The 57,671-nt window shown below is 60.6% G+C and carries 43 protein-coding genes and 1 tRNA gene (1 of these 44 running past the window's edge); 13 read left to right on the top strand and 31 right to left on the bottom strand.

The annotated features are described in order from the left end of the window. Window positions 1–23 precede the first annotated feature (23 nt). From HD598_RS05830 to thiD, 3 genes are all read right to left on the bottom strand, one after another. The gene (locus HD598_RS05830) at window positions 24–1,937 is read right to left on the bottom strand and encodes a metallophosphoesterase family protein (protein ID WP_183664464.1); all 1,914 of its coding nucleotides are present in this window, start codon (window positions 1,935–1,937) and stop codon (window positions 24–26) included. A 109-nt stretch (window positions 1,938–2,046) separates the two neighbouring features. Then, a complete protein-coding gene (locus tag HD598_RS05825) occupies window positions 2,047–3,303 on the bottom strand; it encodes an MFS transporter (RefSeq protein ID WP_311538970.1) in 1,257 nt (418 codons plus the stop codon). A 96-nt stretch (window positions 3,304–3,399) separates the two neighbouring features. Continuing rightward, entirely contained in the window at window positions 3,400–4,251 is an 852-nt protein-coding gene (gene thiD / locus HD598_RS05820; RefSeq protein WP_183664462.1) for a bifunctional hydroxymethylpyrimidine kinase/phosphomethylpyrimidine kinase, read from the bottom strand. Window positions 4,252–4,412: 161 nt separating this feature from the next. Between thiD and HD598_RS05815 the strand changes: the two genes are divergently transcribed. After that, entirely contained in the window at window positions 4,413–5,156 is a 744-nt protein-coding gene (locus HD598_RS05815) for a queuosine precursor transporter (protein WP_183664459.1), read from the top strand. 38 nt (window positions 5,157–5,194) lie between these two features. Further along, complete coding sequence (locus tag HD598_RS05810; protein ID WP_071894197.1) at window positions 5,195–5,791, top strand: DUF4126 domain-containing protein; 597 nt, start codon at window positions 5,195–5,197, stop codon at window positions 5,789–5,791. Here the strand turns inward: HD598_RS05810 and HD598_RS05805 are convergent. Then, window positions 5,786–6,970 carry a glycoside hydrolase family 76 protein gene (locus HD598_RS05805; RefSeq protein WP_183664455.1) on the bottom strand — a complete coding sequence of 395 codons (1,185 nt, stop codon included), beginning with the start codon at window positions 6,968–6,970 and terminating at the stop codon, window positions 5,786–5,788. The genes HD598_RS05810 and HD598_RS05805 overlap by 6 nt on opposite strands. Window positions 6,971–7,055: 85 nt before the next feature. Here HD598_RS05805 and HD598_RS05800 point away from each other — a divergent pair, with 85 nt between their 5' ends. Continuing rightward, window positions 7,056–7,913, top strand: coding sequence for a type IV toxin-antitoxin system AbiEi family antitoxin domain-containing protein (locus tag HD598_RS05800; protein ID WP_183664453.1), 858 nt, complete (start codon window positions 7,056–7,058; stop codon window positions 7,911–7,913). An 11-nt stretch (window positions 7,914–7,924) separates the two neighbouring features. After that, window positions 7,925–8,845, top strand: coding sequence for a nucleotidyl transferase AbiEii/AbiGii toxin family protein (locus HD598_RS05795; protein ID WP_183664451.1), 921 nt, complete (start codon window positions 7,925–7,927; stop codon window positions 8,843–8,845). Between the two features lie 76 nt (window positions 8,846–8,921). Here HD598_RS05795 and tgt read toward each other — a convergent pair whose 3' ends face one another. Together tgt and HD598_RS05785 are read right to left on the bottom strand one after the other, a co-directional pair. Further along, window positions 8,922–10,226: a tRNA guanosine(34) transglycosylase Tgt gene (tgt, locus tag HD598_RS05790; protein ID WP_221244753.1), complete on the bottom strand. Its 1,305-nt coding sequence runs from the start codon at window positions 10,224–10,226 to the stop codon at window positions 8,922–8,924. Between the two features lie 84 nt (window positions 10,227–10,310). Continuing rightward, a complete protein-coding gene (locus HD598_RS05785) occupies window positions 10,311–10,850 on the bottom strand; it encodes an NUDIX hydrolase family protein (protein ID WP_071894194.1) in 540 nt (179 codons plus the stop codon). Between the two features lie 140 nt (window positions 10,851–10,990). Here HD598_RS05785 and HD598_RS05780 point away from each other — a divergent pair, with 140 nt between their 5' ends. Then, a complete protein-coding gene (locus HD598_RS05780; RefSeq protein ID WP_183664449.1) occupies window positions 10,991–12,463 on the top strand; it encodes an MDR family MFS transporter in 1,473 nt (490 codons plus the stop codon). A gap of 108 nt (window positions 12,464–12,571) precedes the next feature. Here HD598_RS05780 and HD598_RS05775 read toward each other — a convergent pair whose 3' ends face one another. From HD598_RS05775 to rlmH, 10 genes are all read right to left on the bottom strand, one after another. Continuing rightward, window positions 12,572–13,687 carry an NADH:flavin oxidoreductase/NADH oxidase gene (locus HD598_RS05775; protein ID WP_084637132.1) on the bottom strand — a complete coding sequence of 372 codons (1,116 nt, stop codon included), beginning with the start codon at window positions 13,685–13,687 and terminating at the stop codon, window positions 12,572–12,574. 52 nt (window positions 13,688–13,739) lie between these two features. Continuing rightward, on the bottom strand, window positions 13,740–14,483 hold the full coding sequence (locus tag HD598_RS05770) for a glutamine amidotransferase (RefSeq protein WP_183664447.1): 744 nt from the start codon (window positions 14,481–14,483) through the stop codon (window positions 13,740–13,742). A gap of 11 nt (window positions 14,484–14,494) precedes the next feature. Then, window positions 14,495–16,303, bottom strand: a complete 1,809-nt coding sequence (locus HD598_RS05765; protein WP_071894190.1) for a hypothetical protein — start codon at window positions 16,301–16,303, stop codon at window positions 14,495–14,497. Then, window positions 16,300–16,899, bottom strand: coding sequence for a DedA family protein (locus tag HD598_RS05760; RefSeq protein ID WP_071894189.1), 600 nt, complete (start codon window positions 16,897–16,899; stop codon window positions 16,300–16,302). The genes HD598_RS05765 and HD598_RS05760 overlap by 4 nt, the downstream gene beginning before the upstream one ends. A gap of 6 nt (window positions 16,900–16,905) precedes the next feature. After that, on the bottom strand, window positions 16,906–17,868 hold the full coding sequence (locus HD598_RS05755) for a pseudouridine synthase (protein WP_183666643.1): 963 nt from the start codon (window positions 17,866–17,868) through the stop codon (window positions 16,906–16,908). Window positions 17,869–17,877: 9 nt separating this feature from the next. Then, complete coding sequence (locus tag HD598_RS13740; RefSeq protein ID WP_183664445.1) at window positions 17,878–18,981, bottom strand: GNAT family N-acetyltransferase; 1,104 nt, start codon at window positions 18,979–18,981, stop codon at window positions 17,878–17,880. A 40-nt stretch (window positions 18,982–19,021) separates the two neighbouring features. Next, window positions 19,022–20,227, bottom strand: a complete 1,206-nt coding sequence (locus HD598_RS05745) for a glucose-1-phosphate adenylyltransferase family protein (RefSeq protein WP_183664443.1) — start codon at window positions 20,225–20,227, stop codon at window positions 19,022–19,024. 12 nt (window positions 20,228–20,239) lie between these two features. Then, window positions 20,240–21,067 carry an Fpg/Nei family DNA glycosylase gene (locus tag HD598_RS05740; protein ID WP_183664441.1) on the bottom strand — a complete coding sequence of 276 codons (828 nt, stop codon included), beginning with the start codon at window positions 21,065–21,067 and terminating at the stop codon, window positions 20,240–20,242. Between the two features lies 1 nt (window position 21,068). After that, the gene (locus HD598_RS05735) at window positions 21,069–26,093 is read right to left on the bottom strand and encodes an ATP-dependent helicase (protein ID WP_183664439.1); all 5,025 of its coding nucleotides are present in this window, start codon (window positions 26,091–26,093) and stop codon (window positions 21,069–21,071) included. A gap of 101 nt (window positions 26,094–26,194) precedes the next feature. Continuing rightward, window positions 26,195–26,653 (bottom strand): 23S rRNA (pseudouridine(1915)-N(3))-methyltransferase RlmH, encoded by a 459-nt coding sequence (gene rlmH / locus HD598_RS05730; RefSeq protein WP_071894184.1) that lies wholly within the window; start codon window positions 26,651–26,653, stop codon window positions 26,195–26,197. 108 nt (window positions 26,654–26,761) lie between these two features. Here rlmH and HD598_RS05725 point away from each other — a divergent pair, with 108 nt between their 5' ends. Beyond that, window positions 26,762–27,535 carry a phosphatase PAP2 family protein gene (locus HD598_RS05725; protein WP_183664437.1) on the top strand — a complete coding sequence of 258 codons (774 nt, stop codon included), beginning with the start codon at window positions 26,762–26,764 and terminating at the stop codon, window positions 27,533–27,535. Here HD598_RS05725 and HD598_RS05720 read toward each other — a convergent pair. The 4 genes from HD598_RS05720 to HD598_RS05705 all read right to left on the bottom strand — a co-directional run bounded on the left by HD598_RS05720 (window position 27,496) and on the right by HD598_RS05705 (window position 32,732). Beyond that, the gene (locus tag HD598_RS05720; protein WP_260170499.1) at window positions 27,496–28,401 is read right to left on the bottom strand and encodes an NADP-dependent oxidoreductase; all 906 of its coding nucleotides are present in this window, start codon (window positions 28,399–28,401) and stop codon (window positions 27,496–27,498) included. The genes HD598_RS05725 and HD598_RS05720 overlap by 40 nt on opposite strands. 113 nt (window positions 28,402–28,514) lie before the next feature. Further along, window positions 28,515–28,605, bottom strand: a tRNA-Ser gene (locus HD598_RS05715). Window positions 28,606–28,666: 61 nt separating this feature from the next. Further along, complete coding sequence (locus HD598_RS05710; RefSeq protein ID WP_409366174.1) at window positions 28,667–32,260, bottom strand: proline dehydrogenase family protein; 3,594 nt, start codon at window positions 32,258–32,260, stop codon at window positions 28,667–28,669. A 19-nt stretch (window positions 32,261–32,279) separates the two neighbouring features. Continuing rightward, entirely contained in the window at window positions 32,280–32,732 is a 453-nt protein-coding gene (locus HD598_RS05705; protein ID WP_260170668.1) for a nucleoside deaminase, read from the bottom strand. Between the two features lie 79 nt (window positions 32,733–32,811). On the opposite strand from HD598_RS05705, the gene upp reads away from it, so the two are divergent. After that, window positions 32,812–33,450: a uracil phosphoribosyltransferase gene (gene upp, locus HD598_RS05700; RefSeq protein WP_071894178.1), complete on the top strand. Its 639-nt coding sequence runs from the start codon at window positions 32,812–32,814 to the stop codon at window positions 33,448–33,450. Here the strand turns inward: upp and HD598_RS13735 are convergent. Then, a complete protein-coding gene (locus HD598_RS13735) occupies window positions 33,447–34,943 on the bottom strand; it encodes a sensor histidine kinase (protein ID WP_183664431.1) in 1,497 nt (498 codons plus the stop codon). The genes upp and HD598_RS13735 overlap by 4 nt on opposite strands. 12 nt (window positions 34,944–34,955) lie before the next feature. Then, on the bottom strand, window positions 34,956–35,696 hold the full coding sequence (locus tag HD598_RS05690; protein ID WP_183664429.1) for a response regulator transcription factor: 741 nt from the start codon (window positions 35,694–35,696) through the stop codon (window positions 34,956–34,958). Between the two features lie 551 nt (window positions 35,697–36,247). Here HD598_RS05690 and HD598_RS05685 point away from each other — a divergent pair. Beyond that, the gene (locus HD598_RS05685; protein ID WP_183664427.1) at window positions 36,248–37,051 is read left to right on the top strand and encodes a winged helix-turn-helix domain-containing protein; all 804 of its coding nucleotides are present in this window, start codon (window positions 36,248–36,250) and stop codon (window positions 37,049–37,051) included. A gap of 50 nt (window positions 37,052–37,101) precedes the next feature. Next, on the top strand, window positions 37,102–37,623 hold the full coding sequence (locus tag HD598_RS05680) for a SixA phosphatase family protein (protein ID WP_183664425.1): 522 nt from the start codon (window positions 37,102–37,104) through the stop codon (window positions 37,621–37,623). A 55-nt stretch (window positions 37,624–37,678) separates the two neighbouring features. Here the strand turns inward: HD598_RS05680 and HD598_RS05675 are convergent, their stop codons facing one another. Continuing rightward, window positions 37,679–38,146, bottom strand: coding sequence for a MarR family winged helix-turn-helix transcriptional regulator (locus HD598_RS05675; protein WP_183664423.1), 468 nt, complete (start codon window positions 38,144–38,146; stop codon window positions 37,679–37,681). 152 nt (window positions 38,147–38,298) lie between these two features. Between HD598_RS05675 and HD598_RS05670 the strand changes: the two genes are divergently transcribed. Continuing rightward, window positions 38,299–41,412, top strand: a complete 3,114-nt coding sequence (locus tag HD598_RS05670; protein WP_311538969.1) for an efflux RND transporter permease subunit — start codon at window positions 38,299–38,301, stop codon at window positions 41,410–41,412. Window positions 41,413–41,497: 85 nt separating this feature from the next. Here HD598_RS05670 and HD598_RS05665 read toward each other — a convergent pair whose 3' ends face one another. Further along, window positions 41,498–42,043 (bottom strand): TetR/AcrR family transcriptional regulator, encoded by a 546-nt coding sequence (locus tag HD598_RS05665; protein WP_183664419.1) that lies wholly within the window; start codon window positions 42,041–42,043, stop codon window positions 41,498–41,500. Window positions 42,044–42,572: 529 nt separating this feature from the next. Between HD598_RS05665 and HD598_RS05660 the strand changes: the two genes are divergently transcribed. Beyond that, window positions 42,573–43,745: an IS481 family transposase gene (locus HD598_RS05660; protein WP_183664417.1), complete on the top strand. Its 1,173-nt coding sequence runs from the start codon at window positions 42,573–42,575 to the stop codon at window positions 43,743–43,745. A 246-nt stretch (window positions 43,746–43,991) separates the two neighbouring features. On the opposite strand, the gene HD598_RS13465 is transcribed toward HD598_RS05660, so the two are convergent. From HD598_RS13465 to HD598_RS05640, 5 genes are all read right to left on the bottom strand, one after another. Next, a complete protein-coding gene (locus HD598_RS13465; protein WP_260170498.1) occupies window positions 43,992–44,126 on the bottom strand; it encodes a hypothetical protein in 135 nt (44 codons plus the stop codon). 424 nt (window positions 44,127–44,550) lie between these two features. Next, the gene (locus tag HD598_RS05655) at window positions 44,551–46,554 is read right to left on the bottom strand and encodes a hypothetical protein (RefSeq protein ID WP_183664415.1); all 2,004 of its coding nucleotides are present in this window, start codon (window positions 46,552–46,554) and stop codon (window positions 44,551–44,553) included. Between the two features lie 87 nt (window positions 46,555–46,641). Then, entirely contained in the window at window positions 46,642–48,624 is a 1,983-nt protein-coding gene (locus tag HD598_RS05650; protein WP_183664413.1) for an ATP-binding protein, read from the bottom strand. After that, window positions 48,621–49,295, bottom strand: a complete 675-nt coding sequence (locus HD598_RS05645) for a hypothetical protein (protein WP_206348524.1) — start codon at window positions 49,293–49,295, stop codon at window positions 48,621–48,623. The genes HD598_RS05650 and HD598_RS05645 overlap by 4 nt, the downstream gene beginning before the upstream one ends. Before the next feature lie 391 nt (window positions 49,296–49,686). Next, a complete protein-coding gene (locus tag HD598_RS05640; RefSeq protein WP_183664411.1) occupies window positions 49,687–50,052 on the bottom strand; it encodes a sulfate permease in 366 nt (121 codons plus the stop codon). Window positions 50,053–50,446: 394 nt separating this feature from the next. Here HD598_RS05640 and HD598_RS05635 point away from each other — a divergent pair, with 394 nt between their 5' ends. Then, window positions 50,447–53,386: a hypothetical protein gene (locus HD598_RS05635; protein ID WP_183664409.1), complete on the top strand. Its 2,940-nt coding sequence runs from the start codon at window positions 50,447–50,449 to the stop codon at window positions 53,384–53,386. A 155-nt stretch (window positions 53,387–53,541) separates the two neighbouring features. Here the strand turns inward: HD598_RS05635 and mobF are convergent, their stop codons facing one another. Both mobF and HD598_RS05625 read right to left on the bottom strand, forming a co-directional pair. After that, window positions 53,542–57,057: a MobF family relaxase gene (gene mobF / locus HD598_RS05630; RefSeq protein WP_183664407.1), complete on the bottom strand. Its 3,516-nt coding sequence runs from the start codon at window positions 57,055–57,057 to the stop codon at window positions 53,542–53,544. 215 nt (window positions 57,058–57,272) lie between these two features. Beyond that, window positions 57,273–57,416 carry a hypothetical protein gene (locus HD598_RS05625; RefSeq protein WP_183664405.1) on the bottom strand — a complete coding sequence of 48 codons (144 nt, stop codon included), beginning with the start codon at window positions 57,414–57,416 and terminating at the stop codon, window positions 57,273–57,275. On the opposite strand from HD598_RS05625, the gene HD598_RS05620 reads away from it, so the two are divergent. Further along, a protein-coding gene (locus HD598_RS05620; protein WP_183664403.1) for an ABC-F family ATP-binding cassette domain-containing protein crosses the window boundary here: on the top strand, window positions 57,405–57,671 show its 5' end (the start). The gene runs 1,389 nt beyond the window's last position; 267 of the gene's 1,656 nt are visible here — the first part of the coding sequence; it begins with the start codon at window positions 57,405–57,407; its stop codon lies beyond the right edge, outside the window. The two genes, HD598_RS05625 and HD598_RS05620, sit on opposite strands and share 12 nt — an antisense overlap.

Raw genomic sequence — 57,671 nt, 5'->3', positions numbered from 1 at the left:
ATACGAGGGGTGAAGGTGAGGTTCTAGCCTCGAGCTAGCGGCTCGCCGTTCTGGTCAATCTTGACGGTCACCACATCGTTGTAGACCCGGCGCTCGGTCTCCATCAGGTTGTAATCCTTGTCCAAGACGGGGAACAAATAGACCGGCGTCATGACCAATTCGGCAGTCTGGCCCGTGCGCTTCACATCGATCTGCAAGTGACCGTAGTGCAAGCCGCCATCCTGCAGCTGCACTACACCGTTGGAATCCGTAGCCCACGTTTCAGGCTCATCTGCAGACGCGCTCCACTCGGAATGCGTGTTGAAGCGGTGGGGCACGTATTCGCCTTCATCGTTCTTGATGAGCTGTTCGCCGCGGAGTCCATCTGCTGCCACGCCCACGTCGTAGGAGTGGAAGCCCTTGCCGTCGCCGTCTTCGTCAACCCACGAACGCTCAAACATTTCGTCGTGACCGGAGATCACCGTGGAGACGCCGTACTTTTCAAACATGGGGGTGTAAGCGCGCATTGCCGTGCCGGACTGGTTGTCTGGGTAGGCATGGTTTGGCGGCGTACCGTGAACGCCGTTGGAGTAGGCGGCGTGGTGGAACTGCACCATCACAATCTGATCCTTAGCACGGGCGTCGGCTAGCTGCTCCTCAGCCCAAGCCCATTGCTCCGAATCCTTGTCCATGTTCGGCTGATCCACCTCTGCGGCCGTGCTGCCCGGGAAGATCTTCAAGTAGGAGGCGACGTACTGATCAAACGTGAACTCGCCCTGGGTGTCCGTCGAGAGGTTCGCGGAGGTCAGGTTGGTGTCATTGCCGGAGAAGACCGGGTACGTGGTGAACTTACCAACGTTCTCATCGGGACGGCCATTGGTGGAATCCAACGTGAGGATGGTCAGAGGGCCGTGGTCGGTGCGGTAGTAAGAACCCTTGTACTGGGGGTTCTCGGGGTCGCCCACTCGGTCAAAGTAGTCATGGAACTTGGCGCGAGAGATGACGGCCGGGGACTTATCGGTGGCCGATCCGTACCCGCCGTTGAGGGCAGCGTAGGTCTCCCAGTTGCCGAGAGCGGTGATGAGCGGAGTGCTGGAAGCCAACGTTCCGTGGAGGCCGGCAACGTAACCGAAGAACTCATCCCACGCCGGCTGGTAACCGGAACCTTGCGTCAGGTCGCCCGTGATCATCATCAAATCTGGGTCGGCAGCGGCAACATGCTTCATGTTTTCCTGCATCGCCGTGTCCTGATTCAGCGGGTACTTCAACGTGAATTCGCCGTAGCGAGTGGTGTTGCCGAACTTGTTGGCCCAGTCGGAACCTGCGCCCGGACGCTCTAGAGATCCGGGAGTGTAGGAGTTGGACGGGTTCAGTTCCCATTCGCGGTGTTCGGTGCGGCCGTAGGGCTCGGTCTCAGAGTCGGAGACGGCAATGACACGGAAATTCTCCCACGCAGTGGCGCTTGGGGCGGTCTTGAAGGAGCCCTTGAACTCCACTCCGTCCTGCACCACCGTGTACTGGTATTCCTTGCCAGCTTTCAGGCCATCAACGGTGACCTTGTGGCGGTAGTTGGAATTGGACTTGAGCCATGAGCCTTTCTCCAAGCCGGAGATGCTCTGGTTGAGTTCCTTCTCCGTGTACTCGGAGCGCTCCAGGTACACCGGCGAGGAGGTCAGTACCACTTTGTTGGACGCGGACTTTCCCTTGCCGCCGCCAATGCCTGGGCCGGTGACCGTCACGGTGCCAGCGGTGTTGAGTTCGGAAATCCACGTGAGATCCATGGTGTTCTGTGCGGAATTCGTCAGGTACGGGTACACGCGGAAGCCCGGCTTCGGTGCTGGCAATTCCGTGGCAGTCTTCACCGCTGCCGGAGCAGCCAGCGCGGCCGGTGCCGTAACGAATGACAGCGGCGTGATCAGAACAGCCGCGGCAAGAACAGTGGAGAGAGTGCGCTTCACGAGAAAATCTTTCGATTGCGATGCCAAAGTGAACACCCATCATTCTTGGCAAGTGAAGCAACATGTGACGCGAAGAAAAGTGAATGCCCGGTGACGTGAGCGTGAATTTTCAGCGTAGGTCTAGCTGCAGTCGCCGCGGTGTCAGGAGCAAAGCGAGGCTTATTCCCACGCAGCTGAAGAAGGCGCTCATCCACCACGTGGAGTCCCAGTGCCCCGTGCTGGTGGCCAACCACGCCATGATGGCGGGCCCAAAGACGGAGCCCATCATGTAGATCTGCTGCATGAGTCCCATGACCGCAGGCGGCGAGCCTCCTGGTGGGGTCAGTTCCACGGACAAGCGCGTTAAGGAGGACGGGATGAGGGCGCCCACGAGTGAAAACGTCACGACAGCGCAGAACTGGATCACGAAGCCACCCGGGATCCCACTCCAGTCCACGGCAAAGGTCAGGACGGACATCGCGGCCATGACGATAAACGTGGGGATCACTAGTTGAATCACGGAGAATCCGCGCTTGATCAGGCTTCCGGCGACCACCGCGCCCACGGCATTTGCGCCGCCAGCGACTGCGGTCAGGACCCCGGAGAGCCACCCGGTGATGCCTGCTTCAAGGTAGATAGTGGGCAAGAATCCAATGATGGAAATCCACTGCACCGTGTAGCAAAGGAACACGAGGCCTGCGACCCACGGCTTCCAGGAGGAGGCGGTGACGCGGATTCTTGCAAGAGCCGGTACGACGACGCCGCTTGAGTCGTGTGCCTCGCGGGGTGGATCTGCAGGGATAAATTTCAGGACGAGGCCAACGGGCAGGAGTGTCACAGCGAGCATGATGCCGTACCAGCCTTGCCAGCTCATGAAGTGCAAAGCGATGGTACTGCCGATGATTCCCGCGAACGTGGCCTGGCCCTGAAAACTCGCCCAGAACCCAATGGCCGTGTTCATGGAACTCAGCGGCGAGACCCGTCGAATGAGTGCGGGTGCCACGATTGATGCGGCCAAAAAACCGCAACCTTCCACGAACCTGGCCGCTAGAAGCCAGAGGAAAGTGGAGGACAACATACTCATGATGGTGCCCACCACAATGAGTGCAAGCCCAATGAGAACGCTGCGCCGAAGCCCATTGATTTCGGCGAACAAGGACACCAAGACCCCGCCCAGCATGCCGGAAATCTGCACCGTACCCAGAAGCAGCCCGGCATCCACCAGCGAGATGCCAAGTTGCTCTTGAATGATGGGGAGCGCGGCGGGCAGCTTCCAGATGTGCATGGCCGCCACCACGCCAGTGAAAACCACCACCACCCACGCCGCTCGCGAACGCTCAGGCGAGCCGGAGGGAACCGGAGTGGGGGACATCGAAACGGGGGCCACAAATCCTACTTAAGCTACGTCGTCGTACTAAAAAATCTAGGAAGTCCTTGAAGACTAACTATGGACGTAGCCAAAGTAGAAGTGTGACGCGCGCTGCTAGCTGAGCGCGCCGCCCTGCCAGAGGGCGTCGAATGGGGCGTGGGATTCCTTGCGGTTCTTGATGCCCTCGGTGACCATGCGCTTCGCGGTGCGGGCGGCTTCAAGCGGAGTGGCGCCCTTCGCGAGTTCGGCCGTCACGGCAGCAGCCAAGGTGCAACCGGCGCCGGAAACCGCGTGCTCGCCGATCTTCGGGGCGCTCAAGACCTCGAGGGTTTCGCCGTCGTAGAAAACGTCAATCGCCTCGTCGCCGGACAAGCGCACGCCGCCCTTTGCGAGCACGGCCGCGCCGCTGATCTCGTGGATAGCCTTCGCGGCGGCCTTGAGGTCTTCAACGTTGTTGATGGTGAGGCCAGAAAGCTGCTCGGCCTCGAAGTGGTTCGGGGTGACGAAGGTGGCCTTGGGTAGCAACTGTGCCCTGAGGGCCTGATCCGTATCCAGGGCGTGGCCGGGTTCCTGACCCTTGCAGATCAACACAGGATCCAACACCACGTTGTCCCACTCTTGGGCATCCAGCGCGGTGGCCACGGTGTCGATCGTGACGGGGGAGCCCATCATGCCGAGCTTGACCGTCTTCAGCTCGCCCGCGTAGCAGGCTTGGATCGCCTCGAGCTGATCCGCAATCACTTGAGCCTCTACCGGCACAAAGCGGTGATTCCACTGGTCCTTCGGGTTGAAGGAGACAATGCACGTGAGCGCCACAATGCCGTAGGTGCCCAGCTCCTGGAACGTCTTCAAATCAGCTTGCGCGCCAGCTCCGCCGGTCGCTTCAGAACCAGCAATGGTCAGCGTGAGGGCTGGAACGGCGGTGTTTTGGGGCGCGGAAGTGTCAACAGAAGCAGGTGAAGTCATGCCCTATATTCTATGCCGTTCGCTTGGGAGGCGACGTCGTGAGAAAATTGACGGTCAAGTGCTAATACAGCGGGCAGTTATTGACGCTCTTGTGCTCCGCGCATCTGGTCATGCGGGGACAAGAAGAACTGTCTGGCGAACCACTTTCGATAAGGAAAATCATGAACACCGGCTCATCATCCGTGCCTTCCGCGCCTAGCGCGAACTCCGCCCAGACCATCCGCCGCGCAGCCTTCGCCGCAGCTGGTAGCCCCTACTTCTCCACCGTCTTGGCCATTATGGCCGTGGTGGTCATCCTCTCCAACATTGGCGCCTCTAAGGGCGTGACCTTCGGCCCGATCGTTACCGACGGCGGCTTCTTCCTCTTCCCGCTCGCCTACATCCTGGGAGACGTGATCTCTGAGGTCTACGGCTTCAAGGTAGCCCGCCGCGCGATCATCACCACGTTCGCGCTCGCAGCGTTCTCCACGCTGTGCTTCTTCATTATGATCATCCTGCCGGCCGCCGAATGGTACGACGGTCAGGCTGCCCTCGAGCGGACCCTCGGCCCGGTCTGGCAGATTGTGGTGGCTTCCCTTGCCGGCTTCATTGTGGGTCAAACCCTGAACTCCTTGGTGTTGGTGCGCATGAAGGAACGCTTCGGCGAAAAGGGCCTCGTTGCCCGTCTCATGAGTTCCACCGGTGTGGGCGAATTCGCTGACACTCTCATCTTCTGCAGCATCGCGGCACCAGTGCTGGGCATCGCTGACTTCGGCACGTTCATCAACTACGTGGTGGTGGGCTTCATCTACAAGACCGCCGTGGAGTTCATCTTTGTTCCTGTCACGTCCTTGGTGATCGGCTGGTTCAAGCGCCGCGAGCCGAGCTACCAGGCGGCTCTTCCGGAAGCTTCCGTAGCCCGTTAAGTCCGCGAACGGACAAATGATGTCATGATGGTGGCGTGATGGAATTTCTGACCGCTACTGGCCTGAGTTCGGCAGCAGGCCTCAACGCGTACATTCCTATGCTCGCGTTGGGCCTGCTGGACCGATTTACTACTTTCGTGAACCTGCCTCCGGCGTGGTCATGGCTCTCCAATGACTGGATGCTGTGGATCCTCGGCGTGCTTCTGGTGGTGGAAGTCATTGCGGACAAGGTGCCCGTGGTGGACTCCATCAACGATGTCCTGCAGACCGTGGTGCGCCCGGCTTCGGGTGGCATTGTGTTCGCTTCTGGCATGGGGGCGGAGACCGTTACCGTCTCTGACCCGGGTTCCTTCTTCGCGAGCGATCAATGGGTCCCTGTGGTGATCGGCGTGGGCATTGCGCTGGCCGTCCACCTGTTCAAGATGGGCTCCCGGCCGGTGCTGAACGCCGCTACCGTGGGCACTGCGGCTCCCGTGGTGAGTGCGGCTGAGGACGGCGCCGCGGTAGGCCTTGCCGCTGCCGCAATTTTTGTTCCAGTCCTCGTGATTGTGCTGATCGCGGCTCTGATCGGCGCTTTCGTTTGGCTGTTTCTCAAAGTACGACGACGCAGCACACCCGAGACTGGGATCCTATAGTTCCAGCCGGGCGACGGTTTCAAAGACCATCCACGCCTGAACTTGTTGCGAGAGTTGCCACGGTTGTTGGCCCACGGTGTTCGTGGAGCTAGCGGCCGTGGCTTCTTTGTTTTCCGCAAGGTGCGTGGTGCCCGGGAAGATGATGATGTCTTGACCGTTCCACGTGGTCTCGACGCGACGGTCCCAGAGGTTCCGGGCGGTAGCGCGAATCAGCGCTTCGGCCGTCACGCGGGTTTCTTCCGGCACGCGGTCATCGTGCGCCACGAGGCCTAAATATCTGCACAGGATGCCGGTGAAAAGACCTCCGTCGCCGTCCCCTTCGGCCTGAAGAGTGGCGCCGTCGGAGAGCGTGAAATGCTCCGCGATACTGCGCACCAGGGCGCTGATGTTTTCCAGATCTTGGGGGCGTCCAAGCTCCAGCATGGCACCCAGAATGGGACCTTGGTTGTAAGTGAAAACGTGGGGAACGAGCTCGACGGAACCGTTCACCATCTTCAAACCATCCATGAGCAGACCGGTTTCCGGATTGCGGAGATTGTTCCACAGCCAGTCCACGAGCGCCGCGGCTCGTTGCGTTTCTCCCGACCGAGCGAAATACACGGCGGCCGGTCCGGTCGCGGCGGTGTTCTTGAAATCGCGGAGGTAATGCCAGTACAGGCCGCCGCCAAGATCGTCCGTTTGCGCCGACTGCAACACGGGCGTTAGGTACGCGGCCACTCGGCGTTCGCGGCGCTCCTTCTTGTTGGCCTGCTGAGCCAGCTGAGCCGAGCGTTGCGCGGCGAGCGCGAGCCACGCCATGTCATCGAAGTACTTGTTGGTGAACTTTAGGCCGTTGCGAAGGCCCATCGTGAAGATGGTGCGGGCGGCGAGTTTTCCGGCGCTCGGCCATCCGCTACGGGTGCTGCGCTGTCCAGTGATGTACTCACGCCAGCCCGCGTCCACGAGGCAGTCCACATAATGCGCTTGCCACCAGTAATGCCACAGTCCTTTTTGGCCCTCCGGTGCTTCCGGCACGTAGGTCCGCCCCAAATGCGTTTCCGGAACCACGCCAAAGAGCCGGTGGCCAAACACCGTCGTGACGCTGCGGGCCGCAAGCGTGGCACGAGCGGAAGCCGCGCGCCAACTAGCGGAAGCGGACAGCGTTTGCCGAGCTGCGTCGTCGTACTGGAAAAGTGGCATTACCGTCCTCTAGAAGTGGTGCGTCTCTGCAAGAGTATCCAGATTTGTACTTGGATTGTTTCACCTTGAGAGATACAATTCAAGTATGAACACGAACGAGGCTCTTCGAGTGCTGGCCGAAGTTACAGTGTCCCAGTGGGGGATGCTGACAACGGCCCAAGCTAACGCGCGTGGGATTTCTCGCGTCCTCCTGTCCCGACTGGCAAAGGCGGGTCATCTCGTGCGTCTATCTCATGGGGTGTATCGAGACGCGGGCGTCCCCATTGATCGCTTTGAAGATCTTCGAGCTGCGTGGCTAAGTACGGAACCAAAGAAGCTCGCTGAAGATCGAATGAAGAATCTTGCACATGGAGTTGTAGTTGGGGGTACATCTGCCGCGCAACTGCACGGAATTGGTGATCTGTGGGCCGAGCGTCATGAATTCGTTGCTCGAGATCGAAAGCAATCCCAAAGGACCGAAATTCGGTATCGTCGACGTCTCCTTGAAGATCAGGATGTCACTCTCGTTGAAGGAATCCCGGTCATGAGAATTGAAAGAACGCTGGCGGACCTTTTGGAAGAAACGCGCGAGCTGAGTCTTGTTGCAGATGCTCTGAGGGATGCCGTCAAGGTTCAGCAGCTAGATGTTGCAAGAATGACCGCGCTCCTTGAACCGCTTGCTGAACGAAACGGTTTTCGCCGACATGACGGCAAATCTCTGCTGGGAAGACTTCTGGAAATCGCAGGGCTCGATGTTGATTCGAAAGCGATGAGGATTTCCCAAGACATAGCGCTGACTGAAAAGGTCGTCCAGCATTATCAGGCAATGAAGTCATCCTCCGGGAGGGAGCAATCTGGTTCGGTTCCCATTATCGATTTCAGTCAGGCGTGGTCGCCTTCAGCACACTCGTGGGGAATCTACAACTATCTGACCCCTGTTAGCACTGGCACTCGGACTAGTTAGCCGTCGAAATCATGCCTGAACAGTACGCCTCAGCGGCTGCCGTGGAGTCTGCGATTCGCGATGCGGCATCGCTGGCTTCGAAAGTGGATGGCGCGCCAAACAAAGATCAGCTCATTCTGCGCGAGTATTTCAACCGGTTTCTCAGCCGTATCTTCTCTGACGGTGAAAGTTCCGAATGGGTACTGAAAGGCGGAACCGGAATACTCGCACGAGTCCCTTCCACTCGCTCCACCATGGACATTGACCTATACCGGGAGGGTTTTAGCCTCGACGAAGCGCTTAAGGAACTGAGAGTACTTTCGTCTGTGGACCTCGATGATCACTTCAGATTTGAATATGTCAAACATGATTCGTCCCTCGCCACGGATGCACAGCCCTACGTAGATGGCTGTCGCGTGACCTTCAATATCTATCTCGGCGTAGCACCAAAAGGAAAGCTTCAGGTGGACCTGGTGACAGGATCGGGCATGACCGAAGAAGCCACGGTGATCGAACCTCAAGGCGCACTGTTGCTTCCTCGGCTGAACAGCAGTCCATACCGCATCCACCCTGTGGTGGATCAAATGGCAGACAAAATCTGCGCCACTATGACCGTGTATAACGGCCGCAATTCAAGCCGTGTGAAGGACTTAGTAGACCTTGTAGTTTTTGCAACTACGCAACGCATCGACGGTACCTCGCTGAGTGAGGCGATTGATTCAGAGCGAAGACGTCGGCGAATGGACTCATTCGAGGAGTTCGTGGTTCCTTCGGACTGGGGAGCTGGTTATGCAAAATTCACTAAGTCAGTGAGGCAATTGCACGCTTACGAAAGCTTTGAACGAGCCGTTGACCTGGTATCTCGGTTGATCGACCCTGCGCTACAAGGAATCGCCAACGGCAGCGTTTGGCAACCAAATTCCCTTCGCTGGGTCCCGGAAAATCCCTCTTAGACCGTATTCCTATGGGCCGCTAAGCGACAGCGCTACCCAAGCTGCGTCGTCGTACTGGAAAACCCCCATCAAAGACCTACTCGAGCCCCTGCGGATCCGGGCCACCCGCGTAGTAGGCGGACAGGAGGCGGTCCTTGAGCTCGAAGAACGTGCCGTTCTCGATGGCTTCGCGCGCGGCGTCCACGAGGCCCACCGTGAAGTACTCGTTGTGAATGGAAATCAGGGTGTGGCTCAAGAGCTCGTTCGCCTTGTGCAAGTGGTGGATGTAGGCGCGCGTGAAGTTCTGGCACGTGTAGCAGCCGCAGCCGTCCACGAGCGGGCTGAAGTCGCGCTTGTAGCGCTTGCCCGTGAGATTGAAGCGGCCGTTGGGGCTGTAGAACGCCGAGTTGCGGGCCACGCGCGTGGGGGAGACACAGTCGAAGGTGTCCGCACCGTTTTCGATGGCGGTGAAAACATCGTCCGGTTCTGAGATGCCCAGCAAGTGGCGGGGCTTGTTCTCGGGCAGCTCTTCGGCGCACCAGCGCACAATCGTGCCGAGGTTTTCCTTCTCAAGGGCGCCACCAATGCCGAAACCATCGAAAGGCATCTCGCCCAAATCTTGGCTGGCTTTGCGGCGCAAATCCTCATACTGCGCGCCTTGAATCACGCCGAAGAGGGCTTGGTAGTCCTTGCCTTCGCGCTCATCCGTGAGGCGGAAGTGCTCCTTGACGCAACGGCGGGCCCACAAGCGCGTGCGCTCGAGCGCTTCCTCTTGATAGGCGCGGGAGTTGTGGAGGGTGGTGAGCTCATCGAACGCGAACATGATGTCCGCGCCAATCTGATGCTGCACCTGCATGGACACCTCGGGGGTGAAACGGTGCATCGAGCCGTCCAAGTGGGACTTGAACCAGACGCCGTCATTGTCCACGTTCGCGAGGCGCTCCTTGCCGGGAGCCACCGCGTCATCGCCGCCCGGGCCGGTGCCAGTCATGTCGATGATCTTCTTGAAACCGGACCCCAAGCTCATGACCTGGAATCCGCCAGAATCCGTGTAGGTGGGCCCGTTCCAGTTCATGAACGCGGACAGGCCGCCGGCCTCATCCAGCACGTCAGCGCCGGGCGCCAAATACAAGTGGTAAGCGTTGGACAGCACGGCTTGCGCGCCGAGTTCGCGGACCTGATCCGGGGTCAGCGCCTTCACGGACGCCTTGGTGCCCACAGCAATGAACGCAGGGGTCTTGATGTCGCCGTGAGGAGTTTTGATAACTCCCGTGCGGCCCTCAAAGCGCTCGCCGTTTGCACCGGTGAGCCGCGTGCCAATCTCGAAGCCGAATTCGGACTGCTTCTCGTGGCTCTCTGGATAATCCACGGGCGCAGGGAACGTTTCGGGTTCAGGATTCAGGCGTTTAAGGGCGTTACGAGTTCTAGACACCCCACCATTTTGCCGTACATTCTGACCCCGCGTGCCGGGCTGCGGCTCAGCGGGCTACTCGCACCAACCCATATGGGCGAGCGCTTGCTTGATGAGATTGCCGCGACCGCCGTCCAAATCAGCGAGCACCGCGGAGCTCAAAGCCTCTTGCGGGGTCAGCCATGTGAGTTCAAGCGCATCCTGGCGCGGGGAGCATTCGCCGCGCACCGGAATGACGTACGCGAGGGCCACCGCATGCTGGCGATCATCCGTGAGTCCGGTCTCCGACGGGGACGGGAAGTATTCCGCCACGGCAAAGGGAACGGGGGAGGGTGGAAGCTGCGGCATCGCGAGTGGGCCGAGGTCTTTTTCCATATGGCGAACCAGCGCCGCGCGGATGGTTTCCCGGTACATCACGCGCCCGGAAACGAACGCACGACGGAAGTTTCCGGCGTCGTCCGCCGTATACAATAGACCGACTTCACTCACATATCCCAGCGGGTCTAACCGCACTGGGATCGCCTCCACGTAAACCATCGGTAGGCGGCGTCGTGCCTCGTACAAGTCCTCATCGGACAGCCAGCCGGGATTAGGATCCGGGGTTCGAACGTTCATATGACTATTGTTAGCGCATTTCCCCTCAAATAGGGTGGATTGCGCGGCCCACGAACCACATTCAGCTATTAGCACGTGCCATACGACTGCCTGCCAGACGTGTGTGCTTTCGTGAAACACCCCTTCGACGAAAGAACCGCATGAAATCCTCGAGCAACATTGCTCCGGACATTGAGCGCCTCACACCCACGGCGGTCATGACCATTTCTGTGCTCATTGTGAGCGCCTTCGTGATGATTTTGAACGAGACCATCATGAACGTTGCTTTGCCAACGCTGATGGAACAGTTCTCCGTGAGCGCTGACCGTGCGCAGTGGCTCGCCACCGCGTTCATGCTCACGCTCGCTGTTGTTATCCCCACCACCGGCTACTTGTTGCGCCGCTTCTCGATCCGTCAGGTCTACACGGCCGCGATGATCTTGTTCATCATCGGTACCGGCATGGCCGCGGCTTCCACCTTCTTCGACATGTTGTTGGTCTCCCGGGTGATTCAGGCTTCCGGCACCGCCGTGATGATGCCGCTCATGATGACCACCATCCTGGACCTCGTGCCGGTATCCCGCCGCGGCCAGATCATGGGCAACGTGTCCATCGTGATCTCCGTAGCGCCAGCCATTGGCCCCACGCTCTCCGGCTTGATTCTCCAGTCTTTGTCTTGGCGTTTCATGTTCTTGATCGTGTTGCCGATCGCTATTGTGGCCCTGATTTTGGGCTTCTCTCGCGTGCCGAACGACGGCGGCGGCCAAGCTTCCCACCTTTCGGTTCCATCGATTCTTTTGTCCGTGCCCGGCTTCGGTGGCTTGGTGTACGGCTTGAGCAACCTCGGTGGAGGGCACGACGTCGCAGCTTCCGGAGGTGCCTCACAGTCCACTATTGCGTGGATTGCGATTGCCATTTCTGTAGTCTGCTTGACCGCTTTCGTGCTGTTGCAGTTGCGTTTGCAGCGCGATAACAAGGCGTTGCTGGATATGCGGCCGTTTACGTTCCGCGATTTCACCTTGTCCTTGATCAGCATGGTGCTGGCGATGGTGGCGCTCTTTGGCATCATCATCTTGGCGCCGCTGTACCTGCAGCAGGTGCGTGGCCTGTCCACCTTGCAGACCGGCCTCATGCTGCTCCCGGGCGGCATCCTCATGGGCGTCATGGCGCCGTTTGTTGGACGTTGGTATGACAAGATCGGTGCTCGCTCACTGGTAGTCCCGGGAGCCATCTTGCTCTCGGTGATCCTGTGGCAGTTCACCCGCTTCGACGCTTCCACGCCGATCTGGCTGATTCTGGTGCTCATGTTCACCATGAACCTGTCCTTCGCCCTTCTCTTCACGCCGTTGTTCACCACGGCGCTGAACCCATTGCCGCACTCCTTGCACTCGCACGGCTCCGCCCTGTTGAGCGCACTGCAGCAGCTCGGCGGCGCGGCAGGCACCGCGCTGCTCATCGGTTTGATGGTCTCCGGCACGGCCACCGCAATGGCGGCTGGCGCCGATCCCATTACGGCCGATGTTGAGGGCCTTCAGCACGGCTACTTGGCGGCTGCCATCGTGTCCTTGCTGATTGTGGTCTTGAGCTTCTTTATGCCGGGCAAGAAGAAGCCGGAAGAGCTTCCAGCGCCATAATGCGTTGACGGTAGCTTCGCGACGTAGCTTTTAGTCGCAGACGCAAAGAAGGCGGCGGAACCCTTGATGGTTCCGCCGCCTTCTTTCTATGTCTGGGGTCTTATTCGCCTACCAGGCTGCACGCCAGTACTGCGCTGCACGCGGGTTCTCTTTAGCGCTCACGCCAAGAGTTTTCGCGGCGTTAGCCGCCCAGTGCGGATCATTCAGCGCTGCACGGGCAATGCTGATGCCGTCCGCCTGGCCGGTCATGAGCAAGGACTCAGCCTGCACAGCAGTGGTGATGGAACCTACCGCGGTGATGAAAATGTCCGGGTTGGCCAGTGCTTCCTTCACTTGGGCAGCCAGCTGGGTTTGGTAGCCCGGACCGATAGGCCCAAAGTACTGGCCGATTCCGGCGCTGGAAAGATCGATGGCAGTCACTCCGAGTTCGGTTACTCGGCGTGCGAGTTCGATGGTCTCCTCGATGTTCCACCCACCATCTACCCAGTCGGTGCCGGAGAAGCGGATGCCAAGCGGCTTGTTCTGTGGCCACGCGGCGCGAACAGCCTTGGTGACTTCAAGGGCCAGACGCATGCGGTTTTCCAACGAGCCGCCCCATTCGTCCGTGCGCTTGTTGGTGAGCGGGGACAGGAATTCGTGCAGGAGGTAGCCGTGTGCGGAGTGGATTTGGATGAAGTCGAATCCGGCCTCGTCGGCTCGGCGAGCAGCGGCGGAGAAGTCGTCAATGACCTTCTGGATGTCTTCCACGGTCATCTCGCGCGGGCTGCGCAAACCGTGAATATCTGTTTCAGAAGGGCCAACCGTCTCCCAACCACCCTGATCAAGCGGGATGGAACCTTTGAAGCCGGCGTCGGCGAGTTCAAGCAAATGTCCGTAGGTGGACGCCTTGCCGCCCGCGTGGGCCAGCTGGACGCCGGCAGCGGCGCCGTAGGAGTGGAGGTAATCGGTGACGCGGCGGAAAGCTGCGGTCTGTTCGTCGTTCCAGAGTCCCAAATCCTGATCGGAAATTCGGGCCTCCGGGCTTACGCCGGTGGCTTCGGCAATGATGAGTCCGAATCCGCCATTAGCGCGAGCGCCAAGGTGAACCAGATGCCAATCGGTGGGTACGCCATCCTTTGCCGTGACTGAGTAAGTACACATGGGCGCGAGGACAGCGCGGTTGCGGAGTTCTAGTCCGTCGCCTTCGAGGGTGCGGATAGTGACCGGGGAGAATAGTTTGCTCACACTGGCGGCAACTGATGATCTCGGGACCCTATTCCCGTTCGGGCAAGATTCCTTAGCGATCCCCGCCGTAGATCCGCACGAAGTTCTGAAGAACTAGCCGCGGCCAAAGGTGATCCTGCTGCTTGGCGGCTTCAATGAGTGACTCAGCCTCTTCGGACGGAAAGTACCCCGCGTGAGCGTAAATCCGAATGCGGGTGATCAAACCTTCTTGATCCAACTCGGGGTGAAACTGCGTCGCGTAGAGGTTGTTCTTCACCTTGAACATCTGGACCGGAGCGGCCGGCGATGTCGCCAAATGGATGGCATGAGCGGGCAGTTTGCTAATGGATTCTTTGTGACCCACGTAGGCGCCGAAGGATTCCGGCAGTCCGGCTAGGAGCGGGTCGTTGCGTCCGGTTTCTGTCAGGCTCACCCACGTGCTTCCTACCGGTTCCGGATAGCTGCGATCCACCACGGCGCCTTGATGAACGCCAAGCGTTCCGACGCCGTAGCACTCGCCCAAGAACGGGGCGTCGTGCTCCACTATCCAATCCAGTAGACGGTTCAGGTCAGCTTCAACGCGCAACTGGACTTCGGACTTGTCCGTATCGGATGCATTGAACGGACTGCCGCCCAGAATGAAACCGGCGAAGCGTTCAGGAGCAAACTCCTCGAGCGGTGGCAGAGGAGTGCTTTCCAGCCGCCAGTGTTCCACGCGGTCCGCGGGCAATCCAGAAAGCGCCAGCGTGCTGCGAATCTCATCCGCCGTAGCCTCATCTGAGGTGCGCGTAGAGATCACCAAGAAAGGCTTGGGCATTAGGGGCACGTTTAGAATTCCGTGGGCTTTCCGCGCAGTGCGCGGCGTTCTGCGTGGGCAATCTGGTAGCGACGATTTTCGGTCGCCAGCACCACAACGAACCCGCAGACGCCGGCCGTGATCGCTACGAGGGCGGAATCGTTAGAGCCGAACAGTCGCGGAATCATGATCCAGAACAGGCCCCAGCCAAAGCCGAGCGCCATCACAATGCGCCCGCGTTCCGTCATGGTCAGCGTGGCGGCAAGCCACGTGAGGCCAATGATCAAGAACGTTGCCCACCAGTCGCCGGGCAACAAGAAGTTCACGCGGTGCATGGTCAAGAACGTGCCCAGATTCATGGCGGCGCTCGTCATGGCGAAACCTAGGAACAGGCCAATCGGGGCATCGATGCACATACGCTCATCACGAGTACGAGCGGTGTGCTGGTTCAAGACGTTCAAGCTGTAGATGAGTACGCCCAGCAAAACAACGCTGATCACCAGGGCGATTCCGTCTGAGCCCTGGCTCGCGAAGAAAAGCCAAGCGGCGCCCAGAATCGCCGCTGCGGCCACGGGGTAGCCCAGTCGGCGCTGACGCACAGACGAGCGTTCGTCGATGGTCCATTGGTAGCCTGCGTAGACCAGCAGCCACAAGTAGATGATTCCCCAGACCAAATACGCGAGCACGCCCATGGACATGAAGCTCACGTTGGGTTCGAACGGAGAGAACTCGCGGTCGTGCACTCCAGGTGCTCCGAAGATTCCCAGCTCCATGAACGCCACCACGGCGCTGGCGATGATTGCCAGCGTGACGACGAGTCGTCGGATGAGATCCTGCGAGGTGGGCTCCGGGTTAGGGGCACGCGAAGGCAGGTTGTACGGCGCCACGTACACGGAGGAGGGAACGGTCTCGATCTCCCACACCGGCTGGTGCGGGCGAGCCGTGGGCTGCAGGATCGCGCGGCTGACCGGCTTGGCGGCCGCGGCGCGCTCTTCTTGTTCGAGCTGCGCGGCAATCTTGGGATCCATGAGCGGATTACGACGACGCAGCTTGGGTTGTTCTGCCGCCTTTGTTGCGCTGTCCTTGGCCGATTCTTCCTCGGCTTGAACCTGCATTCCGGGCACGGATTGGTTGTGCTTGAGGACAGCCTCGCGAGCTTCCTCGACGAGGTGCGCAAGCGAGTCATCCTGAGCGCGCGCGTCGGCGGACTCGTTTTTGCGGTTGGCGCCGGATCGGTCCAAGTGCTGGGCTTCGCTAGCAACGAAACTTGGCGTGCTTGGACGTGTCGCGGCAGGCTTGAAGCGATCGACCTTCGGTTCGGCTGGAGCCGCCGGGGTGGTCTGGACCTTTTCGATAGGACCGGTGAGGACTGCGAGCCGAGCTAGACGCTCTTGTTCCGCACGGTCCTTAGCGGCTTGCTCGGATTCCTTGCGCGCTTCTGCCTTTGCGCGGACGGTCTCGATGTCCTTGCGCTGTTTAGCCTTTTCAGCGGCGCGGCGAGCACGCCAGCGTCCTAACCGGGTGGTCAATTCGCTCGCGGTGGGCAACTCAATGTTGTCGAGCCACGAGGACAAGCCATCGCCAGGCATTTCGCCCTCTGCGCTGGCCTCAGTCTTCTCACCGCTGGCCTCGGGCTTCTCGGTGCTGGAGGCTTTCTTTGCCTCGGAAGTCTGTGCAGATGGAGCGCTCGCAGTAGCTGCGGCGTTCTTTGCGGAATCCTTCTTCTCCGCCGTGGCGCCTGTCATCTCAGCATCGTTGCTGGAATCTGTATCGGGCGAAGCGTCACGCAAACGGGCAAGGGCAGGCGAGACGGCGGCGTCGTCCTCAAAACGGTCTTTCATCGCGGTCTAACTCCCCTCCATCGGCGAACAAGCGTTAAGAGCATGGCGAAAATAACACCTATCAGGGTACCCACAACCATGCCAATCACCGCGGAGGCCCAAGCGGGGAGCCCTGTAGTGGTCCCCACGAAGTAGCCAATTGCCATCATGTACGCGGCCCAAAGTGCGGACCCTACTCCAGTGAACAGAATAAATGGGCGTCTAGCAACACCGCCGAGCGCGGCGGCCACCACAGCCGCCGTGCGACCGCCTGAAAGGAATCGAATACCGATCAACCCGGCGTACGTGGTTTCGGTCCCGATTTTGCGGGTCAACCGGAGCGCGTTGCGGTGAATCCATCGCCCCCACGTGAACCTGTCCAACAGGCGCGTCAGTCGCAGCCTAAACGCATAGAACAAGGCCAGATCGCCTAGCCAGCACCCCAAAAAGGCAGCCAAATACGCGGGAATCAAGAGCAAAGAACCCGTCGCCACCAGCGGACCTGCGCCCAACACAAACAGCTCGCTGGGCGTAGGTGGCACGGAGGCGTCGATCGCCACGAGGACCAGCATCAAAGGGTAGTACCAAGCGCCGTACTCGTTCAGAGGTACGTCCATCGCCGATCAGCCCCGAGCTTCGGAGATCGGTGCGGCAGCGAGGGCGAGCCCGGATTCAAAGCGGCGCTCTTGTTTCGTGAACGGGTCCACGAAACTAATGCTTGAGGCCAGCAGTTGAAGTGGACGCGAGTAATCGTCCGGGGCTTCGTCCAACAGCACCGGATAAAACGGATCGTGCAGGATGCCGCACCCCAGCGCTGCGAGATGGACCCGCAACTGGTGAGTTTTGCCCGTGAGAGGATCCAAATCCCACAACACCGCGGTGCCGTAGCGCGAGTCCTGGCTTTGCCCCACGGCGCGCACGCTGATGCGAGTGCGCGCGTTCGCGGCGCCCTCGGTGACGCGGGAGAGCAAGTAGCCCTTCTCCTTGGCCATACGGTTCTTGAACACGGAGGGGAAGGTGCCCATCGTCCATTCGAGCCGGTCTTCGGGGATGACGCTGACCGCTTGATAGGTCTTCTTGATGCGCCGCTTCTCAAAGAGCACTTGGTAGGCGCCGCGGGAGTCCGGGTTGGTGGAGAAGAGGACCACGCCCGCGGTAGCTCGGTCCAGCCGGTGCATGGGAATCAGATCCGGGTTGTTGAGGCGATTTCGCAGTCTGACCAGCGCAGATTCTTGAACGTACCGGCCGCCCGGAGTAGTGGGCAAGAAGTGTGGTTTATCCACGGCCACGAGGTGCTCGTCCTGAAAAATGATGGATTCTTCCACCGGCAAGCGCGGCTCGGTGGGCAAATCCCGGTAGTACCAGAGGAATTCGTGGAGCCCCAGCGGGGTATGCGGCGTGAACGCGGAGCCGTCCAGCGCCACCACTTCACCGTCTTCGAAGCGTTGCACGATTCCGTCGGGGTCCACGTGCCCAAAGCGGAACAGGACGTAGTCCATGACAGTCAGCCACGGTCCTTCGCCTGCACGCGGCAAGCGTAGCCGCGTGGCGTTGACCCCGTTGCGGACGGGGAGGGGTGATTTCAATGCCACGAGTTAGCGAGCCTGCCCTGCGTCGAGAGTGAGTTCCAACAGTACGGAGTTGCCGGGTTGGACGGGCGCTTCTTCTTGGGGGATTTCCCGGAAGCCGAGGGAACTGAGATAGTGCCGGGCGGGTTGGTTGGGTGCCGGGACGCTCGCAAAGACGGTGTCAGTACGACGACGCAGCCAACTCAAGCGTGCCCCTGCCATTTCTCGAGCAAGACCGTTGCGTCGGTGGTCATCATCAACGCGGACACCGGTCAAGTAGTAGCCGGCAGGGTCGGCGATCGAGGACGGAATGTAGTTAGCTTTTGCCCATCCCACCACTGATTCTTCGCGATCTACTGCGACTACCACCAAGGAATCCTCGTCCGCGATGACGCGTTCTAAAAAGCGCGGTGACGGTGGGGCGTAGCCGCCGCGACGGTGCAACGCCTGAATGCCGGGCACGTCTTGGAAGTTCGCAAGGCGCACCAAATAGGCAGACGGCTTGATCTCAAACGCCTTGGTCGCCGAGATGATCTCCACGTCGGCAGGCGCTTCTACAACCGGCGCTTCTACGGCCAGAGTCTCCTCTACGCGCGCAGAGTCCGCCATCTTGGCCGCAAGCTTTGACAAGCGGGACGAACCAATCTCAAGGGCGATCAGCGACGAGCGGTCTAGCGTCGTAATTCCAGAACGCACGCGCCCCTCATCGGTGACGATCCGGAAACGCAAGGCAGCGTCGTCGTCCTCTAACTGAAGAACCCCATCCACTAAACCCTCGCCTTTGCGGCGCTCGTAGTGGAAGCCCAGCACCGGATAGTGCTCAGCGATGCTCTGCAGTGAGAGGCGGCCATGATTCAGATCCAGCTCAAGAGGCTGGCCGTCCGCACCAAGGAGCGGCGCCGGAGGCCAACTTCCCACCACGTTTGCGGCGAGGTTCGTGAACTTTCCTACCGGCACCATTTTGCGGATGAACTTCCGCCGAATGAGGACGTGACCGTTCCTGCGGGCACCGCCGCGGACGGCAGCCACCAGAATCCACTTGGTACCTTCTTCAACGATTCCGCCGTCGATGCTTTCGATGCGGTGGTCCTTGAAATGGATGCTGAGGATGCGCGGTTCAGAACTGGTCACAGGCTTCCTTCCAGCCGATGTTTCACGAGGTTGTGCAAAATCAGCCTATGCCAGGGGAGGGTGGTTGAACGATGGTGATGTTGCCCGGTCCAGGCTTTGTTTCGCCCACCTGACCAGCGTCGAAAGTCGCTCCGATGTCCGCGATCACTGATTCTAGAACCGCGCCCTTCGTGACGTGGTTGTCTCCCAAGAGGATGCAACGGGAGACCTTCGCCCCGCTCTCAATGGTGACACCGGGGCCAATGACACTGTGCTCAACCTCTCCGGAGACGCGTGCCCCTGCGGCGACGAGCGAGTGTCCAATGGTGGCCGTTTGATCAATGAACGCCGGCGGCAGTCCGACGGTATTTGTCATGATGGGCCATTCAGGATCCCCGAGTTGGACGCCGGTGCCATCCAAAAGTTGCATGTGCGCGCCGAAGTAGGCGTCTACCGTGCCAAGATCCCTCCAATAGCCCTTGAGCGGAAACGCGAACGCGCGGCCGCCTTCGACGAGAGCCGGGAGCAGCCGCTCGCCGTAGTCGCCGAGTTGTTGGCCCAGAGAGTCCTCGGACTCGTCTTCCTCTCCGATGTCCTTGCTGGCGCTTGCCGTGACCTCTTGGGCCAGCTTCTCCAGCGTCTCCACCAGAACGGAGGTCTTATAGACGAACACCTCGGTGGCCACCGTCTGACCATTGGGCGACTCTGGCTTGTACTGGAAGTCGGTGACGCGGGAGTCCTTGTCCACGGTGACCACGCTGTACCGGGACGGCTTCTCATCAATGTGGGTGGTCACGATGGTGACATCAGCGTCAGTTTTCTCGTGCTGTTCTAGGACGGGCCGAAGGTCTAGCTGGTACACGTGGTCGCAACTCATGACCACGACGTGCTCCGCGCCAGACTCTTTGAGTTTAGGTATCTGCTGGTAGATCGCGTGGGCGTTACCTTCGGCGAATCCGTCCCGTTTGCTGCCCTCGAAGGGCGGAAGAATCCGCAGTCCTTCATAGGTGCCGTCGAGATCCCACGGGCGCCCGTTGGCCAGATGCTGGTTGAGTTCGAACGGCTTGTACTGCTCCACCACCCAGACGTTGCGGATGCCGGAATTCGCCAGATTAGAGAGCGCGAAGTCGATGAGCCGGTACGTTCCGGCGAAAGGCATCGCGGGCTTGGAACGCGCTTCCGTCAGCGGTGCTAACCGGCTTCCTTGGCCCCCGGCAAGCAGAAGTGCAAGGACTCTCGGATTGGATCGGACGGGCGAATATCTCACAAGCGTTCCCCTTTAAGCTCGTTGACAATGCTGACAATAGAATAAGTCTCGCTCTACAGTCTCCGTGTTTGCTGGGTCTCCACCCACCCGTCCGCGCAGTAGTTGCGGATCACCCAGACGCTCGTGGCTGACGGGGGCGCCGCACCTCAAACACGGTTTCCCGCGCCGCCCATACACCCAGTACGGTTCCCTGCCCATAGTTCCTGTGGTGATGCGTCTTCCCCGCTCGCGGTTCAGGTTCAGCAGCCGGTGCATGACGTCGATGAGCCGAGTGAGCTGCGCATCCGTGAGTTCACTAACCAGCGCATGAGGATTGATGCGCGCCATGAAAAGCGATTCGCACCTGTAAATATTGCCGATTCCGGCGAGTACCGATTGGTCCAGCACCACTAGCGCAATCGAGCGATCCGGCCAAAAACGCATCCGCCGCAGCACCTCTGCCGCACCCCAGCTGGAACCCAAAGGATCGGGGCCGAGGTGAGCTACGGCGTCGTACCGTTCAGAACTTGGCAGCAACCGCAAGAAGCCCAACTCGAAGCCCACCGCTTGCGCGCCCTCCACGGTCAGCACGCAACGCGCCTTGAAAGCGGGAGAGTGCCAGCGCTCGCCGGCGCGGTAGAGATCCCAGTGGCCTTCCATCATCAAGTGCGAATGGATGGTGAGGTCCTCGCAAACAATGAAGAGGTGCTTGCCGCGCGATTCCACGGCCGTGCATTCTTTGCCCGTGAGATCTGCCGTGGCGAATTGCGGAACCCGAAAATCCGAACCTGTCAGGATCTGGTGTTCGAGCGCAGGCCGCAACCGCGCAGCCGTGCGAAAGACGGTATCTCCCTCGGGCACGCTAACTCCTAAACCGCAGGCCGGCCGGGGATGAATAGAATCCGGCGGCCAGCAGGGCGTTCGCGATGGTGGAATCCAAGATGGGCAGGCCGTTGACCTTCTCCATGGCCATTTTGTCCACGCGCGCCGTCTTGAGCGCGCGCACTAGCTCGTGCGCCGCGGCCTGCAGGGAAGCCTCGTGATCGGTGAACGCGAGCAAGGTCTTGCCGCCGCGCTCCACATATAGGGTGAGCTCACCGTTGACCAGTACGACGACGCCGCCCGCCTTCCTGCCCGGGCGATGGCCCGTGGGGCTTGCGGTGCCGTCCGCGGAGGGGACAGTGGGCCAGGACAGTGCCGCGCCGTAAGGATTGGCGGGGTCCGTGGCCGCGAGCGCGACAGCTGTGAGGTCCTTCTGGATATCCGCGTCCTGGACGTGGGAGCGAAGCCGGTCCACGGTGGCGGGTGTGGAGAACTGGGCGGCACCGAGCTTTTCGATGAAGTAGCCGCGCCGCGCGATGCCGGACTCCTCCATGCGCGCCAAGACTTTGTACATCATCCCGAAACCGCCGGGCACTTCTTCGGCCATGACGGAGCCGCGCGTGAGCACGCCGTAGCGGTCCAGCAAGTACTCGGCCGCGGCGTGCAGGGAGATGGTGGGGTCCTGCTCCGGCTGGGGGACCAAGCTCCACCGCCCGGCCGCCGAGGGCGAATGTGCCGTGATGCCGCCGGAGTAATCCTGTTCGAGATTTGGCGGCATGGACGCGTCAGCGCGCAGTCCGCTGTTGGTTTGCCACCCGGCGCCGAGTCCGCGCACGCGCATGCCTCGTACCCGTCCGAGCCTCGCCGAACGTGCGCGCGGGTTGGCCTTTTGTTTGTGCGCCGTATGGCCGCCGCCGAGCAGTCCGCGCACTGGGGCGAGAGTGTCATTGGAAATACGTCCAGCCCACACGAGTTCCCAGAGAGCCACCAAGAGTTGTTGCTCGGTGGGCGGGGTGGCGGTGTTCAGGGGGCCGAGCTGGTGGTGGAGCTGCGTGAAGAATGCCGCGCCGGACAGAGAGAGGGCGTCCATGATGGCGGTGTGAAGTGGCGTTGGCTCGAACTCGGGGTCTCGTTGCAGTGTGAGCGGAGCGTGTTCGCGGACGTGGAAACTCACCCACCCGTCGTTTCCGGCGAGCGATCCGTTGCCTTGCCAGAGCACTTCGCCGCTGGCCAAAAGCTCGTCCAGTAGTGCGGGCTGGTAGTCGCGAACCCGGGCGGGCAGGATGAAGGACTCCCACGCGCTCGCCGGCGCGCGGACGCCGGAGAGCTGATCCAGAACGGTAGCAACGCCGTCGCTACCGCGTAGGTTCTCGCCGACGTATTGCCACGGCGGTAAGAATCGTCCAAAGGTGGCCGGGTCCACCGGTTCCACTTCGGCGCGGAGCGCCGCGAGAGAACGACGCCGAATGCGTCGCAGGACTTCGGAATCGCACCACTCGGTGCTGTTGGAAGGAAAGCTACTGGAAGTGCTGTTGGCATCTTCTGCAGAGAGCTCGGTGTCGCCGAGCACCGTTGCGGTGCCACTGGTCCCGTGGGGCCGGAATTCGCCTTCGGCGAGGCGACCCTCGGCCAAGAGTTTACGCAGAGTTTGATTGACCACTGCGACGCCCAATCCCAAGTGATGGGATGCTTCGGTGGCTGTGAAAGGGCCGTGGGTCCTCGCGTAGCGACCCACCATGTCACCGAGTGGATCGGCGACCGGCTCCACAAACGCTAGCGGGACACCGATGGGTAATGGGACGCCGAGTGCATCGCGCAAGCGGCTGGCATCTTCGATGGCCGCGAAGACGTCCCGTCCTCCAATGCGGACGGCCATTGCGCGGTTGGCGCGCACCAGCTCGGTGGCGAGTTCTTGCGCCTCGTAGACGAATTTCGAGGCAAGGAGAGAATCGTCTGGTGCTGGGCCTTCACCGTCGATTGCAGGTTCACCACTGGTTGCTTGCCAGTCGATGCGTTCGGCGATTTCCGTTGCGGAGAGCGGTCCCAAGAGACGGAGAAGATCCGCGATGCCTTCAATTCCCTTGAGCTTGCGGTCCGGGGTGAGGCGCTGGAGTTCGCGTTCGGTCTGGAGAATGACTCCGGCATCGAGAAGTTCGCGGAGTTCGGCCCTGCCCAGCAGGTCATTGAGGAGTCCCGGGTCCAGAGACAGTGCGGCGGCACGACGTTCGGCGAGCGGCGAATCGCCCTCGTACAAGAACTGCGCCACGTAACCGAACAAGAGCGACTGCGCGAATGGCGAAGGTTGCTGGGTCTGGCTTTCGATGACGCGGATCTTGCGATTCTCGATGTTTGCCACCACATGCCGCAGAGCAGGGAGATCGTAGACATCCTGCAAGCATTCGCGGACGGTCTCGAGGATGATCGGGAAGCTCGGGTACTTCTTGGCAACATCCAAGAGCTGCGCCGAACGCTGTCGTTGTTGCCAGAGCGGCTGACGCTTCGCGGGGTTCTGGCGCGGTAGCAGCAACGCGCGAGCCGCGCATTCACGGAACCGTGAAGCGAACAAGGCGGACCCGCCCACTTCGGCGGTGACGATTTGCTCGAGCTCATCCGAGTCGAAGAAGAATAATTCCGCTCCGGGAGGTTCGTCGTCCATCATGGGAACGCGTAGCACAATGCCGTCATCGGCGGCCATCGCCGAACCGTCAAGACCGTAGCGCTGATGCAGACGCGCGCCCACCGCAAGTGCCCACGGCGCATGAACGGACATGCCAAACGGGGAATGCAGGACTAAACGCCAGTCACCGAGCTCGTCCTGGAAACGTTCGACAATCAAGGTCTTATCGCTGGGAATCGCCGTGGTGGCTTCCACCTGATCCGCAAGGTAGCGCGTCAAATTTCCGGTGGCCCACTCATCCAAGCCCACCTCTGCGAGCCGAGCTGCGGCGTCGTCCTCTGATAACTGCACCAACTCGCGCTGGAACTGGCCCAAGGCCACGCCCAGTTCGTACGGGCGCCCCAACGAATCGCCCTTCCAGAACGGGAGCTTGCCGGGCTGTCCGAAGGCCGGGCTGACCAGGACGCGGTCAAAGGTGATGTCCTCGATCTTCCAGCTCGTTGCGCCGAGCGCGAAGACATCTCCCACCCGCGATTCGTAGACCATCTCTTCATCGAGTTCACCCACGCGGCGTCCGCCGGTGCCCGCGTCCTCGCTGCCGGCGAGGAAGACGCCGAAGAGGCCGCGGTCCGGGATGGTGCCGCCGCTCGTGACGGCGAGGCGTTGCGCGCCGGGGCGGCCTTCGAAGGTGCCGCCGTCGCGATCCCACACGATGCGCGGGCGCAGCTCAGCGAATTCGTCGCTGGGGTATTTGCCGGAGAGCAGATCCAAGGTGGCGTCGAAAGCGCTACGCGGAAGGTTGGCGAAGGGGGCGGAGCCGCGGACGATGTCGAACCACTCTTCAACATCAACCGTGCCCAGTGCGCTCGCAGCAACTGTCTGTTGCGCCAGAATGTCCAACGGGTTGGCGGGAATTTTCAGGGCCTCAATCTTGCCGCCGAGCATGCGCTCCACGGTCACGGTGGTGTTGACGAGGTCCCCGCGGTGCTTGGGAAAGAACACGCCCTTGGACACTTCGCCCACTTGGTGGCCCGCGCGGCCCACGCGTTGCAGGCCCGAAGCCACAGAGGTGGGCGCTTCCACTTGAATCACGAGGTCCACGAGGCCCATGTCGATACCGAGTTCCAGGCTGCTAGTGGCTACAACACAACGGAGACGGCCGGATTTCAGATCATCTTCAATCTGGGCGCGCTGTTCCTTGGAGACCGATCCGTGGTGAGCGCGAGCGAGCTGTTCGATCCCGTTTTCAGGGTCCTGGCTCGCGATAGCGGCGGTGGCTCCGGCTTGCGCCATCATTTCGGCTGGAGCTCTGGTGGGGGCGTTGCGGGTAGCGGTTGCTGAGGTGTTGCTAGCTCCGCCGATCATCTCCGCCGCGGTGGATCCAACCCCGCCCGGCGCAAACGGATTCCATACGTCATCCCCGCTCAGGCGGGACTCGTGGATCTCGTTGAGCCTGCCCGTGAGGCGCTCCGCGAGGCGTCGCGAGTTCGCGAAGACAATGGTGGATCGGTTGGCTTCGATGAGGTCAACGATCTGCTCTTCAACGTGCGGCCAAATGCTGGCTTGCGGTTGCAGTCCAGACGCCGGACCTAGGTCATGCGCGGCTGCGGCCGCTGGCAGATCAGTCATGTCCTCAACAGGAACCGTGACTTTCAGGTCCCACGTTTTGCGGCTAGGCGGCGCCACGATGGTCACTGGCCGGCTGCCACCCAAGAAGCGGGCCACTTCGGTGCGGGGTTCCACGGTGGCGGACAGGCCGATGCGCTGGGCTGGCGCCTTCAACAGCGCGTCGAGTCGCTCGAGGGTCACCGCGAGGTGAGCTCCACGCTTTGTTCCTGCCACGGCGTGCACTTCGTCAATGATGACGGTGTGGACGTTCGCGAGGGTTTCGCGGGCGCGGCTGGTCAGCATCAAGTACAAAGACTCGGGCGTGGTGATCAGGATGTTTGGCGGATTGGTCTGGAGCCGCCGGCGCTCGTTCGTGGGAGTGTCTCCCGAACGCACCCCCACGGTGATATCCGGGACGGCAATGTTGAGGCGGCGGGCGGTCTGCGTGATGCCGATGAGCGGGGCGCGCAGGTTGCGCTCCACGTCCACGCCCAGCGCTTTGAGGGGGGAGATGTAGAGGACTTTGGTGGAGGACTTTTGCTTGGCTTTCGCCTCCGTGAGGGCGCTCGGTTCCGTCAGCTCGAGCGGGAGCTGTGGCGCAGGATTCTCCGCTGCGTCCTTGATGAACGAATCCAGTGTCCACAAGAACGCCGCGAGCGTTTTGCCGGAGCCGGTTGGCGCGATGACCAGCGCGTTCTCGCGGCGAGAAATGGCATCCCACGCGCCCAGCTGCGCAGGGGTGGGGTCCGCGAAGGCACCCTCAAACCACTCTTTTGTGGCGCGTGAGAATTTCCCCATGACCTCCGGGATTGGGGGAGTGGTGTTATCTCGCGTGCTCATGTGATTAGCCTACGACGCCCCGCGGACACATAGAACACATGTTCCAGTGAGCCGCCGGCTTGAGGTGCAGAATCACTCGTGGCGGTGTGCGGAAGTGCGGATTATTCGTGGTGATAAGGGCGACCGCCGGCAATTTCCTGCGCGCGGTAGAGCTGCTCGGCGAGGATGAGGCGGACCAGCTGGTGCGGGAACACCAGCTTGGACAGGCTCCAGACGAAGTTCGCGCGCGAATGCACGCTCGCGTCCACGCCGTACGCTCCGCCAATGATTAAGGTGACAGGCTTGGCGGCGTCGAAGGCGCCGGTAAGAGTGCGTGCCAGCGTGGGGGAGTCAATGTTCTTGCCGCGCTCGTCTAGCAGGATCACAAAGTCCTGGGGGCTGACTTTCGCAAGGATTCGTTCGGATTCCTCGGTTCGTGCGGCGTCGGATTCTCGCGCGGAGTGCGGAAGCAGCTGCCAGGATAGATCGAACGGCTTCTTCATACGCTTTTCATAGCGCGCGATGCCCTCATCCACCCAGGACTCGTGCTTTTTTCCGATGGCCAGGACGCGAAGAGACATGCGTCCATTCTTTCACTGAGCCGGAGATGCCTATTGTTTGGCCGCAGATTGGTGCGGCGCGGCGCAAGCTTACGGTGTATCCGAGTTGATCCTGCTTACAGTGCTCTGATGCACCAAAATTCTTCAGCTCCCTCCACATCGCTGATCCGCCGCGCGAGTGAGCGGGTCGCGACGTGGCTGGGCCCCTACACCGCAATGTGGCTCACGATCATTGTGGGCGGAATTGTGGTGGTGGGACTCACCAAGGTTGCTGCGGAAATTTACGAGAGCATCGGGGAGCACGACGGCGCTGCCGCCTTCGATCAGCCCGTCTTGCAGTGGATGATCGCGCATCGGTCGGAGACGCTTGACCAGCTGGTCACGAATTTCACCAACATTGGTGGACAAGTGGGCATGCCGATTCTGGCCCTCGTGGTGTTTTCGGTGCTCACGTGGAAGACGCGCTCGTGGCGCCCGTTCATCCTGTTAGCCTCGGTGGCGGCCGGCTCCGTGGCCATGACGATCGTCGGCAAGCAAACCTTTGATCGCGCGCGTCCCGCCATTGAGCTCGCGGTTCCGCCGTATGAAACTTCGCCGTCGTTCCCGTCTGGGCACACCCTCAATGCGACCGCCATCATGACGATCATTGCGTATTTGGTGTGCCTTGAAGTCAAATGGAATGTCACCCGGGTGCTGGTGATTCTGGCGTGCGCCCTTTTTGTGGTGGCCATGGGTCTGAGCCGCGTTTTCTTGGGCCATCACTGGCTCACGGATGTGCTGGCCGCGTTCGCGCTGGGGTTCGCGTGGGCGGGCATCGTAATTCTTGCGCACCGAGTCTTCCATTCGATCCGCAAGGTGCGCATTCAGTCGGCGAAGACCACCACGGTTTTGCCGAGCGCGTGACCGCTTTCCAGTTCCGCAACAGCGGAGGCGGCTTTTTCAAAGACGACGACGCCGCTCACGTTGGGTGCCACCGCTCCTGAGCGGATCAGCTCGGCAACCTCCGCAAAAACGTTGGTAGTACGACGACGCGTGACACCGCTCCCGCCAAGTTCTTTGGCTAATTCGGCGGCCGCGACGCTTCGAATCTTGGCCTTGTCAGCGACGAGCGCGGCGCCCAGCCGCAGGGTCTCTCCGCCCACGCAGTCCAGCACTGCATCTACTTCTGTTTCTTCGTTGACGCCGACGTCTTGGAACTGTGCTGAGTCGAGGTGCTGGGCTCCGTAGCTTTCCACGAGTACCTTCTTGGCGTGGCTCGCGACCCCGATGACGCGAACGCCCAGGTGCTTCGCGAGCTGCAGGGCGTGCGACCCCACGCCGCCTCCCGCTCCGAGCACCAAGAGGGTTTGGCCTGGTTCTAACTGCAATTCTTGAAGGGCATCCCACGCGGTGCCGATGGCCACCGGAATGCAAGCAGCTTGTTCGAAGCTCACGCCATCGGGGATCTTTGCGGTCTGGGCAGCGTTGAGCAGGACCTTTTCGGCGAGCGCTCCGGTGCCGGTGGCCGTTGCACCAAACACTTTGTCGCCAGGCACGAGTCCAGAGGCTGGATCAGCGGCAATGACCACGCCGGCTGCTTCTCGGCACATGGCCATCGGAAAGTCCACGGGAATCGATCCGGTTCGCTGGCCGGAACGAACTTTGATGTCCGCGGGGTTGATGCCGACCGCTTTCGTCTTGATGAGAACGCTCTTCTCCCGGGACTCTACGTCCGGGACGTCAAGGAACTCTTGGACCTCTGGGCCACCGTATTGGGTGAATCCGTACATGCGCATGTCTCTACTGTGCCGCAGATGGATCCCGGGCGCAGTAGGGACAACAAAAAGTGGACTTAGGAAAAACTTCCTAAGTCCACTTCATCTTTGACGCAAGGTCAAAATTTTGGCGGTGACGGAGGGATTTGAACCCTCGGTACGGGGTTACCGTACACAACATTTCGAGTGTTGCACCTTCGGCCGCTCGGACACGTCACCAGTACCCAAACACTGTACCGGAGCGCGGAAATCAACCCAAATCGAGACCGCGCGTCGACCGTTAGATCACGTCGTCCGTGAGGTGATTTGGGGTGCCGAAGCGATGCGCAGTGATGGCGATGGCTTGCTCTTGGAGGAAGGGCAGCATCTCGACTCGTCCGGATCGCGTCACCGGATTCGCATAGATAGCCACCTCGGGATCGCCGTTTGTGGCTTCGTAGACGGTCGACTCACTCTCGCCGATCAGCCGAATCCGGATGCTTTCGCTCGAGTTCCGTTGTCCAACGAGCTCCTTCAAGTGCGCAGTCCACTGTCCTGAATCACGCACAATCACGGAGATTCCCAGTTCTTGCGCAAGGTTCTCCACAATTTTTGGCAAGGACGACGACGCAGCTACCGTCACGCGGTTACCTTGAGTCGAGATGACACCGGCTTGGGCGGCGGCCGCCATCACCCGCAAGAGATGCGCATGAGAGCCATCAGAACCGAACCGAATGAGGACTGGATGATCCCGATACCGAAGAATGTTTCGCTCGAACTGCAGATGAGACCGGTCCTTAGCTTGCGAGAACTCGCGGCCAAACCAGTGGGCGTCTGAGGCCAGCGCCTCACGCAACCAGGAATGTTCGGAGGCTGAGAGACCCAGGCGAGTTGCGGCGTCGTACACCTTGCTGCCGGCAGCGCTCAGTGAACCCGCAAGAGGGAGCGCAACGAACGCGTCCTCCCACCAACCAAGACCCACCAAATAATTCGGGCCACCTGCCTTTGAGCCGGGGCCAATCGCTGATTTCTTCCAACCTCCGAAGGGCTGGCGCTGCACGATTGCCCCAGTGATCCCACGGTTGACGTAGAGGTTTCCCGCGTGAACGTTTTCCATCCAGTAGGCGATTTCGTCCCGATTCAACGAATGAAGTCCGGAGGTCAGGCCATAGTCAATCTCATTCACGATCTGTACCGCTTCTTCAAGCGAAGCCGCGGTCATCACGCCCAACACTGGGCCAAAGTACTCGGTCAGGTGATACTCGCTACCGCGTTGAACGCCCGCCCGCACACCCGGCGACCAGAGCTTGCGAGAATCATCGAGCGGATACGGTTTGATCACCCAGTTCTCACCGGGACCAAGCTGCGTCAGTCCGCGCCGAAGCTTGTCTCCCGGCTCTTCGATCAGCGGGCCCATCTGGGTCCGTGGGTCCGTTGGGTAGCCAACGGTCAAGGAATTCACGGCGTCCACGAGTTGGCGATGGAAGCGGCGCGACGTCGCGGCGGAGCTCACGAGCACCACCAAGGACGCGGCCGAGCACTTTTGTCCCGCATGCCCGAACGCGGAATTCACCACGTCTTTGACGGCCAGATCAAGGTCTGCGGACGGCGTGACAATTATGGCGTTCTTGCCCGAAGTTTCGGCCAGCAGCGGCAGGTCCTTGCGGAACGACCGGAACAGCTGGGCAGTCTCGAAGCTTCCTGTGAGGATCACTCGGTCCGTCAGCTTGTGGGTGATCAGGTGTTCGCCCAGTTCGTGCTCGGACACGTGAACCAGTTGAAGAATGTCCGTGGAAATGTCGCCTGCCTCGAGAGCGGCCCAGATCGCCTCGGCAAGGACGGCGCCGCACCGCTGAGCCGGTCCGGCAGGTTTGAGCACCACCGAGGAGCCGGCCGCCAGTGCGGCCAGCGTGGATCCGCCCGGGATAGCCACGGGGAAATTCCAGGGGGGAGTCACTACAGTGACGTGCGCCGGGATGAAGCGGGCTCCGTCCACCTCATCCAGCTCAGCGGCCAGCTGGGCGTAGTAGTTCGCGAAGTCGATGAGCTCGGACACTTCGGGATCACCTTGATCCAGCGTCTTTCCGGTTTCGGACGCCATGACCTCCAGCAACTCGGCTCGTCGAGCGGACAACTCCGCGCCCACACGTCGAAGAACCTCGCCGCGTTGAGCGCCCGAGAGCGAACGCCACTCGGTGTTAGCGCTCGCAGCCGTCTCCATGACGTGATCAAGCTGAGCCTGCGTGGTCAGGGTGTGCGCGGCGATGGTCGCAGCTCCAAGCGCCGAGTTCTTCGCGCGTTCGAGGATCCTTCGTCCCCACGCCAGATTTCCCGGCAGGTCCGGGTCCGTATCTGGAGTATTTCGGAAACTGATATCGCGGGGGTGAGCTGCGTCGTCGTCCGGGGAATCGGCTGTGAGCGCTTCAGCCGAACGATCCTGCGTGCGGTGCGGGCCGGGCACGCCGAGCGAAGTAGCCATCCCGAGCGATGCCAAGAAGCGGCTTTTCTCGCGTTCGAACAACTCCTCATTCGAATCCAATTCGAAGACCGCGGACATGAAGTTTTCGTGGCTCGCGCCTTCTTCCAAGCGACGGACCAGGTACGCGATGGCAACGTCAAACTCGGCCGGGTGAACCACCGGCGTGTACAACAGCAGTCGGCCGACATCCTTCTTGACCGCCTGTGCCTGTCCGGACGCCATGCCCAGGAGCATTTCAACGTCGATCCCGTCTGTCACGCCGCGGGCCTGTGCGAGGTGCCAGGCGAGCGCAATATCAAACAGGTTGTGCCCGGCCACACCGATGCGGATCGCAGAGGTGCGTTCGGGGTGCAACGCGTAGTCGAGGACCGCCTTGTAAGAAGCGTCGGTTTCAGCCTTCGTGCCCCACGTTGCGAGAGGCCAACCGTGCAGATCTGCGTCCACGCGCTCCATCGGCAGGTTCGCGCCTTTGACCACGCGGACCTTGATGGGCGCGCCACCGGAGGCAACGCGCCGCGAGGCCCACTCCTGCAAGCGCTGCATCGCAGACAGGGCGTCTGGCAAGTAGGCCTGCAAGACGATTCCGGCGGAGAGCTGTGTGAGTTCGGGCTTGTCCAGCAATCTCATGAAGACCGCGAGCGTGAGCTCCAGATCCTTGTATTCCTCCATGTCCAAATTGATGAACTTCGGGGCAGGAGCCGCCAGAGCCGCCTGGACATAGAGCGGGAAAAGCTTGTTGGTGATGTGCTCCACGGCCTCGTCGAAGGCCCAGTGGTTGTGCGGGGCCACGGTCGCGGAGACCTTGATGGACACGTAGTCCACGTCCGGGCGGTGCAAGAGCTTCGCGGTTCCGGCGAGGCGGCGCTCGGCCTCTTGCTCGCCCAGGATCGCTTCTCCCAGGAGGTTGACGTTCAAGCGCACGTCGTCGCTGCGCAAGCGCGCGATGGCCCGTCCCAGTTTGTCCTCGGACGCGTCAATGATGAGGTGCCCCACCATTTCCCGCAGCGCTCGCTGTGCCACCGGCACCACCACCCGTGGGGCAACGCGAGACACAGAGGCGCCCAGTGAGAGGGCCGCTTTCAGGTATCCCGGCAAGAACTGCGGCGCCATCGCGGCGAGCGTTCTCAGTTTGGCGGCAGCCACGTGTGGATCTTCGGGGCGGATCACCCCGTCAACGAATCCCACCGTGAAGTCCAGTCCGGAGCTGTCCTGCAGAACGTTGGCGAGCTGCTGAGCTGCCGGATCCAAAGGATATTCGGCGGCTTCGCGGATCCAGCGGCGTACGGTTTCTATCGCCTGATCAGCAAACGCCTCAAGGGGCGCAGACACGCGAGGGAAGTCGGTCGAGCTCGGGGATACGGTAGCTCGATCCGTGGGACGTGGGGTGTGCTCTTGTGAAGCGAACGTTTCAGTCACCCCACCAGTATGGTCCCGATCACACTCGCTTGTTCGCAAAGAAGTTGCGCAGCACCTCAGCGCACTCGCTCTCGCGCACGCCTCCGATGACTTCTACCCAATGATTCAGCCGCGGCTCGCGCAGCACATCCAACACGGATCCGGCCGCACCAGCCTTCTCATCCCACGCACCAAACACCACGCGCGGGATCCGCGAGAGCACAATCGCACCCGCGCACATCGCACACGGTTCCAGCGTCACCACTAAAGTGGCGCTCTCAAGCCGCCATCCGTCGTCGTGCCCCGCAGATTGAAGCGCCGCAACGGCCGCGCGAATCGCAAGAACTTCCGCGTGCGCCGTGGGATCTCCCGTGAGTTCGCGCTCATTTCTGCCCACGCTGAGCACCTCACCGGACGCGTCCAGAATCACGGCGCCGATGGGCACATCCTCGTGTTCTTGCGCGAGAGCGGCCTGCTGCAGGGCCACGCCCATCCACTCTTCGAAAGCGGCACGGCGCGGAACGGGGAATTCGGTCACGAAATCACTGTAGTCGCGGTGGTAATTTGTACCCATGCGCGTACAGGTTGTTGACCATCCCCTTGTCTCCCACAAAGTCTCCGTTTTGCGAGACAAGAACACGCCCTCACCGGTGTTCCGTCAGCTCACGGAAGAGCTCGTAACGCTACTGGCGTACGAGGCTACGCGCGAAGTGCGCACGGTAGAAGCTGAGCTCGAAACCCCCGTTTCCAAGACGGTCGGTACGTACTTTGCTAAGCCCACCCCGCTCGTTGTCCCGATCCTGCGCGCGGGCCTCGGCATGCTCGAAGGCATGACCCGACTGGTTCCCACCGCTGAAGTGGGCTTCTTGGGCATGGCTCGCAACGAAGAAACCTTGGACATCATCACGTACGCCGAGCGTTTGCCGGGCGATCTGACCGGCCGTCAGGTATTCGTCTTGGACCCGATGCTCGCCACCGGCGGCACGCTCTCGCAGGCCATCAAGTTCCTCTTCGAACGCGGCGCCGACTCCGTGACCTGCATCTGCTTGATTGCAGCACCCGAAGGAATCGCCCGCCTCGAGAGCGAACACGGCGACGATGACCGCGTGCACTTGGTCCTCGCCGCTCGCGATGAGCGCCTCAACGAGAAGTCGTACATCGTTCCTGGTCTCGGCGACGCCGGCGACCGCTTGTACGGTCTAGCTCACTAATTACTGCTGTCCGCTGCGGACGACGGCGCCCGGTCAGGTTTGGGCGGCGTCGCTAGCGGCAAGCGGACCAAAAATTCCGTACGGCCCGGGCGGCTGGAGGCCACGATGGTTCCGCCGTGCGCTTCAACAATGGCCTTCACGATAGGCAAGCCCAGTCCTGTGGTGCCATCCGTGCCCGAACGCGCCTTATCCGCGCGTGCGAATCGCGTGAAGATCCGCGGCAGAAAATCTGGTGAGATACCCGGCCCATTGTCCTGAACGGTGAGCTCGGCGAAGCGTCGATCCGAAGACTGCCGCAGGCTTGTGGTCACTTCCGACCCCTCCGGTGTGTGCTTACGCGCATTGGAGAGCAGGTTGGAGAGCACTTGCGTGAGTTGCTGGCGGTCACCGCGTACGACGACGCTGGATTGCGGAAGTTCCACCCGCCAGCGGTGAGCTGTGGCCGCGATTTGGGCGTCCTGAACGCTTTCGGCCACCAGAATGTTCACGTCCACGGCCTCATCTTGCGGCTTGTGCCCTTGATCGAGGCGGGCCAGCAAGAGGAGATTCTCCACGAGAGCGCTCATGCGGTCCGATTGGCTCAACACGCGCTCCAGCGACTTTTCACCGTCCGGGCTGAGGTGTTCGGTAGCGCGAATGAACTCCGAGTACCCGCGCACAGCCGCAAGGGGAGTCCGCAGCTCGTGGGACGCATCTGCCGCGAAGTTGCGCATCTGCTCTTCCGAGCGCTGGCGCACGGTGAGCGCTTGATCCACGTTATCCAGCAGGTTGTTCAGCGCCCAACCCACGTTGCCCACCTCTGTGCCAGGCTGCGCATCGCGCGCGTCAACGCGTTCGGCAATGGCCGCGTGCTGCTTTTCTGAGGACAATTTGGTCACGGAGTCGGCCACGCTCGTTGCCACGGTGGAGACGCGTTCGAGTGGGCGCAGGGAGCGTCGAATAATGAGCGAACCAATGAAGCCGGCGACAACCAGACCGGAGCCGGAAACCACCAGCATGGTGGTATCCAGTGTCCGGAGCGTCTTTTCGGCCGCAGCGGTCGGCAGACCCACAATGAGATAGCCGCCGTGCGGATCCTCGGTGGCGAGGACGCGGTATTCACCCACGGACAAGTGAGATTCCGTCGGCTCGTTGGTCGCTGATAGGGAAAGCAATGACTCGACATCGTCGGTGGTCAACGAGGAACGCTCGCCGCTTCGCACGTCTAAGACGCCCGAAGACTTCACCAAACCGGTGCTGCTCACCCGGACAGTGAGCGTTCCGGAAGCCTGGCCAGGAGCGTACAGTGGATCGTCGTCATCCGTTTGGGAACGGTCCGGACCCTCCCGAAAATTCACGGCGCGACTCGACGTGTCCTGCAGTTCGGCATCTAATTGAGCCAGCGTCGTCGTACGCAAAATAGTGTGCGTGAAAAACCCGATCACCAGGCACACCAACGCGAGCATCACCAAAAGTGCGGCCACCAAACGGGACCGAAGCGCGGTTCTTTTCACCCTAGTAACCGACTACGCGGCAGGCTTGAGGACATAACCGGCGCCACGCACCGTGTGAATCATGGCCTCGTGCCCGGCATCGATCTTCTTGCGCAGGTAGGAGATGTAGAGCTCCACGATGTTCGCTTGGCCGCCGAAATCGTAGTTCCAGACAGCGTTCAAGATCTGCGTCTTCGAGAGCACACGGCGAGGGTTCTCCATGAGGTAGCGAAGGAGATCGAACTCGGTGGCGGTGAGGACAACCTCTTCGCCAGCGCGGTGCACTTCGCGCGAATCGGTGTTCATGATCAGATCGCCCACCACCATTTCGGCGGAGTCCGCGGTGGCGGCACCGCTACGGGAAACCAAGCGGTGGAGGCGAATGAGGACTTCTTCAAGGCTGAACGGTTTGGTGACGTAGTCATCGCCGCCCTTGGCGAGACCTTCAATGCGGTCATCCACGGTGTCCTTGGCGGTCAGGAACATCGCCGGCACGTCCGGGAGGAACAGCCGCACCTTTTCAAGAACTTCGGGGCCGTCGTAGCCGGGGAGCATCCAGTCCAAGATGAGGACATCCGGCATCTCGGCGCGAGCGGCCTGGACTGCGGAGGGGCCGTCGTGAGCGGTCTTGACGTCCCAATGAAGCATGCGCAGGCCCATGGTCACGAGCTCCGCGAGCGTTGGCTCATCGTCAACCACCAGCGCTTTGATGGGGGAGCCGTCGGGGTGCTGGAGCCGAGGCAAATCTGCGGGTGAGAATCGTGATGTGGTCATGTATTCACCCTTTCAAGGTGGCTTCTGAAACGTCTTTGCCGAACCTGTGTTCTTTCTGTGAACCCTACTCCGATGAATGCGAAACGTGGTGCCGTGTGCATGGGTGTCTGCGTCAATCGTCAATTGGGCGAATCCCGGTACTGTCAACTGAAATTTCCATCAAATACGGGGTACTGCATGGTTATGCAATGTCTCGTGGAAGCGTTTTCATAATTTATTCCGCGAGATCTTCAGGATTTTTCCCGGAATCGCGCGGATCGTTGAACAATCTTCGATGACAATTGAATACCAGGCGTAATGTGTGTTTCGCATCACAATTCATGCATTTCGTCTCAAAGTATGGACAAATGACGGCATTGTTACTTGCGCGTTCTCTTTATTACGTGAAAACTCATCATTGTGAACTTCGGTGTAGCGCAGGCTACAAGGATTTTTGCCCCGGAGTCGGGGTGAAAGCCTCCGAAGGGGTTCTTCAATGAACGTTCTCTCGAGAACCACGCCCACGCACGAACTGTGATGAGAAATCACGCACTGAGCAAGAGGTAGAGAAAATGTCCGTTTCATCCGGCTACGTCCACATTTCCGTTCGCAATGCCCAGAACCGCGCACTCGCGGCTCAGCGACATGCATCGCAGGCGGCTGGCTATTCTGAGCCCGGGTATAGAAACGTACGAAGCTTCGCGCGAACTACCGATGAGCAGATGCCCACGCCCGTTGTGGCAGGCAACGGGCAGCCGGGTCCACAGGCCGTCGGAGAAACCGCAGCACGCGGATTCGTCTTGTATGTAGGCCTGAACGAGTCCGGCGCTGCCGAGAACGGCACCACGCTCGCGGAGATCGCCACTCAGGTTCGCTCCTACCTGATGTCTGTTGCTCCCAACGCGCAGACCCACGCGGCTGTTGCCTTGGCTCCGTCCAACGCGCAGGGCGCCCACTTGGACGTTGTCCGCCAGGCTCTCGGTGATCCTACGATCAACCGCCGCCCGCGCATCGTCGAGAACCTCATTCGCAACCAGAACAACTTCAAGCACTCCACGGGCGTGCTGATTGACTTGTCCCGCCGCGAAGTCCACCTTGACGGCGACACCTTGAACCTCACGTTCAAGGAATTCGAGCTGTTGAACTACTTGGTGGAGAACGGCCAGCGCACGGTGGGCCGCGAAGAGCTGCTTGAGAACTTGTGGAAGAACGCCGAAGAAGTGCCAAACGAGCGCACCATCGACGTTCACATCCGACGCTTGCGCTCCAAGCTGGGTCGCCTCGCCAACACGGTCCGCACGGTCCGCGGCCAGGGCTACCGCTTCTACGAGCACCCAGAGGTTGTTGTCTGGGCTGCTCCTGAATACGCCATCTAATTCCCGCCACCCACGGAAAAGTTGTACCGAAGGATCACTAGGCTGGTCTCATGAGTTCTTCTCCTGAGCGCCGCCTGGTGATCCTTCGTCATGCCAAGTCCGATTACCCTTTGGGTGTCAGTGACCACGACCGTCCCCTCGCTGGGCGCGGCAATCGCGAAGCTCCCGCTGCGGGCCGCTGGCTGGTGGAGAACGGTTTTGTGCCTGATTACCTGCTAGTCTCCTCAGCGCTGCGTACGCGATCGACGTGCGCGTGGGCGACCAGCGAACTTGGCGACGAAGCCCCCACCCCGTACATCGACGACCGGCTGTACGAGGCCGGCGCTACTGAGATGCTCTCCATCATCAACGAGACCCCGGATACGGTGCGCACGCTCATGGTGATTGGGCACATGCCCACCGTTCAAGATCTGTCCATGCGCTTGGCGTCCGTGGAATCCGACGAAGAATCCGTCATGGAGATGGCAACCCGGTACCCGACCTTGGGGCTGACGGCTTTCGAGATCAACAAGCCGTGGGCTGAGTTGGATGGGCGGGACGCGAAGCTCGTATCTTTCGTGGTGCCCCGCTAAATTTTTTGATTACGACGACGCCAGCGCGGTTCGCGAGATGAGCTGCGGTGGGGCGTTAGTTGCGCTGAGTATCCACCTGCACTGCGTGAACGAGTGCGCGAATTCCTTGAGTGAGGGCGCGCAGATCCTCGAGTGTCAGCAAGCGCAAGGGGCTGCTGTTGAGCTCTGGCCTGGTCGCCATAAGTTTTTGAACGGTCTCCCGTCCCAGTGCCGATGCGTTGACGCGGCGGACGCGCTGGTCGTAGGGATCGAGGCTTCGTTCCACCATCTTCTGGGTTTCGAGACGATCCACAATCCCAGACATGGTTGCTAGCGAGACGCCGACCGTTCTGGCGAGCGCTTGCATGGTGCTTCCGTTGGGTTCTGTCACCAAGATGGTGAGCACCTTGAGCTGCTGCATGGTCAGGCTCAAAGACAGCATGGGCTCGATGTGTTCCGGGACGAAGGATGACTCCAAGGCGGCTTGAAGTCCAAGCAGCTCGGCGAGGAGTGACTCGCGCTCGGATTCGTCAGGGTTTTTCACGGTTCCACAGTACCTTTCCATGACGTGGTCGGAGTTCATGGGCGGTTGATGAGTTCAGAATCTTACTTAGCCTAGTGCTAAGCTTTGCGTGGCGCTAACCAATTTCTGGGCTATCGCCAGCTCGAGTTTCTCTACTATTCGGTGGTGCTTCTGTGTTTCGACTCGCAAGCTTTAGCTTGAACAACAGGCTGTTGGTCGCCCTCATGACCCTCTTGATCGCCGGATTTGGCGTTCTCTCGATGACTCAACTCAAGCAAGAGTTGATCCCTTCAATTTCCATGCCGCAGACCACGGTGGTCACCATGATCCCGGGCGCCAGCCCGGAAGTGATGGACGAACAGGTCAGCGTGCCCGTATCTCGTGCCATTGCTGACCTGGAGGACGTCGAGCAGGTGGTGGCAACCTCATCCTCCAGCATGTCCATGGTCTCGATTTCCTACACCTATGGCGCTGACACGGATGAGTTCACGGCCTCCGTGGAGCAAGCGCTGAGCGCGATTTCAGACTCGCTCCCCTCGGACGCTGAACCGGAGCTGGTCTCCGGCAGCACGGCGGACATTCCAGCCATTTACCTGACCGCGTCCTCCTCTGACCAGGACATTACCGAACTTTCCCGCACACTCACCGAGTCCGTGGTTCCACGACTCGAAGGTATTTCCGGCGTCCGCTCGGCAGCTGTCTCCGGCACCGCCGTAGAGCGCGTGGTGATCACCCCCAACCAGAGCAAGCTCGCAGCGAATGGCCTGACCGCGCAGTCGTTGAGCCAAGCGCTCGAAGCTAACGGCATCACCATGCCACTGGGTAGCATCACTGAGGACGGAACGTCCCTGTCCGTCCAAGGTGGCACCCCGATTTCCTCTCTCGAGGCCATCAAGGAACTGCCACTGGCAAGCCAAACTGAACCAGGCGTCGTCGTACGCCTTGGAGACATCGCCTCCGTCACTATGGAAACGGAACCGCAGACCTCCATCACCCGCATGAACGGGGAAGAAGCCTTGTCTCTCTCCATCACCGCTCAGCAGGACGCGGACATCGTGGCCATTTCCTATGCAGCGAGCGATGTCATTGAGGAGCTTAAGAGCGAATTCCCGGACCTCACGCTCACCGTGGTCTTTGACCAAGCCCCCTTCATTGAGGACTCCATCAAGCACCTCGCTATTGAAGGCCTGCTGGGACTGCTTTTTGCGATCGTCGTCATCCTGGTGTTCTTGCTGTCCTTGCGCTCAACGCTCGTGACCGCCATCTCGATCCCGCTGTCCGTCCTGGTGACCTTCATTGGTCTGAACCTTGGCGGTCATTCGCTCAACATGCTCACGCTCGGCGCGCTCACCATCGCGATTGGTCGCGTAGTGGATGACTCGATCGTGGTCATTGAAAACATCAAGCGTCACTTGTCCTACGGCGAAGAAAAGGTGCACGCGATCCTCACCGCCGTGCGTGAAGTGGCCGGCGCTATTACCTCCTCCACGCTGACCACGGTTGCCGTGTTCTTGCCGATTGCTTTAGTGGGCGGCATGGTGGGGGAGCTGTTCGCACCCTTCGCGCTGACCGTGGCCATCGCGATGCTTTCGTCGTTGCTGGTGGCGCTGACTATTGTTCCCGTCCTGTCCTATTGGTTCCTGCGCTCGACTCAGAACGTTTCGGACGTTGAAGCAGTCCGGGCGGCCGCGGAGGAGAAGGAACACAAGAGCTGGATTCAGCGTGGCTACAAGCCCATCCTCAGCGGCACGCAGAAGCACCCAATCATCACCATTGTGTCTTCCGTGCTGTTGCTGGTGATCACCGTTTCCATGGTGCCGCTCTTGAAAGTGGACTTCATTGGCAGCACCGGTCAAAACATGATCATGGCCACTCAAACCTTCCCCGCAGGCTCTGATCTTGAGACCGTTTCCGATGGCGCCAAGGATGTTGAGGATGCTCTGCTTGAGGTGGAGGGCGTCCAAGATGTCATGCTCATGGCCGGTTCAAGCGGCGGCGGGCAAGGTGACTTCTCCGCGATGCTCGGCGGCGGAGGAGGAACGGCGACCTACATTGTGAACACGAACCCGGACGCGGATCAGACCGCGTTAAAGGAGACAGTTCAGGCGAAGCTTGCTGAGCTCGACGGCCCAGGAGACGTGAGCCTCACGGATTCGGCGGCGATGAGCGGCTTCGGCGGTTCAGTGGATGTTGTGGTCACCGGTACGAATGAAGCTGACCTCACTAAGGCCTCGGAAACTGTTTACGAGGCTCTCAAGGACACCGCAAACACCACGGATGTCGCTAGCGACCTCGCGCCGGCACAGCCCATCACGCAGATCACGGTAGACCGCGAAGTAGCGCTCGAGAACGGTTTCACCGAGGTTCAGTTGCTCGGCATGGTGGGTGCGGTTCTTTCGCCGCAAAGCATCGGCAACGTCACCATCAATAGCGAGGAATACCGCATCTTCGTCGATGGCGCTGAGGCACCGTCCACCGTGGCAGAGCTCAAGAAGTTGCCGATTCCTACGGCTTCCGGAACCGTGCCGCTTTCTGATCTGGCAACCGTTGAGAAGGTCACTGTCGCTACATCCGTCACTCGCGAGGACGGCGATCTGGTCTCCACAATCTCTCTGACCCCGTCTGAGGGAGAGCTTGGCGCAGTGACTACCGCGGTCGAAGAGAAATTGAATGGTCTCGACCTTCCAGAAGGTACGAGCGCCTCCGTGGGTGGTCTCGCGCAGACCCAGCAGGAGTCCTTCTCTCAGCTGGGTATCGCAATGCTCGTGGCGATCGCGATCGTGTTCCTCTTGTTGGTGGGAACTTTCCGATCCCTCATGCAGCCGTTGATCCTGTTGGTTTCGATTCCATTCGCTGCTACGGGTGCTATCGCGTTGCTCTTGATCACCGGAAAGCCCTTGGGCATCTCGGCGCTGATCGGCATGTTGATGTTGATTGGCATTGTGGTCACGAATGCCATTGTGTTGATTGACCTCGTCAATCAGTATCGAAAGCAGGGTCAGAGCGTGCGGGACGCCGTTTATAACGGTGCGCGCCAGCGCGTTCGACCCATCCTCATGACCGCCCTAGCGACCATCTTCGCGCTCATTCCGATGGCCCTGGGCGTCACGGGATCCAGTGGCTTCATCAGTCAGGATCTTGCGATCGTGGTGATCGGCGGCCTGATTTCCTCAACGCTGCTCACGCTGATTCTGGTGCCGGTGCTGTACTTGATGTTCGAAGGCGGCAAGGAACGGCGCAACGCCAAGCACGTGCAAAGTACTGAGTACTCAGTTCAGGTGGCGTAGCCTCGCTGCCGCTGGATACAACGCGGGCGCCCTCAAGATCACTGTGGTGGTTTTTGAGGGCGCCCGTCTGCGTGAGTACTTGAGATTACGACGACGCCAGCGCGCCTTTCGCTATGAGCCCTAGCTGTCCGTGGGGGTCAATATCGAAGCCCCAAACAATTTGCCGATAGATGATGCCTTCGGCGCAGGCAACGATGGCGTCCGATGCCAGTCCTGGGTCCTCGGCTCCGAAGCGTTCGAAACACGCTTTGACCGCCGCTCGGAAGCTGGCGCCGCCCACAGCGAAGCCTTCCCGAATCTCCGCACGGTGATTTCCCGAGAGGAAGATCGCCAAGCGGGCGGCCGTGTATTCGCGGCGATTCGTGGTGAGTTCTATGACCAGCGCGGAAACTTTGTCAACGAGCTCTTCAGGGGTTTCTGGAGCGAAGACCTCGGGCACGCTGCGTTGTTCAGGGGCGGAGATGTGCTCAATGAGCCCCGAGATCAGGGCGCTTTTTGTTCTGAAATAGTTCGAGGTGGAGCCGGCCGGGAGTTCGGCCTCGGCGTCGACGCTTGCGTGGGTAAGTGCTTGGAATCCCTTGGTCGCCACCACAGTGACCGCTGCTTTGAGGGCTCTCTCTCGAGTACGCATAGGTACTAATTTATCAGTGGACGCAATGAATCGAGTGTCACCGGTATTGAAGGATGACTTCATTCGAAGCGTCCCGTCCGTTCTTATGTGCGCGCCGCGTCCATCTCCTGACGTACGCCCCGAATCCCTTATTTATGAGCGCGCCGACTCTCTCCTTCCCTATGTGCGGCCAGATTGCTACAACTTTTTGCAGTTTTTCTGTCGCAAAGGGTTCTCACATCGGCGGCCGGTTGCAGAGAAGTGGCCTCGCAGGGAGGTTAAAGGGCATGAATCGTAGCCAGGGTTGCATCGCAAGCGGCTGGGCCAGGGGAAGGAGCGGAACAACCGTTACGTCTGGCCAGTACGACGACGCTGGGCCCGGAACGTTCGTAGCTACAGTTGCGTGGGGGCAAAGGGTAGAAACAAAAAATCCGCCCCGGATAATTCCGGAGCGGATTTTGATTGGTGCGCCCAAAGGTGTATGGATTCACGACATAGGTCACACTTGATACGTCGCTGTTGAGTCGCGACATACGTCACACTTGTGGGGGTGTCGAAACATCGCGTCATCGTGCTCAAGATTGTTGCCAAGCAACTCACCGTCACCGATGCAGCTCGCGAGTATGGGCTCTCACGACGCCAGATCTACCGGCTCCTAGCCCGCTACAAACAAGAGGGCCTCGAGGCTGTCGAGCCACGATCAAGAAAACCCCGATCTAACCCGGCAGCCACCCCAGAAATAGTCCGTGCTCGAATACTGTCATTGCGGCAAAAGCTCACCGGTGAGGGCCTCGACGCAGGTCCTGTAACCATCGCCTGGCATCTCGAGCAAGAAGGCTACCGGCCGCCCTCAACCTCCACGATCCGCCGAATCCTACACAAGGCCGGACTCATCATCCCGGAGCCTCAAAAACGCCCGCGCTCTTCCTACATTCGCTGTGAAGCCGCCCAGCCCAACGAGACCTGGCAATCCGATTTCACACATTGGCGCCTCGCCGACGGCACTGACGTCGAGATCCTGAACTGGCTCGATGACCACTCCCGTTACCTGCTCTCCTGCACGGCCCACCAACCCGTCACCGGAAACGACGTTGTCACGACATTCCTAGCCACGACCGAACAACACGGCATCCCGGCCTCGACCCTCACCGATAACGGACGCGTCTACACTGCCCGCTTCGGCGGTGGACGCAACGCCTTCGAATACCTCCTACCGCTGCTAGGAGTCCGCCAGAAAAACGGTTCACCCGGGCACCCGCAAACACAGGGCAAGATCGAACGCTTCCATCAAACACTCAAACGTTGGCTCAGCGTCCGCCCCGTCGCGCACACCCTGGCCGAGCTCCAAAACCAACTCGACCAATTCACAGAGCATTACAACGAACACCGCCCCCACCGCAGCACTAACCGCGTTAACCCCGGAGCCGCTTACCGCGCGAAACCACCAGCACTGCCATCAACACCACGCGAAGGGCACTACCGACTCCGCTACGACCACGTCGCCCCCAACGGCAAAATGAGCCTGCGTCACGCCGGCGTCATGCACCACCTCGGCATCGGCGTCACCCACCGCGGCAAACGAATCCTCGCCCTCATCGACGAAACCAGCGTGACCATCATCCATCTCGACACCGGCGAGATCATCGCGACCAACACCATCAATCCCCAACACAACTACTGGCACAACGAAATGAAAAAGCCCGGCCGATGGCCGGGCTCTTAACGACATAAGTCGCGACTCAGGTGTAACCTATGTCGCGACTCATGACATTGGTGCCCCTGGCTGGATGACGTTCGAAACTCGTCACGGGCCCTGAAATCGTTGATTTCACGGGCGAGTTCGGAGATACCGATGGTACGCAAGGTAGGTGCACGGACGCCTATTTCGGACCCTCGAGGCCGAGTCATTGAGTCGGTTGGGAAGGTTCAAACCTCTGTCACCCCCGAAGTTGTTGTTCGAATGGTTGGGTTATACGGGGCCGGACTGAGCGCGCGCCAAGTTGGACTTGAGGTGGGCTTGCATCGAGAAGCGGTGATGCGCCATCTTCGAAACTCGGGTGCGCGGATCCGGCGGCAAGGATTGGACGCGGACGCTGTCGATCAAGCTCGGGAACTTTACCTGTCAGGGAAAACTCTTGCTCAGGTAGGGATAGTTCTTGGAGTCGCCCCGGGCACTATCGGCCGGTACCTCCGCAGTCATGGCGTACCATTGCGCCCTCCGTTGATCCCAACTGAAGTTTCCGTTGTCCAGGGGCAACAATGACCTCGAATAAAGCAAGCACTACGCAGGCCGACTTGCGTGAGGGGCGAGCATCGTGGTCACGATCAACCAAGAAGACGAGCATGCCGAGAGGTCCTCACGCACGCAGGTCACGAACCTGCGTGTATTTGTGGGTCGGCGCGAGTACTTATAGCTCCGCAACTTGGCTGCGTGCAAACAACTCACGAACGATGTAATCTCCGGCATGTTATCCCTCGCTGAGGTACGCGAGAAGGGACCAGAAGGAACTTGGCAACCTGGTACTAACCTAGTTGGTCTTCATATCCCTAGGAGTCACACGATTGCCATGGATTACTAGAGTTACTACGTGACGGGGCTGTCCTCCGGAAATGGGAACCTCTTGAACCCAAACCGATTCCTCAAGGGAGGGCGTTCCGTGTACTTGGTCGGTCAAGTCGAGGACCATCTCTAGAGAAACGGCAGGGCCGGTCACGGAATAGGCAGCGGCCTGCCCTCCGTATGCCTTGAGAAGAGCAGCAGGTGAGACATTGGTAAGTTCGCGCTTCACCTCAATCGTGAACTTGTGATTCTGGGCGACTGTGATGTCAGCTCGACCAGCCGCGACATCGTGTTGTTCCATCTCGACGAACCTCCGAAGAGGAGTTGCCTTGAGCCAGGTCGCGACATCGATTTGGAGAAAGCTTTCAGTGAATGGTTTCCCATTTTCGGGCTCGAAAAGATAGTGAACGATTGGGCCGCCATTCATTCGGCCGATGTTGGCGCGGTCAGCAGCGAACTTCAAGATACAGGTCAGCATCTCGGTGAATTCGTCTAGGGCAGTGCCGCCAAGGCCGGGGCACTCCTTTAGCGAGACCATGACACGCTCAAGTAGCTGATCAACTATCGGATCGGACTCTCGAGCCTTGAGGCGTGCTCGCGTCTTGGCCCCTTCGTTCAGCGTGCGAAGAAGATTTGGAGCGCTCTCGCTAGCTGCGACGAGTTCATCGGCGATCGCTGGGTCAAGGTTATCGTTTAGTTCTGCGGCTAAATCGGGCGCAGCCGCCCAGGCTTTTCCCACCACATCACCACTGGGAGCTTCCTTAGACGCCGTGATCGCGGCGAGGAGACGGCGTGCGACTTCGAGTTCGTCGACGGGTAGATCCTCGTCCTCGACCAGCCCATGCAAATGGTTCAGGAGACCATCGCGTCGAAGGAACGCTGCCTCTACTACAGGCTCCAATACAATCCGAAGCCCATCGCCGCCCATTACAGTGATGGATCGGGATGCCCGGTAGGCCGCGAGGACTCTCGTCAAGGTGACGATAGGCGTGTTCCATGAAGGCTCGCGCAACGGATCCATGGCAGCACGTAGGGTTCTAGCGAGTGCGAACCACTCAACTTCTGCTTGGCGACGGGGTGCGGCCCAGCTGCCGAGGTCGCTGCGCGTCGTCATCGCTACTCGGTGGGTGATCGCAGCTGTCAACGTATCTATAGTTTCTGCCTGTTCGCCGTTTGAACTCTCGCCAGTCACAAAGGTGACGGTGAGTTCTAAGACGCACCTGTAGAGAGTGGCGTCTTCTCGGGCTTCTTCCATACTTTCGACGGTTGTGAACTGGTTCCGAGCAGACCTAAGTCCAGCAAGTACGTCTTCAACTGTGCGAGCCTCGAGTGCTGTACGGAGGGTTAACTGAGCGAGTTCGTAGGCTGCATCCGCACGGGTGATGTCATGTTCAAGCAGCACTCGGAGTCTGTCTCCCAGACCCTCATCGTTCCAATAATCGAGAGCAAACCCCATAAGCTTTGGCAGACGTTCCAGAAGATCTTCGGAGTCGCTGGGTTCGACCGTGTTGAGGAATTCCAGAGCTCGGAAGCGAGCAGTAGTGTCGGTGAGCCCGAGCCTGGCCAGGGCTTCGAGATATGCATACGCCTGAAGTCCATTTGTGGCCTTTGCTTCTGTTACGCGACTGTAGAGGGCCAACGCGAGAGGGCGACTCTTCGCTTGGAGAAACAAGGGGCTGTTGAGCGCAACATCTGCGGAGTCAAGGAAAACTAGGTTTGTGAGTGAAGGCAGGACCACGGTGGCTGCTTCGAGGAGTAGGTCCGCGTGGGTATGATCTGCACGCGCGGCAGCTTCTGCGAGGGCAATGAACTCCGGGCCGCACTCAGCCGCGGCTCGGGCGACCGTCTCGGCGTCTTTGAGGTCTGCGGGGTCGACAGAAGCGAGCAGGTCGTCTCCGAATGCCTCGAGCTCTCCGGGGATACTGGCGTCAGGGACTCCGGTCTTGCTTAAGGCTTCGAGCAGGCCAGGCACTGGCAACCTCCTCGCTGGGTTGGTCAAGGCAGTGCTGGAGGCATCTGACAATAAGTCGAGTGGTCGCAGTGGTCAGTTTGAAGGCGGTCACCAGAGCGGCCCTCCATCAAGGCTGGCGTAGATTTGGTCGGCGGCGAGGTGGCCCTGAACTGCGGACGGATCGTCGGAAGCGACGAGGACCTGGAGGGTTGGGAGCTCGCTCTTGAGGGAATCGAGCTCGGTGAGGAGAGTTGTTTCGGCATCGGCCGTGAGCTCGTCGCCGGGAGAGTCGAGGAGAATAAGTCCTGGGTGGCTTCCTACTCCGGAGCGGTGACCGATGCGCAAGAGCGCGGCAATGACGGCCACGCGTAGTCGGACACGTTCGCCGCCGCTGAGATTCTTGAAGGAGTCTTCGACGCCGGCGGTGACAACGCTCATTCCCCCGTTGCGATTGAGCTTCACTGAGTCGAGATTGTCGATTCCGAGCTTGCGTCCGATAGCGAGAATTTCGGAGTCGAGTTCGATGAAGAGTTCGCTAGCTTCCTCGGTCGTGACGTCCTTGAGGATGTCAAGGGTGGCCTCGAGGACACGGATAGTTTCGGAAGACTCGGTAGTGCTTTTCCCCTCAGGGAAGCTTTCCAGGCGACCAGCCAATCGGGATTGTTCGAGTTGAATTCGAAATCGGTCGTTGAACTCGTCGGCCTGACTGGCGGTAGTGAGTTCGGCAGCGAGGGCGGTGACACGATCATGTACCTTCTTTGCGGCTGCGGAGGCAAAGACGGAGCTTTCCTGGGCCGCCTCCTCTGCGGCTGCGAGCGCTTCGAGTGAGTTGGCCGCGTCTTCGTTGTCGTCAGTGCTGTCGTCTTCATGGTGAGCACCGGTGGGGATTTCCTTGGTGCAGACGGCGCACTCGTGGTCGCTGAGTTCGCGTTGAGTGCGTTTGGCCTCGAACTTCTGCTCGCATCGAGGACAGTGAGCTGGGTTGAGTCCCTGGAATAGGAGTTCTGCAAGTTCGGTCTCACGGCTGCGGCTAGCGCGGAGTACCTCTTCTTGTCGCGCCGCTTTAGCTTCGTCGAAGGTGCGGCCAGCGTCTCGGCTTTCTGCGTTAGCGGTGTCAAGATCGCGCTCTGCTTCTCTGAGCTCATTGGCAACGACAGCAAAGGGGCGGCCTGATGCTGACGGGAGGGCATTGAATTTGGTGTCGAGCGCATCGAGTTCAGCTTGGATGGAGGCGCGGTTGCTGGTACGCGCGGCGGCATCTTCGGTAGCTCTTCGGACGATATTCGCTTCGTCCTGGCGTTGTACCCGAACAAGTGTGTTGAGGCGGATGTAGGTGCCCATGAGAGGCACGTTGCAGTACATCTGAAGGATACGGGCAGGGAGGCCTGCGAAGACGGTGTCGCCAAATAGGAGATCGGAGTTCCGCGGAAGGTGTATTCCGCCGTAGTATGCGGGCCAAGTGTTGGTTCGTGGTGCTCCTTGATCACTGCCATTGTGTTTCTGGAAGTGTGTGATGGGGTCGAAACCGAGGAGCGACATCATGGTTTCATCCTGGAAGTTGGCAAACTGCGACTCTGACATGCCTGAGCCAACGATGTTGACGGCAGCGGGGTTTCCTTCTCCTGCAAGATAGGCGCGCAAAGTTGCCGCATCCGTGGCGCGGATAACGTCAGCGACGAAGCCGGATTCGCTTTTGGTCAAGACGACTGCCATTGAGATGCCATTGATGGCGTACTCAAGAGAGATCCGGTCGAACCAGGGTTTAACGTCGCTACGAAGGTCTCTGGGTTTGCCACGCAAGGCCCAGGTGACCAATTCCAGCACGGAAGACTTGCCGCGGAGGTTCTCGCTCGTGATGAGCGCGGTGACGCCGTATGGGAATTCAAATGTCTCATCGAACGGGCCATCCCACTGGGTATTCGTTCGGGTTCCGCTGAATTGGAGTCGGCTGATGTCAATTGAGCGGCTGACGGGCGGCACCGGGACGAGCGAGACGCCTTGCCCGGTGAGAACTTCATCGACTTTTGTGATGGGGAGGTCGGACTTCTCCGCAATCAAGGCCCTCAGTTCGTCTTGGGTAGGGACGCTCATGGCTGCTGTCCTTCTAGGTTGGCTCTGATATCTGCTATCCGGCGGCGAGCTCGGCCGGTGATGCTGGGGATGCGAACGCCGTGTGGGGTCTTGATGTACTCATCAATGAGGTATTGGCGATCTTTGAGGGTGGTGGCACCTTGTCCGTCGGCCAGGAGTACTACGAGTGTTGCTCGGGTGGAGTACCAGGCGAGTTCGGGGTATTCCTGGCGGATTTGGGCAGCCAGAGCCTCTCCGGCTTGGGTGAGGTAGTAGTCAGTGCGCGTTATGTTGCCCGGGCGGCCTTTTTTCCGGCGGATAACAAGGTCGGCCTGGCGGAGGATCGAGAGGGCGTCTTCCAGGTCCTCGTACGCGCCGAACAAATAACGGAGCATCGGGTAGCGGCGGAGTTCAGGCTCTTCGCTGTCAAGGATTTCGCCCGCTATTTGGAGGAGTGTGGGGTCCTTATCGCCGTCTTCGTAGTCGTTGAGGAGTTCGTTGGCGAGGTAGTCGGGGTTTCGGACCCAGAAATCGAGTTTCTGGAGTCGGACCTGGGTTCGCACGACTCCGACTGCGGTTGCGAGCGGCGGGTCCGAGGCAGCGAGAGCAGCTCCGTCGATGGGTTCCGCTGCCTTGTCGATGAGCATCAGGATGCGAACTGCGTCCTGCATTCGCGTCGTAGATCTCGTCATCTATTACTCTCTGTTACACACGACGCCGTCGTCGTCAATAGCCTCTACCCAATCAAACCAGACGCCTGCTGCGTAGCGGCCACCGACACGCTAGCAGCGGCATTCGGGCGTGCTGCGGGTTTGGTTGACTCAGGTTTTTGGGCCCGAGTATGACTCTGCCTAGCGTGGCGACCGCAAACTCGATTGGGTTATTGTTCTCCGGCCTCGTAGACACCGCTTTCGGTGATACTTCCGCCCCGATCCAGGCCACGAGTACCTCATCGACGCTGGGCATCTCGACTTGGTCGTCCCTGACTCTGTGGAGCCTGCTGGCGAGGAGCCCTCTAAAAATCCGTTTGCACATCACAAACGCGTAGCGCCGGTCCGGCGGACTGGCGGACCGGCAGGCCAGTTAGTTGCTGACGGGTGCCACTTCCCATGCTGCCGCAGCTCGCTTACTGTGACTGCGGGCGCGTGCTTCTTGGAAGCGGACACGAGCCAGGAGGACGAGGCTGACTGGTCCCATGAGGAGCAACTTGAGGCCGTTCCACAGCAGCAGGAAGAACACCAAGTAGAGCCATTCGCTCCAGCCGTGATCGATGAGGGTGGTGCAGTAGGCGGCGGCGAAGAGGTAGATACCGCCGAGGAGCATCGCGGGGATACCCCATTTCAGGCCGCGTCGGGTGCGGATTTTGTCGAGGAGGATGTTTGTCGGCATCCACCGGCGCAGGAATCTACGGGTGCGGATGCTGGCGTTCCACAGTCGGGTCAGGAGCATGATCTGGGTCTCACTTTCGCACACGGAATATCAGGTGGCCGGCTGGTCCTGTGTGGGTGAGTGCCCGATCCTCTGGGCGGTCTGCGTTGCTGAACCTTTCAGTTCGTCTCGGCGTGTGGTTTGTCCTGCCTACCTCGATTCTACGCGAATAGCGGGGTTCCCGGTAGGGCTGGTCGACCGGGCAACCGGTGTCGAGCTTTGCGGTGTCGTACCTGTCTGCTGGTGGCACCCCCGGTCTGGGGTTGCTGCCGTCTCACAAGGAGGCAACCACCTGGTGTGGTGCAGAAAGAGGTATGGAATGCGATCTCAATCACCCCCGACGCTCCGAGGCCCGGGCGATCTGCCCGAGCGGCCACGAGCACGGTTTAGGCAGCGGCTACGACAGTTCGGGTCATTGCTCGCAGCGACCGCGGTGCTCGTCACCGGAGGCATCATCGCCGCCGGTCCCGCGTCGGCGGCATCACTCGGTCCTGGGTATGGCGATCTGAATACCACCGGCACGGTCGGTGCGTTTATCGCTGAGTCCGATGGCCGGCAGGTCTACTGCATGGATGCGGGAGCACCCGCGCCGTGGAATATGACGACGGGGCCGACTACAGTCACCGAACTGGTCAGTCACACCGGGCAGCAGCTTTCCTCGACGACGTTGGCGAAGCTGAACTATGTGCTCTCCAAATGGGGCGATTCCACGAACCCCGACATCACTGCGGCTGTGCAGATGTATGTGTGGGCAGAAGCTGACCCCGTCACGTACAACTCGCATGGGATGAGCGGTGATTCTTGGTATATCGGCCGCGTTCCTGTGGCAAACCGTGCCACGGTGCTTGGGAACCTCGCGACCATGCGCGCGGAAGCGAACGCGAATCATGCGGTGAACCCATCGGTTGATGTGGCGGTCACGATGGCCGATCAGTACAACGGCACCCTCACCGTCACTGTGTCACCGACCGTCTTGAATGGGAACGTGGTGCTCACGGATGCGACCTTCACCGACGGCACGACCTCGAAAGCGCTAACCACCGGCACGTACCCGATCGTCGGGAAGCCTACCCCTGGCGTTCCGGAGTATCGGGTGTCCGCGTCTGCGTCGTACAGTGCGGCTGGACTCGGGGCGCGGGTGAACTTGTATGAGACGCCCGGGCAACAGCGGCTGCTCGCGAACGGGACTCCGGCCGCGGTGACCGCTACCGCGCAGTCGCCGTGGATCGCACTGGATTTCCAGCCGGTCATCGGCACTCAGGTCGCCTCCAAATATGTCGCCGAGGGTGACAGCTTCGTCGATCTCCTCACCGTCTCCACGGTCGGTACCGGCCACTGGATCGTCATCGACGGGCACCCGGTGGAACTGACCGCAAACGGCACCCTCTATGGGCCGTTCGATGAGCAGCCGGTCGAAGCCGAGACCGCACCAGACGGCGCACCCGTGGTGGGCACCGAGACGCTGCTACTGAATCAGGGGCCGGGCGAATATGCATCGTCAGGGTCCTTGACTGCAGGTGAGTCAGGTTTCTACACCTGGGTGTGGGGCATCGACCAGGCTGCGCAGGGCGAGAACGGGAAGTACATTCGCGGGTCGTTCACCGACTGGTTTGGGCGGGTCGCCGAAACCCATGTGTCCCCGTTCCAACCTGAAGCCGTCTCACAGACCGATGCCAGGCTCGCGCTGCCTGGGGATGCGGTGACGGACACGATCACCGTGTCGTCGACCAACGGAGTCTGGCTGCGCATCGACGGGGAACCCATCCCCGTGATTTTCGACGGCATCGCGTATCAGGTGCCGGGAACCCTGCCGCCGCTTGAGCAGGCCGGAGTGCCCAGCGACGCAACACCGATCGGACACGTGCAGGTCACCGCGACCGGCCCAGGGACATACACGTCGCCTCCGGTGGCGCACCCGAATGCGGGATTTGTGACCTGGGTGTGGGAGATGCGCCTGGCCAGCCAGCCCGATGAGTACCGGGATTACATCGCGGAGGATTGGGCGGATAACTACGGTATTCCGCTGGAATCGACCAGTGTGCGGTGGCCGGTCAGTGTGACGTCGGAGGTGCGGGAGTACAACGTGCACCCGAACGGGCGCGCATTCGACACGATCCAAGTGGCCGGGTTTCCCGACAACCATGGCGACTTCACCGGTGACGGTTACTGGGGCGGCGACCTCGATCTCATCACCCACACCGTCTATGGCCCCTTCGCCACCGACACAGTGCTCACCGATGATCTGATCCTCGACGAGGCTCCGACGTTGACGGCACTGACGACTCCGGCACGAAACGGCATCTACAAGCTCGGCTACACGGACGCGGACCAGATCCGCCCCACGCAGCCTGGCTACTACGTGATCGTCTCGGACTTCGCAGGAGATGACCGGGTGCAGCCGTTCCGGTCCTCACCGGCGGACATCCTCGAACGCTTCTACGTACCCCAGCCTCCCGCACCAAGTGTGGAGGTATCGGTGACGACAAAGGCGACACCGGAAGCGTTCGTTAGCGAACCGATCAGCGACACTGCCATCGTTGCTGGGGATCTACCCGAAGGCGCGTACCTCGTGTTCCGCGCTTACGGCCCCTACCCGGAGCAACCCGCCATAGATGAGGAGCTGGAGCCGTTCTTCATCTCCGAGGAGATCCCCGTCGAGGGGCCTGGCGAGTACGAGTCCGGCACCACGACAGTGGATGCGGCAGGGCTGGTGTTCTGGGTCGAAACCCTGCACGGCCCGGACGGTGAGGTACTCGCGGAAGGGTTCATCGGTGCTCCTGGGGAAACCACCCTCGTTCACGAGCGTCCGACCGATCTCCGAGTGACCACGCGCGCGGTGCCCGAGGCGACACTCGGTGATCCGGCGCATGATGTCGCCATCGTGGAAGGGACCGTCCCGGAAGGCACGGTCCTCGCGTTCCAGGCCTACCTGCAAACCGGCAGTAAGGCAGAGTGTGAGGCGGACACTCTGGTGTTCGACACGCACGATCAGCTGATCACCGTCACTGGTCCCGGCGAATATACCTCTGCGGAGTTGGTGTTCGACCGGGCAGGGACGTACTTCTGGGTCGAGACGCTCTACAGCCCAGACGGTGAGCAGCTGCATCGCGGCGAGTGCGGTGCGGAGGGTGAGACCACGAAGGTGGTCGAGAAGCCCGTCACACCGCCCGGACCACCGTCGCTGGCCGTCACCGGGGCCGGATGGACCTGGGCCGGGATCATCACCGCATTGGTGCTTCTCGCGACCGGTGCAACGCTCTGGTTCGGCCGCCGTCTCGCCCTGTATCGGGAACGCACCGGATATGTCCGCGATGAAGATCTCGTAGCGGATCTCGACGACCTGACGAAGGGATAACTCGCACCCGAAAGGAGATACGGTGGGGCTGCGTCATTGGGTGACGTAGCCCCACCGTCGTCTGTTCACCTGCCGTTGCGGTGTGCGTGCCAGGCGACCGTGTAAACCACGGGACGCAGCTGGCGAAGGCGAGGTGACGAGGCGCGGCTTACGAGTCAGCCGAGGGTGCGTCCGTCCTGCTCGCGGATGATGGACGTACCAGCTGCCTGGTCGGAATTTCCTAGTCCGTAGATGCGTGCGCGGGTGCGTTCATAGTCGATGCGTTGCGCATCATCGACTGGGACTGCCCCGAGAGGACTGGCGGCGATGATGCCCCACCGGTCTCGATATGCGACCACCGCTTCGACCCCGCGCCCCCGCGCCACTGGGTCGGCGACGTCGAGAACGTCGACCCACGGCGCGGAGTGTTCGAGAACCTCTTGGGTGAGTGCATCGAGCCGGTTCTGCATGAGATGTTCCCGTTCTTCAAGGGCCTGCCGCATCACGGGGTCGGTGATGCCAGTGGCCCGTGGGACAAGGCCGACGATCAGCCCGGGAGCCTGCCGCGGTGCGGGCGGGTAGCTCGCGGTGACTTTCTGGATCCGATATCGGAGCAGGGAACCGAGATCATCCACGTCAGTGAGGTTGCCTGCGCGGACCACTCGTGGGAGGAGGGCTTCGATGTTGTGCCCGTCGGCCTCGAGGCGGCGCAGTTCGGTGGTAAGAATCCCGAACGAGTCTGTCTCGACCAGGTCATCAATGACCTCGGATTCCAGACCAGAGGTTTCAAGGAGGGTGACCCAGCGGGATTGTTGGGCTTCCCCAGCGATGGTTTCGTATTCGGCGGCGAGCTGCGCGAGTGAACCCCATGCCTCTTGCTCAGTCGTGATGGTGTCGTGCGCGGACTGTTCGGCACCGACATGTTGGAGGATGCCGTAGAGGATGCTCCGTGCGCTCATCTCCAGATCGTCTCGGTGCTGATGCTCCTCAAGGTGATGCTGATCGGTGGCGACGTAGACGCGGTTGGACTCCCGGCCACGGGTCATCGCGACGTAGAGCGATTCACGGGTTACCTCTGGTGAATGCACGATCGCGTGCGCGGTGTCGACGGTGGAGCCTTGAGCACGGTGGGCAGTGATCGCATACCCGAGCTCAACGTGCTCGGCGACATACGTGGCCGGGAGTGTGATCGTGGTCCGCCATTTCGAGTGCGCCCGCCTCACGGCGAGGGAGCCGTCGTTGCCCGCACGGACAACCTCCCACCGGTCGCCGTTCTTCACCCACCCCCTGCCGAGCGGCAAACGCCTGTCGTTTCGGCGAGTGATGATTAGATCACCACGAGAAGCTTCGTTCCCGTCATGCAACTTCACCCCTTCCAGCGCGACTTCGCCTGCGAGAATACGGTCGGTGCGGGCACGCGTATTCAACTCGGATACCGTGTCGAGGGTCTCCGCGATCAGCACCGACGTTTTCCCCGCAACTTGGTCAGCGAGCCAGGCTTGGTACGCGGCGTCGAGGATGTCCTCATAGGTTCCCGGGGTGACGCGGTCACGCTCGAGGTAGGTGTCGATGACATCAGTGTTTCCGAGACGCAGCTGGAGGGAGGCGTGCTTCTCCCAGTCGTTGCGGAAGCGGCGCACATCCAACAGCTCCGGCGCATCGCCACGATCCCGGACGAGCATCCCGAATGCCCCACCCGCGTCGACCGCGGCCAGCTGAGCCCAATCACCCACCAGCAGTACCTTCGCGCCCACGTCGGCGGCGTGGGCGGTGAGCGTGTCCAACGCGAGGGTCCCCGCGAGGGAGGCTTCATCGATGATCACCAGCTGACCAGTGGTGAGGTTCCAGGTGCCGCGGCGGTGCTCGTGCAACCATTTTGCGGTGTTCTCGGTACTGATGCCGAGGTCCTGGGCGAGTACATCCGCTGCGGCCGCGGACGGAGCCAAGCCGACCACCGACCCGGCACCGTGGTCCTTCTCCCACGCCCTGCGGAGAGCACTCATAGTGGTCGTTTTCCCGGTTCCTGCTGGGCCTACGAGGACGTCGAGCACCCGGCCAGAGACCCCGATCTTCGCAATCGCGCGTTCCTGATCCGCAGACAACACAGGGCCACTACCGCTCTTTGAACGTGCTGCCTGCTCTATCAGGGATAGTGAAACGGTAGGCGCGGAGCGCGTATTCGAGGCGGCGAGGAGCCGGTACTCAGCGGCCAGGACCTGCTCGGAGGAGTACACCGTCGAGGCTTTCGGATGGAACACGCTCGTGCCGTCGCCTCGCTGAAAAACGGGCGGGCTCGACGCAAGCTCTGGCGGCGTCAACCGCAATGATGCTTGCTCGGCCGCATCCACAATGAGCCCGGTGATAGCGTCCCGGTCCGCAGTTGAGGCGTACCGCAGCCCCATCGTCTGCCGCACGGCCTCGGCATGCAGATTCCAGCGCTTCCACGTCGCCCGACGATCACCCACCCGCTCCACCACAGCTTCAGCGACCAGACGGAGGTCATCCAGCGGAATATCGTCGGCCCGTAGCAACGGTTCTCGTACGCTGCCTGCAACCAATGCGGATGCCCACGTCGGCGCGTCCTCGCCCAAAACTCGGGTGGCCCGGTCACGCCAATCCTGGGTCAGCGCACGCAGCGAGTGCGTTTCCTTCGGCGGCCTCGTAGCGAGAGTGGCTTGCTGTCGGAACTGCCACAACAACTTTGCCGACGGCTGACGGCCATGCTTGGCGAGGTATTCCGCGACCAGCCGGTCCTTGACGAGTTCGATGTCTCGGGTGCGGGATGAGAACTCATCCATCAGGTTCTGTGGGACCCCAGCGATCTCCCACGCCGTCGACCTGCCCGCGCCACGCTCACGCGCCTCCCATTCAACGCCAAGTAGTACAGCGAGGTGATCGGTAAGGACGGCGTTGTAGTGCTCCGATAATCCAGTTATCGCCCCGTGAAGAGCTCGAGAGTCCAGTGTGCGCCACTTCCCGTCCCGCACCGTCTGGACACGGTTCGCGACCACTACATGCGTGTGCAGTTGTGGATCGGAGGCGCGGGAATCGTAGTGATCGTAGGCGGTAGCGATCACTCCACGAATCTCGGCCTGTGCGACCGCACCCCGCGGCCCGGCCGCACCAACGCGAGTCGCTGCGACCTCTCGTTCGAGCAGCCCGAGCACGTCTTGGATTGCTGCGTGGTGAGCGCGGGCGATGAGGGTCTGTGTTCCTCCGTCGGCGACTGCCCACAATGTTGAAACTGATTTGGGAACGGAGAAGGTGAGATCGAACCCGGCAACCGGAGCACCTGTCGGCTTCGCCGCTTCCTCAGCCTCGATCAGCACCATTTGAGCTGCGACTTCGTCTGGAGAGAGATTCACCGTAAGGCGATTGAGACGACGCTCGACACGCTCCGTTGCAGTGGCGAACTTCCGGTAGGGACGTCCAAGCTGTTCACCGGTGTTCGGGTCCTGACCGAACCCCATCAACCGACGCAACTGAGTCTCATGCACTTCGCTGCCTGGTTGGACTCCGCCAGGTAGGCCTCCGATGCCGGATCCGATCCATTTGCCCGGTGGTGTTCCGGATTCGAGGTAATACCTCGTTAGGGACGAAGCAGCATCGCGATCACCGTCACCGGTTACGACGGAGTTCAGTAGGTACCGGTACCCAGCACCGGCCGCCATAACTCTGATTGACACCGTCACACACGGAAGGTATGCCGACACATCGACGAGTTCCAGCTGATATTGGTTCGTTCACCTGCGGCCAAAGTGTTTTTTGAATCGCCCACGTATGCAGGAATTGGGTTGTGTCACGTTGATCAAGCCTTGTGGCGACGAAGCACGACGGACGCCCCAACTGGAAGCACGCGATATCGTACGGTACGCTTGACCTTATGCATTTATATTTCCTGTGACGGCTAAGTAGGCCCACCGCGCTCGTTGAGTAGCTCCGAGTAGGCGGCGGCCACTTTTTCTGACCCTTCGGGGTCGCCGTCATTTGCGTGCCCGTTTGCTTTCAAGCTCGTGGTGCGTCGTTTCGAAGGATTCGAATGCTTACCCATACCTATGTACATCCGGCGCGCCATCGCGCGCAACTCACCCTCGCTGATGTGTCTCTCATGCGTGGAGCCACACCTGTCCTCAATCACGTCGATCTCACCGTTACGGCCCAATCACGTATCGCAATTGTTGGCGAAAACGGACGTGGAAAGTCGACTCTCCTTTATGTGCTCGCTGGTGTGCTTTCACCCGATAGCGGAAGTGTCCAGCGCACAGGCACTCTTGGCCTCGCAGAACAGGAAATGACCGCCACTGAC

Source organism: Neomicrococcus aestuarii (assembly GCF_014201135.1).
Classification (GTDB): Bacteria; Actinomycetota; Actinomycetes; order Actinomycetales; family Micrococcaceae; genus Neomicrococcus; species Neomicrococcus aestuarii.
Note: the sequence above shows the minus strand (reverse complement) of the source record. Positions and strands in the feature narration are given on the sequence as shown.

Bases quoted from the DNA above. Each gene is read 5' to 3' on its own strand.
- thiD (WP_183664462.1), bottom strand. From the start codon at position 4,251: ATGACTTCACCTGCTTCTGTTGACACTTCCGCGCCCCAAAACACCGCC.
- HD598_RS05815 (WP_183664459.1), top strand. From the start codon at position 4,413: ATGAACACCGGCTCATCATCCGTGCCTTCCGCGCCTAGCGCGAACTCC.
- HD598_RS05810 (WP_071894197.1), top strand. From the start codon at position 5,195: ATGGAATTTCTGACCGCTACTGGCCTGAGTTCGGCAGCAGGCCTCAAC.
- HD598_RS05805 (WP_183664455.1), bottom strand. From the start codon at position 6,970: ATGCCACTTTTCCAGTACGACGACGCAGCTCGGCAAACGCTGTCCGCT.
- HD598_RS05800 (WP_183664453.1), top strand. From the start codon at position 7,056: ATGAACACGAACGAGGCTCTTCGAGTGCTGGCCGAAGTTACAGTGTCC.
- HD598_RS05795 (WP_183664451.1), top strand. From the start codon at position 7,925: ATGCCTGAACAGTACGCCTCAGCGGCTGCCGTGGAGTCTGCGATTCGC.
- HD598_RS05785 (WP_071894194.1), bottom strand. From the start codon at position 10,850: ATGAACGTTCGAACCCCGGATCCTAATCCCGGCTGGCTGTCCGATGAG.
- HD598_RS05780 (WP_183664449.1), top strand. From the start codon at position 10,991: ATGAAATCCTCGAGCAACATTGCTCCGGACATTGAGCGCCTCACACCC.
- HD598_RS05770 (WP_183664447.1), bottom strand. From the start codon at position 14,483: ATGCCCAAGCCTTTCTTGGTGATCTCTACGCGCACCTCAGATGAGGCT.
- HD598_RS05765 (WP_071894190.1), bottom strand. From the start codon at position 16,303: ATGAAAGACCGTTTTGAGGACGACGCCGCCGTCTCGCCTGCCCTTGCC.
- HD598_RS05760 (WP_071894189.1), bottom strand. From the start codon at position 16,899: ATGGACGTACCTCTGAACGAGTACGGCGCTTGGTACTACCCTTTGATG.
- HD598_RS05735 (WP_183664439.1), bottom strand. From the start codon at position 26,093: ATGAGCACGCGAGATAACACCACTCCCCCAATCCCGGAGGTCATGGGG.
- rlmH (WP_071894184.1), bottom strand. From the start codon at position 26,653: ATGTCTCTTCGCGTCCTGGCCATCGGAAAAAAGCACGAGTCCTGGGTG.
- HD598_RS05725 (WP_183664437.1), top strand. From the start codon at position 26,762: ATGCACCAAAATTCTTCAGCTCCCTCCACATCGCTGATCCGCCGCGCG.
- HD598_RS05720 (WP_260170499.1), bottom strand. From the start codon at position 28,401: ATGTACGGATTCACCCAATACGGTGGCCCAGAGGTCCAAGAGTTCCTT.
- HD598_RS05705 (WP_260170668.1), bottom strand. From the start codon at position 32,732: ATGGGCGTGGCCCTGCAGCAGGCCGCTCTCGCGCAAGAACACGAGGAT.
- upp (WP_071894178.1), top strand. From the start codon at position 32,812: ATGCGCGTACAGGTTGTTGACCATCCCCTTGTCTCCCACAAAGTCTCC.
- HD598_RS05690 (WP_183664429.1), bottom strand. From the start codon at position 35,696: ATGACCACATCACGATTCTCACCCGCAGATTTGCCTCGGCTCCAGCAC.
- HD598_RS05685 (WP_183664427.1), top strand. From the start codon at position 36,248: ATGTCCGTTTCATCCGGCTACGTCCACATTTCCGTTCGCAATGCCCAG.
- HD598_RS05680 (WP_183664425.1), top strand. From the start codon at position 37,102: ATGAGTTCTTCTCCTGAGCGCCGCCTGGTGATCCTTCGTCATGCCAAG.
- HD598_RS05665 (WP_183664419.1), bottom strand. From the start codon at position 42,043: ATGCGTACTCGAGAGAGAGCCCTCAAAGCAGCGGTCACTGTGGTGGCG.
- HD598_RS05650 (WP_183664413.1), bottom strand. From the start codon at position 48,624: ATGAGCGTCCCTACCCAAGACGAACTGAGGGCCTTGATTGCGGAGAAG.
- HD598_RS05645 (WP_206348524.1), bottom strand. From the start codon at position 49,295: ATGACGAGATCTACGACGCGAATGCAGGACGCAGTTCGCATCCTGATG.
- HD598_RS05640 (WP_183664411.1), bottom strand. From the start codon at position 50,052: ATGCTCCTGACCCGACTGTGGAACGCCAGCATCCGCACCCGTAGATTC.
- HD598_RS05625 (WP_183664405.1), bottom strand. From the start codon at position 57,416: ATGGGTAAGCATTCGAATCCTTCGAAACGACGCACCACGAGCTTGAAA.